48 protein-coding genes and 1 tRNA gene (2 of these 49 only partly in view) are annotated in these 57,671 nt (G+C 35.6%); 41 read left to right on the top strand and 8 right to left on the bottom strand.

Annotated features, from left to right (window positions below; genetic code table 11):
• The 3 genes from AC5YGG_RS16040 to AC5YGG_RS16030 form a co-directional block, all read left to right on the top strand.
• Positions 1-591: the 3' portion of a KGG domain-containing protein gene (locus AC5YGG_RS16040; RefSeq protein WP_496145467.1), read on the top strand. 300 nt of this gene lie to the left of the window's left edge; only the last 591 of its 891 coding nucleotides appear in the window; its start codon lies off the left edge, out of view; it ends in the stop codon at positions 589-591.
• Between the two features lie 70 nt (positions 592-661).
• Positions 662-1,270: a ferritin-like domain-containing protein gene (locus tag AC5YGG_RS16035; RefSeq protein WP_496145466.1), complete on the top strand. Its 609-nt coding sequence runs from the start codon at positions 662-664 to the stop codon at positions 1,268-1,270.
• Positions 1,271-1,415: 145 nt separating this feature from the next.
• Entirely contained in the window at positions 1,416-2,588 is a 1,173-nt protein-coding gene (locus AC5YGG_RS16030; protein WP_496145465.1) for a zinc-dependent alcohol dehydrogenase, read from the top strand.
• Positions 2,589-3,181: 593 nt separating this feature from the next.
• Here the strand turns inward: AC5YGG_RS16030 and AC5YGG_RS16025 are convergent.
• Positions 3,182-3,255, bottom strand: a tRNA-Arg gene (locus AC5YGG_RS16025).
• A gap of 59 nt (positions 3,256-3,314) precedes the next feature.
• On the opposite strand from AC5YGG_RS16025, the gene AC5YGG_RS16020 reads away from it, so the two are divergent.
• From AC5YGG_RS16020 to AC5YGG_RS16010, 3 genes are read left to right on the top strand one after another with little or no spacing between them, the layout of a single operon-like run.
• Positions 3,315-4,361 carry an ABC transporter substrate-binding protein gene (locus tag AC5YGG_RS16020; RefSeq protein ID WP_496145464.1) on the top strand — a complete coding sequence of 349 codons (1,047 nt, stop codon included), beginning with the start codon at positions 3,315-3,317 and terminating at the stop codon, positions 4,359-4,361.
• Positions 4,362-4,405: 44 nt separating this feature from the next.
• Positions 4,406-5,050 (top strand): monofunctional biosynthetic peptidoglycan transglycosylase, encoded by a 645-nt coding sequence (gene mtgA / locus AC5YGG_RS16015; protein WP_496145463.1) that lies wholly within the window; start codon positions 4,406-4,408, stop codon positions 5,048-5,050.
• Between the two features lie 13 nt (positions 5,051-5,063).
• Positions 5,064-7,094, top strand: a complete 2,031-nt coding sequence (locus AC5YGG_RS16010; protein WP_496145462.1) for a transporter-like protein — start codon at positions 5,064-5,066, stop codon at positions 7,092-7,094.
• Between the two features lie 50 nt (positions 7,095-7,144).
• Here AC5YGG_RS16010 and AC5YGG_RS16005 read toward each other — a convergent pair whose 3' ends face one another.
• The 4 genes from AC5YGG_RS16005 to AC5YGG_RS15990 all read right to left on the bottom strand — a co-directional run bounded on the left by AC5YGG_RS16005 (position 7,145) and on the right by AC5YGG_RS15990 (position 9,805).
• The gene (locus tag AC5YGG_RS16005; protein WP_496145461.1) at positions 7,145-7,309 is read right to left on the bottom strand and encodes a hypothetical protein; all 165 of its coding nucleotides are present in this window, start codon (positions 7,307-7,309) and stop codon (positions 7,145-7,147) included.
• Positions 7,310-7,455: 146 nt separating this feature from the next.
• Positions 7,456-7,749 carry a hypothetical protein gene (locus AC5YGG_RS16000; RefSeq protein ID WP_496145460.1) on the bottom strand — a complete coding sequence of 98 codons (294 nt, stop codon included), beginning with the start codon at positions 7,747-7,749 and terminating at the stop codon, positions 7,456-7,458.
• A gap of 217 nt (positions 7,750-7,966) precedes the next feature.
• Positions 7,967-9,046 carry a DNA replication/repair protein RecF gene (gene recF, locus AC5YGG_RS15995; protein ID WP_496145459.1) on the bottom strand — a complete coding sequence of 360 codons (1,080 nt, stop codon included), beginning with the start codon at positions 9,044-9,046 and terminating at the stop codon, positions 7,967-7,969.
• 3 nt (positions 9,047-9,049) lie between these two features.
• Positions 9,050-9,805 carry a UbiA prenyltransferase family protein gene (locus tag AC5YGG_RS15990; RefSeq protein WP_496145458.1) on the bottom strand — a complete coding sequence of 252 codons (756 nt, stop codon included), beginning with the start codon at positions 9,803-9,805 and terminating at the stop codon, positions 9,050-9,052.
• Positions 9,806-9,823: 18 nt separating this feature from the next.
• On the opposite strand from AC5YGG_RS15990, the gene AC5YGG_RS15985 reads away from it, so the two are divergent.
• On the top strand, positions 9,824-15,724 hold the full coding sequence (locus AC5YGG_RS15985; protein WP_496145457.1) for an alpha-2-macroglobulin family protein: 5,901 nt from the start codon (positions 9,824-9,826) through the stop codon (positions 15,722-15,724).
• A 43-nt stretch (positions 15,725-15,767) separates the two neighbouring features.
• A complete protein-coding gene (locus AC5YGG_RS15980; RefSeq protein ID WP_496145456.1) occupies positions 15,768-16,256 on the top strand; it encodes an ecotin in 489 nt (162 codons plus the stop codon).
• Between the two features lie 79 nt (positions 16,257-16,335).
• Here the strand turns inward: AC5YGG_RS15980 and AC5YGG_RS15975 are convergent, their stop codons facing one another.
• Positions 16,336-17,514 (bottom strand): hypothetical protein, encoded by a 1,179-nt coding sequence (locus AC5YGG_RS15975; RefSeq protein WP_496145455.1) that lies wholly within the window; start codon positions 17,512-17,514, stop codon positions 16,336-16,338.
• Positions 17,515-17,678: 164 nt separating this feature from the next.
• Here AC5YGG_RS15975 and AC5YGG_RS15970 point away from each other — a divergent pair, with 164 nt between their 5' ends.
• The 18 genes from AC5YGG_RS15970 (at position 17,679) to AC5YGG_RS15885 (ending at position 32,955) form a co-directional block, all read left to right on the top strand.
• Positions 17,679-19,097, top strand: coding sequence for a TolC family protein (locus tag AC5YGG_RS15970; protein ID WP_496145454.1), 1,419 nt, complete (start codon positions 17,679-17,681; stop codon positions 19,095-19,097).
• An 11-nt stretch (positions 19,098-19,108) separates the two neighbouring features.
• A complete protein-coding gene (locus AC5YGG_RS15965) occupies positions 19,109-20,065 on the top strand; it encodes an HlyD family secretion protein (protein WP_496145453.1) in 957 nt (318 codons plus the stop codon).
• Positions 20,066-20,145: 80 nt separating this feature from the next.
• Positions 20,146-21,354, top strand: a complete 1,209-nt coding sequence (locus AC5YGG_RS15960) for an ABC transporter permease (RefSeq protein ID WP_496145452.1) — start codon at positions 20,146-20,148, stop codon at positions 21,352-21,354.
• Between the two features lie 333 nt (positions 21,355-21,687).
• Positions 21,688-22,143 carry a DUF1569 domain-containing protein gene (locus AC5YGG_RS15955; RefSeq protein WP_496145451.1) on the top strand — a complete coding sequence of 152 codons (456 nt, stop codon included), beginning with the start codon at positions 21,688-21,690 and terminating at the stop codon, positions 22,141-22,143.
• 16 nt (positions 22,144-22,159) lie between these two features.
• Complete coding sequence (locus tag AC5YGG_RS15950) at positions 22,160-22,630, top strand: hypothetical protein (protein ID WP_496145450.1); 471 nt, start codon at positions 22,160-22,162, stop codon at positions 22,628-22,630.
• A 55-nt stretch (positions 22,631-22,685) separates the two neighbouring features.
• On the top strand, positions 22,686-23,057 hold the full coding sequence (locus tag AC5YGG_RS15945) for a VOC family protein (protein WP_496145449.1): 372 nt from the start codon (positions 22,686-22,688) through the stop codon (positions 23,055-23,057).
• 27 nt (positions 23,058-23,084) lie between these two features.
• Complete coding sequence (locus tag AC5YGG_RS15940; RefSeq protein ID WP_496145448.1) at positions 23,085-23,534, top strand: VOC family protein; 450 nt, start codon at positions 23,085-23,087, stop codon at positions 23,532-23,534.
• A gap of 180 nt (positions 23,535-23,714) precedes the next feature.
• Complete coding sequence (locus AC5YGG_RS15935) at positions 23,715-24,392, top strand: DUF2490 domain-containing protein (protein ID WP_496145447.1); 678 nt, start codon at positions 23,715-23,717, stop codon at positions 24,390-24,392.
• A 62-nt stretch (positions 24,393-24,454) separates the two neighbouring features.
• Positions 24,455-25,459, top strand: a complete 1,005-nt coding sequence (locus tag AC5YGG_RS15930; RefSeq protein ID WP_496145446.1) for a bestrophin family protein — start codon at positions 24,455-24,457, stop codon at positions 25,457-25,459.
• A gap of 94 nt (positions 25,460-25,553) precedes the next feature.
• The gene (locus AC5YGG_RS15925; protein WP_496145445.1) at positions 25,554-27,164 is read left to right on the top strand and encodes a Na+/H+ antiporter; all 1,611 of its coding nucleotides are present in this window, start codon (positions 25,554-25,556) and stop codon (positions 27,162-27,164) included.
• Positions 27,165-27,366: 202 nt separating this feature from the next.
• Positions 27,367-27,798, top strand: a complete 432-nt coding sequence (locus AC5YGG_RS15920) for an SRPBCC family protein (protein ID WP_496145444.1) — start codon at positions 27,367-27,369, stop codon at positions 27,796-27,798.
• Positions 27,795-28,304: a GNAT family N-acetyltransferase gene (locus AC5YGG_RS15915; protein WP_496145443.1), complete on the top strand. Its 510-nt coding sequence runs from the start codon at positions 27,795-27,797 to the stop codon at positions 28,302-28,304. The genes AC5YGG_RS15920 and AC5YGG_RS15915 overlap by 4 nt, the downstream gene beginning before the upstream one ends.
• Positions 28,301-28,684, top strand: coding sequence for a VOC family protein (locus tag AC5YGG_RS15910; protein WP_496145442.1), 384 nt, complete (start codon positions 28,301-28,303; stop codon positions 28,682-28,684). The genes AC5YGG_RS15915 and AC5YGG_RS15910 overlap by 4 nt, the downstream gene beginning before the upstream one ends.
• 35 nt (positions 28,685-28,719) lie before the next feature.
• A complete protein-coding gene (locus AC5YGG_RS15905; protein WP_496145441.1) occupies positions 28,720-29,742 on the top strand; it encodes a glutaminyl-peptide cyclotransferase in 1,023 nt (340 codons plus the stop codon).
• Between the two features lie 92 nt (positions 29,743-29,834).
• Complete coding sequence (locus AC5YGG_RS15900) at positions 29,835-30,860, top strand: glutaminyl-peptide cyclotransferase (protein ID WP_496145440.1); 1,026 nt, start codon at positions 29,835-29,837, stop codon at positions 30,858-30,860.
• Between the two features lie 30 nt (positions 30,861-30,890).
• Complete coding sequence (locus AC5YGG_RS15895) at positions 30,891-31,877, top strand: hypothetical protein (RefSeq protein ID WP_496145439.1); 987 nt, start codon at positions 30,891-30,893, stop codon at positions 31,875-31,877.
• 24 nt (positions 31,878-31,901) lie between these two features.
• Complete coding sequence (locus tag AC5YGG_RS15890) at positions 31,902-32,516, top strand: deoxynucleoside kinase (RefSeq protein ID WP_496145438.1); 615 nt, start codon at positions 31,902-31,904, stop codon at positions 32,514-32,516.
• 88 nt (positions 32,517-32,604) lie between these two features.
• Positions 32,605-32,955, top strand: coding sequence for an ArsC/Spx/MgsR family protein (locus tag AC5YGG_RS15885; RefSeq protein WP_496145437.1), 351 nt, complete (start codon positions 32,605-32,607; stop codon positions 32,953-32,955).
• A gap of 308 nt (positions 32,956-33,263) precedes the next feature.
• Here AC5YGG_RS15885 and AC5YGG_RS15880 read toward each other — a convergent pair whose 3' ends face one another.
• Positions 33,264-33,569 carry a DUF493 family protein gene (locus AC5YGG_RS15880; RefSeq protein WP_496145436.1) on the bottom strand — a complete coding sequence of 102 codons (306 nt, stop codon included), beginning with the start codon at positions 33,567-33,569 and terminating at the stop codon, positions 33,264-33,266.
• A gap of 40 nt (positions 33,570-33,609) precedes the next feature.
• A complete protein-coding gene (locus AC5YGG_RS15875) occupies positions 33,610-34,281 on the bottom strand; it encodes a DUF4197 family protein (protein ID WP_496145435.1) in 672 nt (223 codons plus the stop codon).
• Positions 34,282-34,629: 348 nt separating this feature from the next.
• On the opposite strand from AC5YGG_RS15875, the gene AC5YGG_RS15870 reads away from it, so the two are divergent.
• The 15 genes from AC5YGG_RS15870 to AC5YGG_RS15800 form a co-directional block, all read left to right on the top strand.
• Positions 34,630-37,467 carry a SusC/RagA family TonB-linked outer membrane protein gene (locus tag AC5YGG_RS15870; protein WP_496145434.1) on the top strand — a complete coding sequence of 946 codons (2,838 nt, stop codon included), beginning with the start codon at positions 34,630-34,632 and terminating at the stop codon, positions 37,465-37,467.
• Between the two features lie 5 nt (positions 37,468-37,472).
• Positions 37,473-38,948 (top strand): RagB/SusD family nutrient uptake outer membrane protein, encoded by a 1,476-nt coding sequence (locus AC5YGG_RS15865; RefSeq protein WP_496145433.1) that lies wholly within the window; start codon positions 37,473-37,475, stop codon positions 38,946-38,948.
• A gap of 71 nt (positions 38,949-39,019) precedes the next feature.
• On the top strand, positions 39,020-40,411 hold the full coding sequence (locus tag AC5YGG_RS15860) for a glucoamylase family protein (RefSeq protein ID WP_496145432.1): 1,392 nt from the start codon (positions 39,020-39,022) through the stop codon (positions 40,409-40,411).
• A 185-nt stretch (positions 40,412-40,596) separates the two neighbouring features.
• Positions 40,597-41,298: a carboxylesterase family protein gene (locus AC5YGG_RS15855; RefSeq protein ID WP_496145431.1), complete on the top strand. Its 702-nt coding sequence runs from the start codon at positions 40,597-40,599 to the stop codon at positions 41,296-41,298.
• A 224-nt stretch (positions 41,299-41,522) separates the two neighbouring features.
• Complete coding sequence (bglX, locus tag AC5YGG_RS15850) at positions 41,523-43,850, top strand: beta-glucosidase BglX (protein ID WP_496145430.1); 2,328 nt, start codon at positions 41,523-41,525, stop codon at positions 43,848-43,850.
• A gap of 93 nt (positions 43,851-43,943) precedes the next feature.
• Positions 43,944-44,333, top strand: coding sequence for a hypothetical protein (locus tag AC5YGG_RS15845; RefSeq protein WP_496145429.1), 390 nt, complete (start codon positions 43,944-43,946; stop codon positions 44,331-44,333).
• A 296-nt stretch (positions 44,334-44,629) separates the two neighbouring features.
• Positions 44,630-45,043: a hypothetical protein gene (locus AC5YGG_RS15840; protein WP_496145428.1), complete on the top strand. Its 414-nt coding sequence runs from the start codon at positions 44,630-44,632 to the stop codon at positions 45,041-45,043.
• A 337-nt stretch (positions 45,044-45,380) separates the two neighbouring features.
• Positions 45,381-47,330: a right-handed parallel beta-helix repeat-containing protein gene (locus AC5YGG_RS15835; protein WP_496145427.1), complete on the top strand. Its 1,950-nt coding sequence runs from the start codon at positions 45,381-45,383 to the stop codon at positions 47,328-47,330.
• Between the two features lie 208 nt (positions 47,331-47,538).
• Positions 47,539-48,966 (top strand): adenylosuccinate lyase, encoded by a 1,428-nt coding sequence (gene purB, locus AC5YGG_RS15830; RefSeq protein WP_047096071.1) that lies wholly within the window; start codon positions 47,539-47,541, stop codon positions 48,964-48,966.
• 46 nt (positions 48,967-49,012) lie between these two features.
• Positions 49,013-49,999: a WG repeat-containing protein gene (locus tag AC5YGG_RS15825; RefSeq protein ID WP_496145426.1), complete on the top strand. Its 987-nt coding sequence runs from the start codon at positions 49,013-49,015 to the stop codon at positions 49,997-49,999.
• Between the two features lie 5 nt (positions 50,000-50,004).
• Positions 50,005-51,432 carry a serine hydrolase gene (locus tag AC5YGG_RS15820; RefSeq protein WP_496145425.1) on the top strand — a complete coding sequence of 476 codons (1,428 nt, stop codon included), beginning with the start codon at positions 50,005-50,007 and terminating at the stop codon, positions 51,430-51,432.
• Positions 51,433-51,569: 137 nt separating this feature from the next.
• Complete coding sequence (locus AC5YGG_RS15815) at positions 51,570-52,610, top strand: PDDEXK nuclease domain-containing protein (protein ID WP_496145424.1); 1,041 nt, start codon at positions 51,570-51,572, stop codon at positions 52,608-52,610.
• A gap of 13 nt (positions 52,611-52,623) precedes the next feature.
• The gene (locus AC5YGG_RS15810) at positions 52,624-56,319 is read left to right on the top strand and encodes a phosphoribosylformylglycinamidine synthase (RefSeq protein ID WP_496145423.1); all 3,696 of its coding nucleotides are present in this window, start codon (positions 52,624-52,626) and stop codon (positions 56,317-56,319) included.
• Positions 56,300-56,713 (top strand): barstar family protein, encoded by a 414-nt coding sequence (locus tag AC5YGG_RS15805; RefSeq protein WP_496145421.1) that lies wholly within the window; start codon positions 56,300-56,302, stop codon positions 56,711-56,713. The genes AC5YGG_RS15810 and AC5YGG_RS15805 overlap by 20 nt, the downstream gene beginning before the upstream one ends.
• A gap of 376 nt (positions 56,714-57,089) precedes the next feature.
• A protein-coding gene (locus tag AC5YGG_RS15800) for an SGNH/GDSL hydrolase family protein (protein ID WP_496145420.1) crosses the window boundary here: on the top strand, positions 57,090-57,671 show its 5' portion. It continues 48 nt past the right edge of the window; 582 of the gene's 630 nt are visible here — the first part of the coding sequence; its start codon is at positions 57,090-57,092; the stop codon falls past the right edge of the window.

Below are 57,671 nucleotides of genomic sequence, written 5' to 3'. Positions count from 1 at the left end.
AGAAGCGGCGGAAACCGTGGAAACAGAAATCAACAGAGAGACAGCCAGGGAAGATTCACTTCCGGAGGAGGTAGAGGGAACTCTGGTGGCAGCTCACGTGGACGTTCAGGTTCAGGCTCTGGCTCGCGTTCAGGTTCAGGTTCATCAGGGTCAAGATCCGGTTCAAGATCTGGCTCTGGGTCTCAATCAGGAGGCAGAGGTAGATCTTCATCATCTGGAAATGGTAGTTCAAGAAGAGGTTTTGCATCTATGAGTAAGGCAGAACGTACAAGAATCGCCCGTATGGGAGGAGAAGCTTCCCATGGAGGAGGTAGATCTTCAGGTTCAGGTTCAAGATCAAACTCTGGTAACTCAGGAAGATCAGGATCATCCGGCAGAGGATCAAGATCAGGTTCTGGAAGTAATAGCAGTTCAGGTCGTGGCTCAAACTCCGGTTCTTCAGGAAATGGTACTTCAAGAAGAGGTTTTGCATCTATGAGTAAATCAGAACGTACCAGAATTGCCCGTATGGGAGGACAAGCTTCACACGGTGGAGGAAGGTCATCAGGTTCCGGAAGATCTGGCTTTGGCGGCAGACGTAACAATTCATAATTCACTTTAAGATTACCTCTTTATATTAGATAGAGGGGTAATCTTTTATCATTAAAACCTACTGAATATAATGGCAACGAAAACATTAGATACAAACAGTACTAAAAGTGCTTCTGAAAATATTTCAGATCCATCCCAAAAAACGACAACACCAAGCACTACAAATAATGAACATGAAAATGAAAACTCCAACCTCCGGAAGTTTTTTATTTCAGCATTAAAAGATATTTATTTTGCAGAAAATGCAATCATAGATGCTTTGGATAAAATGCAGGAAGCAGCTACCACAGAGGAATTAAAAGATGCATTTGAGGATCATCAGCTTCAAACCAAAAAGCACGTCAGCAGGCTGGAAAAGGTCTTCAGGCTGCTTGATGAAAAACCTGAGAAAAAAGAATGTGAAGCTATAAAAGGAATCATCAAAGAAGGTGAGGAGATTATAAAATCTACTGAAGATGGTTCTATGACACGAGATGCAGCCTTAATTATTGCAGCGCAGAAAGTTGAACATTACGAAATAGCAACCTATGGCGGATTGGTTCAATTAGCTCTTACAATGGGGCATGATAAAGCAGCAGATTTACTGGAAGAAACCTTGCAGGAAGAAGAAGATACAGATTATCAGCTGACTGAAATTGCCGAAACTTCTATAAATTTTGAAGCAGAACAGGAGGATTAATATTCATAACTGTAAACCATATGTCTGATACGGACATGTGGTTTACTATTTAAAGAAATACCACCATGAAACTTAAGAATAAACCATTACTACGTAAACGATACTTTCAGAAAAAGTATTGGTAACACCATTAATAATTATCAATATGAAAGCAGCTGTTATCCATGGACCAGGTTCCATTACTTGTGATACCGTGGAGGATCCGCATATAAAAGATCCCCATGATATTATTCTAAAAGTTACTTCTACAGCGATTTGTGGAAGCGATTTGCATATGTATTCAGGAGGCATACCTCAGCCACGTCCTATGGTTATGGGACATGAATTCATGGGGATTGTTGAAGAAGTCGGACAGAATATTACAAATTTAAAAGCAGGTGACAGGGTAGTAGTTCCATTTCCGATTTCTTGTGGAAGCTGTTTTTTCTGCCAGCATGATTTACCAACAGCCTGTGAACATAGCAATCCGGAACATTATGGACCTGAAGGAGGTTTAATTACAGAAAAAGGTGGTGCTTTGTTTGGGTACACAGATCTTTATGGAGGTTATGATGGAGGACAGGCTCAATATGTAAGAGTTCCATATGCTCATATAGGACCAAGAAAAGTACCGGATAATCTTTCAGATGAACAGGTTTTGTTTCTCACTGATATTTTTCCTACGGGCTATACCGGGGTAATGTGGGGAAATTTAAAAGGCGGAGAAACGGTTGCTGTATTTGGTGCCGGTCCTGTAGGTTCAATGTCTGTGAAAAGTGCCATTCTACACAATGCAAAGAAGATAATCGTTATAGATACCCAGCAATATCGGTTAGATCAGATTAAAGGCTTGACTGGTTGTGATACCATTTTATGGAAAGATGGTAAAGAAGTGATTCAGCAAATCAGAGAACTTACAAATGGAAGAGGTGCCGATTTGTGTATTGATGCCGTTGGCTTTGAGCCGGATAGAAATATTCTGGACCGTGCAAAAGCAGTTTTAAACTTGGAGAAAGGATCTATCAAAGTACTTGAAGCCTGTATGAGTGCCGTAAGGAGAGGAGGTATTGTTTCTGTTTTAGGTGTTTATCCTGTCAATTATGATAATTTCAGACTGGGACAAATATTTGATAAAGGGATTACAATAAGAGCGGGACAATGCAATGTACATCCTATAATAGATCAACTTTTAGACTTTGTTCAAAGCGGAAAGGTTGTACTGGATGATATCATTACCCATAGGCTCTCTCTGGAAGAAGTAGCTAAAGGATATGAAATCTTTGACAAAAAAGAAGACGGTTGTGTAAAGGTGGTTCTTGATCCTTGGAAGTCTAAATAATATATAAATACCAACTTCAGATTCGACTAAAATATTTAAACTTTAAAAAATGATAAATCATCTTCTAAAGGAAATTTCCTTATTTACTTTTGAACAACAGTCGAAAACAATTTAGCAAAAAATATATGGCTTTTTATGAATTTTTCGTGTTTATAATCCTGTTAGGTCATCGAATGCTAAATTTTCAAATCTATATGATTTTTGATTTTAATTAATTGACTTACAATTATGTTCCTTTCAGACAAGATCGATGAAGATGATTTTAGGGACATTAAGAATAGATATAAAGGAGAACAGGATGACTTTGATTATAAACTTGGTGTCCTAACAGTTCGCAAAAAAAAGGGGGTTTAGAACAGAAGGTGTTTAAAGCTCTGAATGCTGTTACAAATATTTCGGAACGTTATAAAAATGCCAGTACAGCAGATAAAAGAGCTATTGTGAGTTTGATTTACCCTGAAAAGATAATATTTGATGGAAAGCATTTTCAAACACCCAAAATTAATTCTTTGTGGATAGTATCTTATTGATTAGAAGTGGATTAGCGAGAAAAAAAGGGGATCAAAATTCTAAAAATTTTAATCCCCGTTATGTGACCTCGACAGGATTCAAACCTGTAACCTTCTGAGCCGTAATCAGATGCGCTATTCAGTTGCGCCACGAGGCCGTTTGTTATCTTGTTGTTTAACGGTTGCAAATATACCACTTTTTTCCGTTCTTTGAAAAATGAAACAGAAAATTTTACTTTTATTTACGGTATTTTCGCTAATTGCCTGTAAGAGAGAAACAAAAATTTCGTCCTCAGATTGGACAAATATATCAAATCGTACCCAATACAAGGAGCAAGAAGGAAACCTTGAGTTGAAATCGGGGAATTTTGCCTATACTTTCAAGCAAAACCAGACTCCATTCAAGAAAATTATCCTGCTTAATGCAAGTATGGCTGGGTATATTGCAGAACTTGGCGCAGAAAATTTAATTATCGGAGTTTCAAGTCCGGAGTATATTTATTCAGAGAAAATCCAGAATCTGATTAAAGAAGGAAAAATTCAGAATGTAGGAAGTGATCAGAAGTATGATGTAGAGAAAATTATTTCTATGAAACCGGATGCTATTTTTACCAATTATATTGCAAGTTTTGACAATGCATATCAGTTATTGAAGAACAACGGAATTCAGGTAATATTTCTTGATGAATATATGGAGCAGCAGCCTTTACAAAAAACAGCTTATGTTAAACTGTTTGGAGAATTGCTTGGAAAAGAAAAGGAAGCTGAAACCAAATATCAGGAAATTGAGAAAAGTTACAATGATCTGAAGCAGCTGGCTTTAAAAGCGAAAGATAAACCATTGGTTTTGGCAAACGAAATGTATGGCGATGTCTGGTATCTTCCCGGAGGAAACACTTCTGTGGCACATTATATTGCTGATGCCAATGCTACTTACATCATGAAAGATAATAAAGATGAAAAAGCTTTAACAATGAGTTTTGAAGAGGTGTATGCGAAGACAAGCGGTGTTCAGTATTGGGTAAATGCAGGAAACCACACATCGAAAAACGAAATGCTGAAGATGAATAATTTCTACGGAAAGCTGGATGTGTTCAACAAAGGAAAGCTGTATACAATGGCTGGAAAAGAGAGAGAAAAAGCCAATGATTTCTTTGAAAGCGGTGTCGTAAGAGCAGATTTGATCCTTAAAGATTACATCAAAATCTTTCATCCTGAGCTTTTACCGGATTATCAGCTTACTTACATGAAAGAATTGCAGTAACTCAGACTTATTTGCTTATTTTTGCCTTTCCTTTTTATAACGTTATGTGGAAAAAAATTAAACAGTTTATTTTCATCGTTCTTGTATTGAACGTGGTTTTCATCATTTGGGGGAGATTTTTCAATCCACCCATTACCCTTACTCAGATAGGAGGACTTTTTGAATACGGAAAATTACACAGAGACTATATTTCTTATGACGAAATGGGAAATAATGTTAAAAAGGCAGTCATTGCCTCAGAAGATCAGAAATTCTTTGATCATGACGGTTTTGATTATACAGCCATTGAAAAAGCAATGAAGTATAATGAAAAAGGGAAAAAAATAAGAGGTGGAAGTACAATTTCTCAACAGACGGCAAAAAATGTTTTCCTTTGGCAGGGGAGAAGTTGGGTAAGAAAAGGGTTGGAAGCCATCTATACTTTCATCATTGAAAAAGTATGGAGCAAAGATATTATCCTTGAAAGATACCTGAATTCCATTGAAATGGGGCAGGGAGTATTTGGTGTAGAAGCAGCCGCACAATATTATTTTGGAAAACCTTCCAAAGACTTAAGCGCTTCTGACGCAGCATGGATTGCCGCTGTATTACCCAATCCAAAGAAGTATGATCCAAAGAATCCTTCTCCTTATTTGAGAAAGAAACACAATTGGATCATGAGACAGATGAGGAATGTGAGTTTGAAATAGTATCTTTGTATTAATGAAATTCTTTAATTCCAGCACAAATTTTGAGTCAGTTCTTAAAAAATATTTTTCTTTTAAGAACGAAACACTTTCTTTGGAACCCTTTGCAGAGTTTTTGGAGAGTGTGAAAACGGCTGACTTTACAGATGTACTTAATTTTCTTAGAAGCCATCCGAATTTTGCGGAAAACTTTAAATATTACATTCATAATATCTTTAAAGGAAGACCTTTCAACCTATCGTTGACAGAAGCAAATATCCTTTCTGAGAACGCCTTTTTCCCTGAACTTAAAAAAAGAATCCTGAATAAGGTTTTACCTCCCGTAGAAAATGAAAAGACGGTGTGGTACATGATTGATAATGTCAGTCTGAGACCTAAAAAGGATTTAAAATATCTTCATAACCTTCCTGAGAATGAAATTAATGAGTTTTTAACCCTTATTGGTGCTTCAGATTTTATTATTAAGCCCAATGTGAAAAAAGAACTCATCTTTTCTATGAATATCCTTTCATGGAGGGTAACCGGGATGGCGATGGAAGTAGAAGTCGTAAGAATGGCTCCGCAATACAGAAATCTGGATAATCCGTTTCTTGCGCTTCAAAACGAATTGGAAGCCTTAGCGGAAGACCTTGCAAAAGATACTGAAATGCAGCTGCATTCTAAGGACAGCAGATTTAAACAAATCAAAATTTATTCAGAACAATGTCTGGAATTTGTAAATATAGCTTTTAAAAATTCCGATAAATATGGTATTTCAGGGAAGATCAATCAATCTTTGCTGAAAATCCGTCAGCAAACCAAAAGAATTTATGAGATCGTTCAGCTATTGGTGATTGATAATGAGCAAGACGTTCTTATCAAATCAAAACAGTTGGTTTTTAATATATTAAATTATAAATCTCATAAAAATAATATTGCAGATCTTATCAACGATAGCACGAGATTGATCTCACACCTTATTACCAACCACACCGCAGAAGCCGGAACCCATTATATTACTTCCACACGAAAAGAATATATGACGATGTTCTATAAAGCGAGTGGTGGAGGGATTATCGTAGGAGCACTCTGCGTACTGAAAATGTTATACGGATACATTCCCGGAAGTGATTTTTCACACGCCTTTTTGTATTCCATGAACTATGCCATGGGGTTTGTGATGATCTATCTTATGGGATTCACCCTTGCTACCAAGCAACCGGCAATGACAGCTGCAACGATGACCAAAGTATTATCCGAAGAAGGAAACAGTCAAAGAAATAATACTGAGTTTGCGCATCTTGTATCCAAGCTCTTCCGAAGTCAGTTTATTGCCTTTGTAGGAAACGTATTACTGGCTTTTCCGGTAGCTCTGGCGATAATTTACGGATTAGACGTATTTTTCTCTCAGAATCTTGCCGTTGAGAGATCAGATAAATTATTAAAAGACCTTGATCCTTTTAAATCTAAAGCCATTCTTCATGCCAGTATCGCTGGGTTTTATCTTTTTATTTCAGGGATTATTTCAGGAAATATCGGAAACAACTCCGTTTTTTACCAGATTCCGGAGAGAATTGCCAAGAATCTTTCTATCAGAAACTTTTTCGGCAAAAAATTCGCTAAAGGATTATCTAAATATTATGCTAAAAACTGGCCCGGAATTGTCTCGAACTTCTGGTTTGGAGTTTTCCTGGGGGCTACAGCGCCCGTAGGAATGTTCTTCGGACTTGATTTAGATATCAGACACATTACCTTTGCAGCGGGAAATTTTGCTTTAGGACTTTATGGAAAAGACTTTTCTGTAGATTCTTATACGTTCTGGATTTCTTTTGTAACCGTTTTCTTGATCGGATTCTTTAATTTCCTGGTAAGTTTCAGCTTGTCTATGTTTCTGGCATTCAGATCGAGAAAAATGAATTTCGGACAGGTAAGTGAAATCTATAAAGAAATCTTCAGATATTTTGTAAAGCATCCTTTAAAATTCTTCCTGCCACTAAGTTCAGGATTGGATAAAAAAGCAGATGACCTGATGAGCAGTACGATTTCCAATAAATCAGAAGAACATTAAAAATATAAAAGCTACCAAAATGGTAGCTTTTTTCTATAAATAAGTATTGATTATACGCAAAAAGGAAGTTCCGGACATTCTGCTGGCAATTCCTCCCAAAAACCACATCCTGTCATATCTATACAGCTTACTGCACAGCACACCATTTGTCCTGAACCTTGAACTTTTTTTAATGATTCTCGTGATAATTTCTTTGACTTTAGTACTTTTTTCATGGTAAATATTATTTTTTTTATGAATCATAAATATATCACTAAATATAGATATAATACAATGTTTTTATAAATATTTTCCCTGAAAATGCCGATTAATATTAAAATATCTATAAATCAGTAAGATAGAAAACAACCAATAAATGACACTATAAAATCTGAAGATCATCAAATTTTTCATCACCAAACTTATCCTGGAATTTTTTAAGATAGAATGTTTTACGCATTTTAAAATCGTTTTTAAGCAATGGTGAGTCAATTTTAATAATGATACGTTTGTCTTCAATATTCACACTTCTGATCTCTTTGAAAAGACTTTCATCAAGATAATCCTCAAGAAAATCTTTAATATCAAAGGCTACAAGTTTATCTTCAAAACCATAGATTCTTGCAAAAGACTTCACAAGTTCAGAGGATTGATATTCGCGCTTTTTCTTTTTCATAATCGGGGTGCTTAGTTCGAAATGCGTGGTATGTGATACGTCTTACGTGGTTCGTGTTTATAGGTTGGAATATACTATTTTACAATAGTTTTAGAAAAATCAGGAGATAGGATGATAAGCTTTTCGAGGTGATCAATTGTTTCGTCATTACTTGCGTGGCAGTATATGAGAAAGCGAATGTAGTCATTTTTATAGCTCATATCTCACATCCCATTAATTAAACATCAAAAATTACACTTTCTTCATTGATTTTTTTCACAACGCTTTCTGTACGCTCTCGGTGAGTATCCGTAATAAAAATCTGTCCAAAGCTTTCTTTATTGACAAGTTCAATCAATTGGGAAACCCTCGTATCATCCAGCTTATCAAAAATATCATCTAATAAAAGGATAGGGGTCTTTTGGGTTAATTCTTTAACCAGACTCATCTGGGCAAGCTTTAATGAGATAAGGAATGATTTCTGCTGTCCCTGAGATCCAATTTTCTTGATCAGGACATCATCCATTTCAAAAAGAAGATCATCTTTATGAATTCCTTTAGAAGTATATGTCAGCATACGGTCTTTCTCAAGGCTTTCCTTTAAAAGTTCTGCAAAATTACTTTCCAAAAGGTGGGATTCATAAATGACAGAAACAGTTTCCTTCCCACCCGAAATAATCTGATAAAAGTTTTGAACAATAGGATTCAGCTGTTCTACAAATACTTTTCTCTTATTGAAAATCTTAGTCCCGAATCTGGTGATTGGTTCATCATAAATTTCCAAAGAATCTTTATCCCACGTTCTGTTTTTAGCAAAATATTTCAGTAACGCATTCCTTTGCTGAATTGTTTTCTGGTATTGTATAAGATCAAAAAGATACTCAGAATCCGTTTGTGAAATCATTGAATCCAAGAACTTTCTTCTGCTTTCCCCAGAATCTGAAATGAGGTTTGAGTCATAAGGCGAAATCATTACACTCGGCAGGTATCCAATATGATCCGCAAGCCTGTCATAGCTTTTATCATTCTTTTTGATCACTTTTTTTGCCTCTTTTGGCTGGGTAATTCTGATAATGTCTTCACTGTCATCATTTTGAATTGCAGCGTCAATAGTGAAAAAATCTTCCTCATTTTTAATATTGTTGAGGTCTGTATTTCCTAAAAAGCTTTTTCCTACCGATAAATAATGCAGCGCATCCAGAATATTGGTTTTTCCCACTCCGTTATTTCCTACAAAACAGTTGATTTGTGGCGAAAATTCAAACTTTTTCTCAGAGTGGTTTTTGAAATTGTATAGGGAAAGCTTCTTGATAATCATTCGTCAAAAATACTCCATTATTAGTAAAAATAAAAAAGGTAATGCAGAACATGTTTCTACCCCGAAGGAAAAATAGGAGTCATCTCTTTTATTTTCAGAGAAATAAATTAGAAGATAGGTGATAATACTTGATACAAAAAAAGCAGCTGCATATAAAGGTTTCAGGTAAAAAATCCCGATAAGGCTGCTGACAAAAACAAGAAAATAAGCTATGTACTTTGTATTTTGTACACCAATGAGCATAGGAAACGTCTTTACCGTATCACTTTTCATATCCCGGATATCAAATGGCAGAACGAGAGCAGTAATATAAAAGAAGCTAATGAGAAAAATAGGAAAACTGAACTCCGGAAGCGTAAGCCAGCAGTTTACCAATGCCCAGACCAATCCTACATAAAACACTTTTAATAAAGGTATTTTCCGAATATATACATCCAGAAAAAAGCTATTATACAACAATCCGAGGACAACAATAATAAACCATTTCAATAATCTTATTTCATTATGATTATGAATGATCAGAAAGGCACAGATAATTCCGGCAACGGCATTCAAAACCAATATTTTAAAAAAATGCTTAGTGTATTGATATTTGGTATAAAGGTAACCGCTGAAATACGTAATAAAAATCAATAAAACAGTAGGGAAACGGAATGTGTTTTGCTCTTTCATGAAAAATACTGCAAAAAGGGTTCCCATTAAGGATACGTAAACCTGGCTGTCTATGACGGATTTTTTCAGTATTTTTAGAATGTTCATTTATCAAAATTAATATATATGAAAAGATTTTCCAAGATATTTATGCTTTCGCTTTTATCACTGGGCTTTTCACCGGTTATCGCACAGAAATATTACGATGACCAATGGAAAAAAATAGCAGAAAATAGTCAGAAAGGAGCTTACAAATCTAATCTTCCCATTATTTTAGACTTAGAAAACAAAGCCATGAAAGAAAATAATACCATTCAGCTGATCCGTTCCCTGAAAGCAGAGTTCAGTATTGTAAAACAAACTGTAGATGATGATAAAAATGACTCTGCTTCAAAGTTCTTTAAGAAACTTCAGGAAACAGAGACAAAACTGAAAGGAGATGAAAAAGTGGTCTATAAAGTTCTGCTAAACGGATTCTTTATGGATTACTTCAATGAGAATTATTGGAAAATAAATAGCAGAACAAATAGTAATACCCAGGATGTTTCGCAGATTGAAACCTGGACCAAACTGGATTTTAAAAATTATTTAACCAAAAATTATCAGGAACTGGATCTTCAGAAACAGGAAATGAGAAAGATTGATTTGGCGAAATATAAGTCCTTGTTTTTAGAGACTAAGGATATTGCTTATTTTCCAAGTCTATATGATTGGTATGCGGTAAAAAAAATAGGGTTTTTATCAGAAAATAATCTATTTACCAAAAATGAGCTTACTGAAAACAGAACTGCAATCAATGCCATATTTGACGAATTAATTGCTCAGAACAACGGAAATGTAAAGTTGTATTTCATGAAAGATAAGCTGGTGGAGAACTGTAATTATAGTAATTGTAAGGATAGACTTCAGCAGCTTCAGAAGCTTGCTAAATCCAATATTGAAGGAGATTACAAAGTGGTGATTACGGAAGATATTATGGATGAGCTGATCAGTAAAGATAAGTTTAAAGAAGCACTTGCCTTAGCGGAACAGGCAAAAAGTGAATATCCGAAATCTCCTTTCATCGGAAATATAAAAAGCAAGGAAAATCAGATTAAAAATCCTTCGTTAACCATTCAATATGAGAAGCAGACCCAGAGTAATCTGCCGATTCATTTCGTTGCTTCTTCACAGAATATTAAAGAATTTAGTCTAAATATCTATGAAGTAAAAGAAGACTTTGAGCCCTTTATGAAATATGCTCAAACCCCTTATTACGGGGAATATTTTAAAAAGGTAAAGAAAAGTCTGGTAAGAAAAGAAAATTATCAGCTTTCAAACCCTGATGATTATAAGGAACACAAAACATCCCTTGAGATAAAGCCGCTTCCATCAGGAATTTATATGGTTGAGTATTCAGTTGCAGGAGTAAACACAAAAGATACAAATGACGATCAACATTTCTTCTTTTTGGTTTCTGAGAATAAAATCATTTATTATAACAAATCTTCTAAAAATGCAAATTTAGATGAACTGAAATTAGTAAATAGTGAAAACGGAAAACCTGTAGTAAATGAAAATCTGACTTTCTACGAATATGCAGGAAATAAGCCTGCCAGAAAAATAGAAGGAAAAACCAATGAAAAAGGCGTTTTCCAATTCCCGAGTACTGACAATAAGACTTATTACAGAACTTTCCTGATTCAGCAGCCAAAAACTAATGATTTCTATATCATGCCGGTTTACGGAAACAATATTGCTGATGAGAACAATCCCAATCAGGTAACCCAAACAAAAGTTCAGATCTTTACAGACAGAGCAATCTACAGACCGGGACAAACTGCATATTTCAAAGTGATCAATACACAGCTGAACAAGGAGACGGAATCTGTAATTTCAGGGGTAAAACAAAAGATCACTTTATTTGATATCAATAATCAGGAAATCTCTTCCCAAGACTTTACAACGAATGAATTCGGTTCTTACCACGGAAGTTTTATGCTGCCAAAAGGAAAATCGAATGGAGTGTTCTATTTGAAAACAGATGGTACGAGCCAAGGATATAAAGACATCAGAGTAGAAGAATACAAAAGACCAAAATTTGAAGTAACCTTCGAACCTGTAAAAGATGAATATAAATATGGACAGTCTATAGAACTTAAAGGTAAGGCAATGATGTTCTCCGGAGTGGCTTTGAGCAATACAACCGTCAATTATGAGATCAAGAAACATAATATCAGATGGAGGTATTTTGGATGGTATCCAAGAGAGAATGATAATGAAAACTCTATATTGGGAGAAGCAAAAACCAATGAAAAAGGAGAATTTGTTATCCGTCTTGATCTTAAGAAAGATGAAAAGCTGGACGGAATACAGATTGATAATTACGAGATCAATGCCTCAGCTACAGATATTAATGGTGAGACTCAATCTGCCAATACTCAGCTGAAAGTAGCTTCAGTATCACATTATATTAAAACTGATGAGGTTAAAAATGCTTTTAGTGATGAAAATGTAAAACTAAAGGTAGAAACAAAAAATTACAGCGAGCAGGATCTTAAAAAGTCTTATCAGGTAAAGCTGTCTAAGCTGGCGGCTCCGGACAGAATTTTCAGAGATAACTTTAAAATTGCAGTTCAGGATGCCCCAAAATATTCCAGAGAAGAGTTTATCAGCAAGTTTCCGCATGATCTGTTTGATAAAAATGAGGAGATTAAAAACTGGAAAACAGAAAGAGTTGTTATAGAAAAACAACAGCAGCCATCAGCCGAAAAAGCATATTCTGATTTAGACTTAGGAAAATTAGAAGCGGGAGACTATCAATTGGAGCTTTTTAATATTGAAGGAAAAGACACCATTAAAGCCTCACAATACTTTAGTGTTTGGGAGAAAAGCGCTTTGAAGCCATCTCAAAAAACTTTCCTTACCGTAATTGCTCCTAAAGATGAGCTGGCAAGAGGAGAGCAGGCAAAAGTGCATGTGTATTCTGCTGTTCCGGATGCCTTGGTAAATGTTTTTGTTCAGGATGGATCAGGAAAAACCGTTTCAGAAATTCATCCGTTGAAAAAGGGAATTCTGGAGTATACGGTAAATATTCCAAAAGATAAAAAGGTAAATGAGCTGAACCTTCAGTTTCAATTGGTTGCATTCAACGATGTGGACACAGAAAATGTTTCTCTTAAAATAAAAGATACAGAGAAACCTTTACAAATCGAAACAGTGACGTTCAGAGATAAGCTGGAGCCTAATTCAAAAGAAAAATGGACAGTAAAGGTTACAGGAAACGATAAAGAAAAAGTGAATGCAGAAGTACTGGCGAATATGTACGATATGTCATTGGATCAGTTTGCAGCCAATAAATACAGTTGGGATAAATTACTTACACCTTTCTCAAGAATATCTTCTTATGAAGTAAGGAATTATCTGATGCAGAAAAGATTTAGTAAAGAACTGGAATATGTAGAAGGAAATACTATTGAAATTCCTGATTTCAATTGGTTTGATGGAGATTTCTATTATAACACAGAAGGTAATGCAGTAAGAATTCCTAAAAGAATGGCATATGGAGTACTTCCTGCACCTACTGTAGCCGCTAAAATGGAATCCGGACCTGCAGAAATGGCAGCAACGGAAATGAGACGTAATAAAAAAGTATCTGCATCACCAATAGCAGACGCAGCCGTTGCAGGTGTTTCTAATCAGGGAAGTGGTGCCGAAGAGTATTTAGAAAAAGTACCGGTACGTCAAAATCTAAACGAAACAGCATTCTTCTATCCAGACCTGAAAACAGATGCGGAAGGAAATGTAAGTTTTGAATTCACATCACCGGAAGCCCTTACAAAATGGAAACTAATGTTCCTCGCACATACCAAAGATGCCAGATCTGCAACATTGGAAAAAGAAGTGGTAACTCAAAAGGAATTCTCTGTAACGCCAAACTATCCAAGATTTTTAAGAGAAGGAGATGAACTGAACTTACAGTCAAAACTTTCTAATCTTACTAATAAAAAACTGAGTGGTTCTGCAGAATTACAGATTCTGGATGCCTTTACCAATGAAAATATCTCTTCAAAATTCGGAATGACTTCAGGAACTCAGAATTTTGATCTGAATGAAAACGGAAACGGTGCTTTAACATGGAAATTAAAAGTACCGAATAATGTTTCTTCTATTATTTTAAAAGTTGTAGCGAAAGCAGGAAATTATTCTGACGGAGAGCAACAAGCGATAGCCGTATTGCCAAACAGAATGCTGGTAACTGATGCTGTACCTGTATTTGTGAAAGAAGGAGAAACAAAGACTTTCGTATTGGATAACCTTACAAATAATACCTCTACAACAGCTTCTAATGTTTCCAATACACTGGAATTGACGACCAACCCGATATGGGAAATTATGTTTGCGCTTCCAAGTCTGAAGAATGATCAGAATAGCTCAGCAGATGTTATTTTCAATAAGTGGTTTGCTGATGTCCTGGCTTCTGAAATTTTTAAGGCAAATCCAAAAATGAAAACGATTTTTGAGGAATATCAGGACAAAGGATTATTACATTCAAATCTTGAGAAAAATCAGGAGTTGAAACAATTGCTATTGGATGAGACACCTTGGGTATTGCAAAGCAAAAATGAAGAAGAGCAGATGCAGAAACTGGCACTTCTTTTTGATGCCAATACAATGAAAAACTCAATTGGTCAGGATTGGGATGATCTTAAAAAACTACAAAACCCTGATGGAGGATTCTCATGGTACGCAGGATATCCAAGCTCTTACGGAGTTTCATTATATATTCTTAAAAACCTTGGGAAAATCAATATTGGGTTAAAAGATAATGCAAAAGATTATCAAAGTGCAGATCAAAAAGAACTCATAACAAAACTGATTCAGTATGTAGATAGTGAGATCAATAAATATTCTGGGAATAAAAAGGAAAGTGTCCTGAACAATTGGGTGATGGATTATCTTGATACCAGAAATTATTGGGAAAAGCAGTATCCTTTAAAAGGAAAAGGAGCCTTATTGAAAACGCAGGTGAAAGAGAAAGCAAAAACAGCAAAACTTACTGATTTTACATTCTTCGGATTACACCGTGTAGCATTATTAATGAATGATTATGGTATGAAGGATGTTTCCGTGAAATTGATGAATTACCTTAAAGAAACCTCTACAGAGACAAAAACACAAGGAGTTTACTGGAAACAAAATCTGAATGATTGGGGCTGGTTCAGTTCAAAAGTAGTCAATCACGCAGGCGCTTTGGAAGCATTCAATAAGTTGCAGCCGAATGATCAGAACTTTATTGAAGAAATGAAAATCTGGCTGGTAACACAGAAAGAAGTGAACTCGTGGGGAAGCTCAAGAGGTACTGCTGAAGTGATCTTTACGATCCTAAATTCTGGGAAATCATGGACAAGTGCTGAAAGTGATAAAGCAACGATTGTTTGGGGCGGGAAAAATATTGCTCCTAAAACCGAAGCAACGGGTTATGTGAAATCAACAGTGAAAACTGATGTTGTTGATAAAAATCTTGGAACTGTTACCATTACAAAACCAGGTCCTGGCATTATTCAGGGAGGATTATTCTGGCAATATTATGAAGATCTGGATAAAATAAAGTCTTCCGAGAACTATATTTCTGTAACCAAAGAGCTTTACAAAAAAGTAAAAACGGTAAATGGCGAAGAACTTCAGAAAATTTCTTCAGATACACCATTAAAAGTGGGAGATAAAGTAACAGTAAGAATGATCTTGAATACAGACAGAGCCATGGAGTTTATTCATATTAAAGATATGAGAGCGGCAGGATTTGAGCCATTGGATGTACTTTCAGGATACCAGTGGAAAAATAATTTAGGATATTATCAATCTACTAAAGATGCGTCCACAAATTTCTATATTCAATACATGCCAAAAGGGAAATATGTGTTTGAATATGATGTAGTTGCTAATGCGTCCGGAAAGTTCTCAAACGGCATTACTACAATGCAAAACTACTATGCCCCACAGATGAATTCGCACACAAAAGGAACAGGAATTCAGATTTTGGAATGATTTTTGGCTATTAGCAAATACGTAAAATTTAAAACCAAATAAAATGAAATTTTCAAAAACTTTATTTACAGGATTGGCATTAATGGTAGGGGTAAGTGCTTTCGCTCAAAAGAAAGCTGAGAAGTTTGAAAAACTGCAGATCGAAATGTTCCCAAAAGCTAAAGAAGGTTATAAGCAAGTATATATTCAGCTTCCGGTGGCAAAAAATGAAGAAGACTTAAAAGTTGAGATTTTTGTAGGCGTTGAGAAAATGTTAGACTGTAATAATTATTTTCTTTCAGGACAAATGAAAAGCCAGGATCTTCAGGGATGGGGATACAACTATTACGAAGTAGAATCCAATGGAGATACAGCAGGAACACTGAAAGGTTGTCTTGATAATAAACTGACTAAAAAGTTTGTTACAATGAGCCCGGAAATTGTAAGATATAACAGTAAACTTCCTTTAGTATTCTATGTACCGAAAGATATTGAAGTACGTTACAGAGTCCTAAGAGCTGATAAAGCAATGAAAAAAGCAGTTCAGAAATAACCCCTGAATCAGCAGACTATTATTATATAAAAAACTCCTCACAGCAATGTGGGGAGTTTTTCGTTTGTATAAAGTCAGTTTATGCGATCCAATGATCAACGATTTTCACATTCCATCCGTCGGAAGTCCTTTTAATAAGATAGGTATATCCTGTAGTATTTGAATTTACTAATAAAACGTAGGTATCCTTAAGCTCATCACAACGAAACATTTTACTGTAAAAAATATCAGTGTCGTAGGAGTGGGTAAATGCTTTATAGGCAGCATATTCCTTTGAGCTCATAAAGATGATTTTTTCATCCAAAGGTACAATCCTTCGCAGGTTTTCATCATCCGTTACAATAACTTTATGTCGTAAGGAATTCATAAAATCGAGCCTTTTGGTCGGTAGATCTTCTCTTTGTTTTTTCATATCCTCTTCAAAGGTTGCCAAATTAATAGTAAATTCCTCATATATCGGATCTGATTTCTGAGCAAACTCATAGTAGCCATATAAAATTCCCTCCCAAAGTTTTGTAAAATCATTATCCGGAGTTTTAAATCTGGGATTTTTATCCTCAAAATCACTGATGCCGTCTTCATCCGTATCTTTTGAGTAAGGATTGGTAAAAAGCATTTTAATTTCTTCAATATCATTAATGCCGTCTCCATCGGAATCTTTGGTTATTTCATTGAGATCAAGAGTGAGCAGGGCATTGTCTTTTACTGTTTCGTATACAGGATAACTGTCAGGTAACATCGTTGGCTTTGTCATGCGCCTTACATCCGTTTCTATTTGTAGGCGTTCACCATCTTTCCATAAAGGATATTGAGAATCGGGCTTAAAAAAATAATTGTGATTCACGATTAATCCTGTAAAATAATTTCTCCATGTTTTCCCGTTGTCTCTCGAAATCTTTACATAATAACTTCTGAAATCATACCTCTCATCAGCATATAAAATAGCTTTTGAACCCTTTAACTCTCCTTGCCTGATAATAAGATTCTGGGGAACATCCGCTATGGTTTTTGAATGATCTGTTTTTTTAACCGAATTTTCCTTTTTTGATTTTGTTTTAAGATTTATAAATTCTAGAGAAACATAATCTGCAGGTAGAGCCAGTACTTCTTCTTCAGACAAAAGACGAAAACTATTCCCTGAATGTGAATGTATACTATCCCTAAGTTTTTCCAGTTGAAAACACTTGCATGCCTTTGTTTCCTGAGAAAGAACAGTACAAAAAGGAAGCCCTAAAAGTAGAGTTATAAATTTTTTCAAAGTTTTTTAGTTTTTAATTAAGATTTAAACGGATTTGATAATGCTTTATTTTAAAGGGAATTATACTTAAACGGATTTTAAACTTATTTTAAATTCGCCCTTTTATTTATGATTAGTTAATTATTTTAACAAATTTTGCATTATATTTGTTATAAACATAAACCATGAAAAACAATTTATTGATTTTTACGTTTAGTTTTTTTGCTTTTCCTGCTTGGGGCTGGGCACAATCTGCGCCGGACTTTAAAGAACTTCTGGATAGTGCAATGGTTCGGGACTCGAACCTTAAAATGCAGATTACCCAAAATAAACTTACCGATCTTGACGAACACAAGTTAAAAGATATCTTTCTTCCTACTCTGGAACTAAGTGGCAAAGCCGGTTATCTCAACGGAACAGCAAGACTTACGTCCCCCGAAATTAATCTCGCTCCTTTTATCAATATTGCTGAAGGAGCATTCAACAATAACTTCAATGTTTCCGGATTCTCAGGCGTTGCCAAAGCCGAAGCGAAAATGCTTTTATATTCAGGTGGCAAAGTGAAGTACATGAAAAAAGCGGTTGAGGAAAAGAAAAAATCTGAAGATATCCTGTTGGAAAAATCCAGAGATGAGGTGATGGCAACCATTTCCAGAGCCTATGACCAGCTGGCATTGATCCATCAGTCTAAAAAAGTCTTGGACGAAAGTGAAAAAAGACTGGATATCAACAAAAAAACAGCAGATAAAGCATTAGGCTACGGCTTGATTACACCTTATGACCATAAGAAAATTGAACTTGCACAAGCGACTTTAAATGCAAAAGTAGTAGAATACGAAGGAAAAAAAGAACTGCTTCTTACACAACTTTATATTTTAACAGGAATTGATAAAGAACGTCTAAGACTGATCGATCCTACATTATCTCCTGTAGAATTATTGGCTGCTGAAAAAGGAATTGAACAGAGAGCTGAAATTCGTGCCCTTGAACATGGGATCAGCGCTGCCAATTATAAAATAAAAGCAGAAAGAACCTGGATGATTCCAAAAGTTCAGCTGATGGCTTCCGCCTATTATATCGGATTATATGGAAATCATATCAAAAGTTCTGAAAATATAGTACCTGCCGTTCCGATTCTTGGATATGAAGGTAAAAAACTGGACTGGAGCCCAAACAACGTTAATATTTTTCCTTTAATCACTGCCGGAGTAGGATTTAAATGGGAAATCTTTGATGGGAAAGAAGGGAAACATGCCGAAGAAATCGCTAAAGTAGGGAAAGAAGTATTGCAGAATCAGAAAGAAGATGCCCTGAAAAAACTTACCCTGAATTTAGCCAATAACCAAACTAATTATGATATTGCTACAGCGCAGATCACGTTAAAAGCGAAAGAAAAAGAGCTGGCTAAAAACGCATTGGTTCAGGCTGAAAAAGAATTCAGATACGGGATGAGCAAATCTTCACAGCTTATTGATGCCGAAAATGATCTTGAAGCAGCAGAACTGGAATATCAGAACGCAATTTTCAACCAGAGAAGGGCTGGAATAGAGCTGATGAGATCTACTCAGGAACTTGATATTACCAAATTTTACTTAATCCCTTAAAAATTAAAATGATGCATAAAAATATATCTATACTCATTGCTTCTCTGTTTTTATTGGGAAGTTGCGATAAGAAAAACGAAAAGATAAAAGATCCGGAAGGAAAAACAAAGAAGGATGTCATTTCTTTTGCTCCGAAAGTTACCGGGAGAATCTTAAAAATATACGTATCCGAAGGACAAACTGTGAAAAAAGGAGATACGCTGGCTCAGCTTGATGTACCGGAAGTTTCCGCAAAAATCGCTCAGGCTCAAGGCGCAGTAAATGCAGCAGCAGCTCAGGAGCAAATGGCTAAAAACGGTGCTACACCCGATCAGCTGAAACAGCTTCAGGCAAAATATAAAGGGCTGAAAGAACAGTACGAATTTGCACAGAAATCTTACAGGAGAGCAAATAATATGTTCAGAGACAGCTTAATGTCTCCGCAGGCACATGATGAAGTATATGCAAAGCTTCAGGGGGCAAAAGCTCAATATGATGCGGTAGTTGCAGAGCTGGATGATGTAAACAGAGGAACCCGTTTCGAAAAAATAGAAATGGCTGCGGGGCAGGCTTCCCAGGCTAAAGGAGCATTGCAGGAAGCTAATGTAGCATATTCAGAAAGATATATTATCGCTACCAATGATATGGAAATAGAAACCATCAGCCTGAATACAGGAGAATTGGCAACAGCCGGTTTTGCATTATTCAATGGCTATATTCCTGAAAGTACCTATTTCAGGTTTACCGTTCCTGAAAGTGCTATTTCGAAATATAAGAAAGGGCAGAACGTGAATATGCAGGTGGTCTATAATAAAGAAAATCTGGAAGGAAGTGTCGTTTATATCAAACAGCTGACAAGATACGCGGATATTACAACAGCTTATCCTGATTATCAGTTGCAGGATGCTGTATATGAGATCAAGGTAAAGCCTAAAGACATGAATAAAGCTAAAAGTCTTTTAGTAAATGCCAATGTGATCCTGAAATAATAAAACGAGACCTAATAAGACTTTTTATAGGATATTCTGTGAAAGTTCTATTAATTGATTTAAAACATTAAAATTTACAGATGAAGGAATTTTTCCGTCTTTTAAAACGAGAGTTCAAACTTTTTATCGGCAATTCTACCTTAAGGACTGTGTTCTTTTTGGCACCAGTCTTTTATGCAACCTTGCTGGGATTTGTCTACAAAAGCGGAAAAGTCGAAAATACACCTGTATTGGTTGTTGACAGGGATAATACATCTTTATCTAATCAACTGACAGAAATGCTGGATGACAATAAAAGCATTAAAATCATCAAGTATCTCCAGGAACCTTTAAGCATAAAAGATGAAGTAATCCGACATGAAGCTGCGGCGGTTGTTATTATTCCGTCACGTTTTGAAGGAGATATGCTTCAGAAAAAATATCCGGAACTGAATGTTTATATCAATACCGGAAACGTCCTGACGGCAAACTTTGCGTCGAAAGCACTTCAGCTTACTATCGGAACATTTTCTGCCGGAGCATCAATCAAAGCCCTGCAGAAAGCGGGAATGCCTGCTGCAAAGGCTGCTACACAATATGAGCCTTTCAAAGCCAATTATATTACCCTCTTCAATACCACAGGAAACTATCTTATTTTCATGTGGCCTGCAATGTTGGCTGTAGTGCTGCAACAGGTTATTTTGCTGGCAATGGCAGTAAGCTTTGCTGCAGAATTTGAAAGAGGATCCTTCGTAAAGGAATACAGGAAAATGAAAAAATGGGCATTCCCAACCATGTTGATTAAAGTAATTCCGATCTGGATCTTCTCTATCCTGATTGTAAGTATCTATTACTTTATGCATATGATCTTCAGGGTTCCGATGCCGGAAGGAATATTCAATTTTATTCTTCTGACCTCAGTATTTGTAGGTTCAGCATCTTTCCTGGGAGTATTCATTAGTATATTGATTCCGGATGCATTGAAAGCAACACAAATTCTTATGGTAATCGCTTCTCCGGCATTTATCATCAGTGGATTTACATGGCCCTTAAGTGCAATGCCTGCATTCGTTCAGTTTATTGCCAATATTATTCCGTTAACTCCTTTTTTACAGGCATTTAAGATCCTTTTGATTCAAAAAGGTTCTGTAGAACTTACCTATCCATACCTGGAACATCTAAGTATTCTTCTGGTAATTTATGCTTTTATAGGATGGGTTGCTTTAAAAATCAAACTTTGGTTTATTTTCAAAAAAGCAGCACCACAGGAAATTGCTGTGGAAGGCGTTTCTGAAGAGGAAAATGAATAATTTGTTTTCGCCGTATTCGTAAACTTCTAAAACCACCCCGTTAAAAATTCTCTGAATTTTCGCCACCTCTACGGAGGAAGGGGATGGTAATCCATTGAATGGTGGTTAGAGCAGAGTACGGATCAGTATAAAATAATCTTTATAAATATTGCTTACTATTCTTAACTCTCAATCCTCATCATCTATATCCAGTATTTCACTCTAAAACCCTAAAACTTTAAAACCTCTCAGACACTCAAACTCATCAGCCTTACCTCTCAACAAAAAATTCTTTTCCCATAAAAATCAAACGAAAAAACTAATATATTTGTCTATCGTTAATTTAGAAAGTATATGGAAAATGTATTTGACGCAAAAGATGCTCAGAACTACATAGATAGAATAAACAAACTTGTTGAGGATACCCATGGATTATGGGGGAAAATGACAGTAGATCAGATGTTGGCACACTGCTGTGTAACCTACGAAATGGTATATGAACCGGAAAAACATAAAAAGCCGGGAGCTATTGCCAAATTTATTCTGAAAACTTTTGTGAAGCCTAAAGTGGTGGGCGAAAAAGCTTATCCTAGAGATTCCCCTACTGCACCTCAGTTTTTGGTAACGGGAAGAAAAAACTTTGATGAAGAAAAAATAAGGCTTATCGGCTTTATTCAGAAGACCCAGCAGTTGGGAGCAGATGCTTTCGACGGTAAAGAATCTTTCTCATTTGGAAAGCTAAATTCTCAGGAATGGAATAATATGTTTGCAAAACATCTGAATCACCATTTAGCACAATTCGGAGTATAACCATTACGATCACTGTATGAAAAAACTTTTATTGCTCTTCATTCTGGCTGCCAATTTTGTGACGGCACAAATGCCGGATATTTCAAATGCATGGCTGAACAACAGTAAACCTTATGTAGGAACTATCGGGAATAAAGGTCAGGAACTGAAACTTAAAATCAATATTTCCGAACAGAATAAGAAGAATGATCAGGAGTATTTTGTTTCCGGCTATTCTCTTGTGGATACCAATTATGCAAAATTTGAAGGAAAAATTACAGTCTCAAAATATAAAGATTCCAAAAAACAGGGAACTGTATTTGGTGAATATGATTTGGCAGAAGAGAATAAAGGAAAACATTCAGGACTATTTAAAGGACGTTTTATCTATAATTTCAAATGGAATAAGAAAAACGAAAAAATTGAAGGCGAATATATTGAACTGATAGGAAACTGGAAAAGTTATGACGGTACCCTTGAGTTTAAAACAGACTTGAAAAATCAATAATCGTTCAGGAATATATTTAAGATAGACCTAAAGATTCTTAACCTCAATACAATATATGAAACTAGGAGCATTCTCAATCAGCTTAAGTGTAAAAGATCTGCAGAAATCTAAGGATTTTTACGAAAAACTGGGCTTTACAACTATGGCGGGAGCCACAGAACAAAATTACCTGATCATGAAAAATGGATCTACTCTGATCGGTTTATTTCAGGCAATGTTTGATGGCAATATGCTTACCTTTAATCCGGGATGGGATGAAAATGCCCAGAATCTTGAATCATTTGATGATGTTCGTGAAATCCAGAAACGTTTAAAAGAAGGAGGAGTAGAAATTGAAAGAGAAGCTGATGAAACCACTTCAGGACCGGAACATATTTATCTGAAAGATCCTGATGGTAATATGATTCTTATAGATCAACACAGATAATTAAAACTTAACTAATAAAAAACAATCATGGCATCAGTAAACGTTTATTTAACATTCAATGGAAACTGCAGAGAAGCATTTGATTTCTATAAATCAGTTTTCGGAGGAGAATATCCTTATATCGGAACTTTCGGGGAAATGCCTCCAATGGAAGGGAAAGAAACTCCTGAAGAAGATAAAGATAAAATCATGCATGTTACCCTTCCGATTTCTAAGGAAACAGTATTAATGGGAAGTGATACAGGAGGTGAGTGGTCGTCCAATTTTAAAGCAGGAAACAATTTCTCCATTTCCATAAATGCAGAATCTAAAGAAGAAGCAGGGAAATTATTCGATGGACTTTCTGCTGGCGGGCAAGTTACAATGCCAATGGCTGATACATTTTGGGGCGCTTATTTCGGAATGTTTACCGATAAATTCGGAATCAACTGGATGGTAAACTATGATGATCCGGCTAAAATGCAGCAACATCCGTAAGGTAAAAGACAAAGCTATAAACATAAACCGACAGTACAACCTGTCGGTTTTATTTTTAATTTTGAATAGCTCAATACTTAGTTGTTTCAGCGTAAAGTATTTATATGAAAATTATGCTTGCTATTATTGATTTAAATTATTAATTTTGTTAAAAACGATAGATAATAGTAATTGATAAACATGAGAAAGGTATTTACGAAGTTGGCATTTACAGTGTTGGGATTGGGGTCCGTTTTTACATTTGCACAAAAAAGTGATCTGGGTGCATGGTATATGTATTTTGGAAATAATAAGATCAGTAAAAAGCTGAACTGGCATAATGAAATCCAGTATAGAAACTTCGATGCAATAGGAGATCTGGAGCAGCTTTTGATTCGTACCGGGGTAGGATATGACTTAACAGAAAACAATAATAATGTATTGTTGGGGTACGGATTTATTCTCAGCCAGCCTTATGTAAACGGAGAGAAAAAAGAAAATATAGAGCACAGGATTTTCCAGCAGTATATTACCAAACAGAAGTTTGGACGTTTTCATCTTCAGCATCGCTATCGTTTGGAAGAACGTTTTTTAGAGGACGATTTCAGGATGAGGTTCCGCTATATGTTAGGATTTAATATTCCGATTACCCAAAAGGAAATGCTGCCTAAAACGCTGTATGCATCGGTATATAATGAGATTTTCCTGCATTTTAACAGCCCTGTATTCGATAGAAACAGAGTGTACGGAGCTTTAGGATATGTCATTAATAAAAACATGAGAATTGAAGCCGGATATATGAACCAGATTCAGGAAAATAAAAACAGAGGACAAATTCAGATTGGTTTTTATAACAATATTCCGTTTACCAAAAACTGATATTGATAACCTTTACTGAATGCCATGATGAAAAATAATATTAAACACAAAAAACAACACATATGCATTCAGGAAAAAGATTTGGTGCGCGTGAATTTATCAATTGGACACGGCGCAGCATATATGCCTTAATTGTACTGGCAGCCATTCCTACGATCTTATATTTTCTGGGCTGGAAATTTCTTTCTGTGCCTTGGCAGCCCATCGCAATTATGGGAACTGCAGTTGCTTTTATTGTAGGGTTTAAAAACAATGCAAGTTATAGCAGACTTTGGGAAGCAAGACAGATCTATGGTGCTATTATCAATGATAGCCGCAGTTTTGGATATATTCTGAGGGATTCGCTTATTTCTAAAGATCAGAATAAAGTAAAAGAAATGTTTCTCCGTCATTATGCATGGCTTACGGCTTTGCGTTTTCAACTTAGAGAACCCAGAGTTTGGGAAAATACAGGAACCGCGCAGTTTGACGAATATGCCAAAAAATATGAAATCCCGGAAAGGCTTACAAAACTTGATGATGAACTGAAAAAATATCTTTCCGAAACAGAACTTCAGTATATTTTAAGCAAAAAGAACAGAGCAACGCAGCTGATGGCAAGTCAGAGTAAAGAATTGTCTGAAGCTTACGAAAAAGGAGAAATCAATGATTTTCAATGGTCGCAGATCAATCAGCAGTTGGTAAAATTTACCGATAGTCAGGGAAAAGCAGAAAGAATCAAGAACTTTCCTTACCCAAGAAATTTTTCTTCCATTACAACTTATCTTTTATTACTTTTCATTGTATTTGTTCCTTTCGGGATGTTGAAAGAATTTGATAAGCTGGGAGAAGGTTCTGTGGTGGAAGGATGGACGATTTGGTTCAATATTCCGTTTTCCTTATTGGTTACATGGTGTTTTCATACCCTGGACAGTGTAGGTGAGGCTTCCGTAAACCCTTTTGAAGGAAGTGCCAATGATGTTCCTATCACTCAGATCAGCCGTACCATAGAAATTGATATGAGAGACATGCTGGATGAAACAGATTTGCCGCCCGCAATTACTCCAAAGAACAATATTGTACTTTAAATAACATTTACTTTAGATAAAAACAGACTTTAAAATCATAGTCTTAAATTTTAAACTTTAATAAAAAAATAATACTTAAAAAAACTACATTAAAATGATTCACAGCTATGTTATAATATCCATTGTAGTCTTACTGTCTGTAATGATATTAGTAATGATTGGGCAGAAACTGAAAGTGGCTTATCCTATTTTTCTTGTGATTGCAGGATTGCTGATAAGCTTCGTTCCGGGAATGCCGCGTGTAGAAATAGAACCTGATCTTGTCTTTCTTATTTTTCTTCCTCCTATTCTCTTTGAAGCCGCATGGTTTACTTCATGGCAGGATTTTCACAAATGGAGAAAACAGATCTTTTCCATGGCGTTTGGACTGGTGTTTTTAACGTCAATTGTGGTTGCTTATCTTTCATCATCTATTATTCCGGGGCTTACAGTAGCGATGGGATTCCTATTGGGAGGAGTGAATTCTCCACCGGATGCTGTAGCGGCAACGTCAGTTTTGAAGCATATGAAAATTCCCAAAAAGATCACCAATATCCTGGAAGGAGAAAGTTTAATTAATGACGCATCCAGTTTAATTGTATTTAAATTTGCCTTAGCAGCCGTTATTTCAGGACAGTTTATCTGGAGAGATGCAGTTCAGGACTTCTTTACCATGGCAATTGGTGGAATTGCCATAGGAGTTGCGGTAGGCTTTGCTTTCGGGGCATTACTGAGAATTATTCCTACCAACTCAAATATTGATACTGTTATCACACTGATCGTTCCTTATATCATGTACGTAGGAGCAGAACATTTCCATTTTTCCGGAGTGCTGGCAGTAGTGGCAGGAGGACTATTGATGTCTTATAACTCTCATTGTTATCTGAGTCATACCTCGAGAATACAATCCGGGAACGTTTGGAGTGTTTTAATATTTCTGATGAATACCATTATTTTTATCCTTATCGGTCTGGAATTGCCAATTGTGGTAGAAGGATTAACGGATTATACTGTTTCAGAAGGAATTTTCTATAGCATAGTGATCGGTGGAGCTATTATTGGAACGAGAATCGTGTATAGCTATGCACTAATGTATTTTCCTAGAATTTGCTCTAAAGAATTAAGGCTCAAAGTTCCAAAACCGGATTGGCGAGAACCTTTTATTATCAGTTTTGCAGCAATGAGAGGAGTGGTTTCGTTAGCTGCAGCACTATCTATTCCTGCTTTTCTACCCAATGGAGAAGCATTTCCACATCGAAACATTATTTTATTCGTAACATTTGTTATTATATTGATTACCTTGGTAGGACAGGGATTATTGCTGAGCCCGATTCTGAAATTATTGAATATTCAGGATGCCGGAAGCGAATTGCCGGAAGAAAAACAGGAAGTCATCTTAATGCGAAAACTGAAAGAAACTGCATTGCGTAAATTGGATGATGATTTTGCGGATTTAACAGTAACAAACAGCCTTGTTCGTCACCAGAAACATAAACTGGAAAATGAAATGATGCTGATGGCAGATAAAGCCCAGTGTATGGCATCCACAGGAGACTATGTTACAGCCATCAATCAGAATAAAGATGTGCTCCGTCAGGTCATTCAGGCACAGAGAAATGAACTGCACAGAATGAAAAGAGAAAAAATATTTGATGATCATGTGATGAGAACCATTGAAATGCAGCTGGACTTTGATGAAGCAAAAATTACCGGCTTTTCTCACTGATAATATTTGAAACTTTATAAACCGCAAAGTCACAAAAGGATTTAAGCTAAGTCTAAAATTAAGGTTAACTTGCATAAGATTTAAACACTTAAGTGTTCATTTCAACTTTAAGAATTTAACTTTAAAATAACTTAAGTGTTCAAATTCTTTTGTGACTTTTGTAGTTAAAAATAATATAACAACTCATTCAAATTTTAGTAATATGAATACACCAATCACCGTTCAATATAAGATCAATGCTTCAATTGAAAAGGTTTGGAAAGCACTGACAGACAAAAATGAAATGAAATCATGGTATTTTGATATTGAGGATTTTGAATTAGAAACAGGGAAGGTATTTAATTTCTATGAGCCCGGTGGTGAAAACAAATACCACCATCAGGGTGAAATTCTGGAAATAATTTCCAATCAAAAATTAAAGCATTCCTGGGCATATCCTGATTTCTCAGATCAGAAAACAACTGTAACATGGGAGCTGCAATCCGATCATAATGAAACGCTGGTAAAGCTTACCCATGAAGGGATTGAAAATTTCAACGACCTTGGGGATGGCTTTTCAAGAAAAAACTTTACAGGAGGGTGGAATGCTATTGTGGGGCAAAGCTTAAAAGAATATTTAGAAAATAAATCATGATAGAACTACAGCCGTTTACTATTGATGATGCTCCTGCATTGATATCAAATATAAAAAATGAAAGAGCATTGCTACAGTTTGCTGGTCCTGTGTATCAGTTTCCTTTGACGGAAGATCAGCTTGAAGAAGATTTGAATGACGAAAACAGGACATTATTTAAAATAATTGATAGAAACACACAAAACGTCATCGGTCATGCCCAGATATTTTTAAAAGAAGAAACTTTTCTGCTGGGAAGAATATTGATCTGGGACGAAAATAACCGTGGTAAAGGCTATGGTAAAAAAGTGATGCAGGAACTTCTGAAATATGGATTCAGTCATTACAACAGATCACTTGCCGAACTGAATGTCTATGATTGGAATACCGGAGCAATTGAATGCTATAAAAAAGTAGGTTTTACTATTGATCCGGATATTAAGAAAGAAGCAAAAATTGATAATGAAACATGGGTTTCAATCAATATGAAGATTGATAAAAGCACCTTTGAATTACAGGAATCATGAGTAAATTTACCGGGCTTCGTCCCATGCTCTGGACAAGAAATCTTGATGAAACGATAGGTTTTTATATTCAAATGCTGGGTTTTGAACTTTTGGATAGAAACGATCATTGGCATTGGGCATCACTTCGCAAGGATGAGGTATATATTATGCTCGCTCTTCCCAATAAAGATGAAAATACAGCTTCCATAGGTTTTACCGGATCATTTTATTTTAATGTAAATAAAGTGGATGATCTTTGGAATGACCTTAAAACAAAGACAAAAATCTGTTATGAAATCGAAACTTTTGAATGGGGAATGAGAGAGTTCGCCATCTATGATAACAACGGTTATATCCTACAATTTGGTGAACCTGTGGATAATATTGGTATTACGGAATAAAATTTGCTATTTTTGGGGAAATATTTAGAATATCAATGAAAAAAAGTATAATAGCGGGTTTCGCAGCGATTTTATTATTGGCATCTTGTAATAAGGATAAAGAAATTCTTGATACATTGAATAACTATAATAATTCAATGGAAGCAAAAGGATATCATTTTGGTGATAAGCTGGAACTTCCGAAAGAGGTGACGGAAAATGCAGAAAGCGTAACCATTAGCTTTGGAGATAAAGAAACAACAAATTTAACGATTGATCCTAAGTTTTTTACGTTAGGAGACAATGCGGTTACTTTTAATATTAAGACCAAAGGAGGTGAAGTATTGAATCAGGATGCTACAATCAATGTATTCGCGAAAAATCCTGAAAAGAATCTGGCGTATGAAATTATCGCAGAATATCCTCACGATCCAAAAAACTTTGTACAGGGATTCCAGATAGAAGGAAACACCATTTATGAAAGTGACGGACAGAACGGATCTTCTCAGATTTTAAAATATACATTAGGAACTACAACACCGCTTGCTTCTACAAAACAGGCTCAGGAAGATTTTTCTGAAGGAAGTACCATTGTAGGAGATAAAGTATACCAGCTTACATGGCAAAGCAAGAAAGGATATATTTATGATAAAAACTCATTAAAGCTTCTTTCAGAATTTGCATATCCGAATGTATTTGGTGAAGGTTGGGGACTTACTTATGATGGTAAAAACCTGATCGCATCAGACGGAAGTAAATTGTTATATTTCCTTGATGCAAATGACCCGTCAAAACTGATCAAATACATCGCTGTAGCAGGAAGTTCTCAAGCATATGATCAATTAAATGAATTGGAATATCACAAAGGTTTTGTCTATGCAAATGTTTGGCAGAAGCCAATTATCTTAAAAATTGATCCGGCAACCGGTGAAGTGGTGGGAACATTCGACTTTACAGAAATCGCAAAACAAAATACCAAAGGAAGCGATGATGTATTGAACGGAATTGCTTTTAAAGGCGATAATATGCTGGTAACAGGTAAAAACTGGTCGAAGATTTATGAAATTCAGTTGAAATAATATTCTAATATTAGTTTATCTATAAAAAATAGCGTTCCTTAGGTAGCGCTATTTTTGTATATCTTTATGCCTTAAAAATGATGAGAAATCCTATGAAACTAAAAGTAATAACTGGCTTTATTGCCGTTTTTCTGTTACTATCTTGCAACAAAAAAGAAAAAGTGCTGGATTCTCTTGCGGACTATAATAATGAAAGAGAGACAACAGGTTATCATTTTGGTGATAAATTAGAGCTTCCGAAAGAAGTTACAGACTACGCAGAAAGTATTACAATTAGTTTTAATGATAAAGAAACTGCCAATTTAACGATTGATCCTAAATTCTTTACTTTAGGAGATAATAAGATTGTGTTTGTAATTAAAACAAAAAGCGGTGAAACTCTCAGTCAGGATGCTACTATTAATGTATTCACAAAGAATAAAGAAGTGGAAATTCCTTATCAGATTATAGCAGATTACCCTCATAATCCCGATAATTTCATCGAAGGCTTTTTAGTAGAAGGAAACACGGTATATGAAAGTGATGGTTTGAACAACGCATCTCAACTTATAAAATATACTTTGGGTGCAACCGTTCCTACCATCATAAAAAAACAGCCCGCAAATGTTTTTTCTGAAGGATGTACTATTGTTGGAGATAAGGTTTATCAGCTTACTTACCGTAATAAAATTGGTTTTATTTATGATAAAAATACATTGGAAAAACTATCAGAATTTCCTTTACCTAATATCATTGGCGAAGGTTGGGGGCTTACTTATGATGGTAAAAATCTTGTAGCGACTGATGGCTCAAAAAACCTTTACTTTTTAGATGTAAATGACCCTTCAAAAGTGGTGAAAACAGTCTCTGTTGCCGGAAATGCTGAAACTTATGAAAATCTGAATGAGTTGGAATATCATAAAGGTTTTATTTACTCAAATGTATGGCATAAACCTATCATTTTAAAAATTAATCCTGCTACAGGAGAGGTTGTTGGAAAATTTGATTTTACAAAGTTGACTAACGAAAACAACGAAGGCAATAGTGAATATGTATTGAATGGAATTGCCTTTAAAGGTGATAATATGCTGATAACAGGAAAAAATTGGAAAAAAATCTATGAAATTGTTATTAAATAAAAGTGTAAATTGCTGGCATTCTATTCATAAATGATCTTTAATATTATAAAACTGAGATTACTTTACCTCATATGCATTTTTATTTTCTGTTCTTACGCAGCACAGAAAGTACTTCCTTTGGATACCTTAAAACTAAAGGAAGCTAAAGATATGCTTGCCGATGACTACGGAAACCTTTATATCTATAAAAATAAAGATTTCAGCTTTACCAAATATGATTCTCTAGGAAAACAGATTGGTAAAATGATGCTTACCGTGCCTTATAAGGTTCAATCCGTGCAAAATCCATTGAATGTACCCTTATTTTCCGAAAATGCTCAGGAAATGAAATTTGTAGATCAAAATATGAATGAAATTCAACGCATTGATTTCAAGCAGAAGTTTGGGTTCATCAGAATGGCATATGCCGAAGATTTACAACAATTGTGGCTTTTGGATGACAGTACAAAGCGTCTGATACAGTATAATTTCCGGAATGATACTACCATTAATTCATTTCCCTTCGATATTAGTTTTGAAGACTTTATGGATCTTTTGGTATATGAAAGTAAAGTCTATATTCTTACTAAAAACCATGTTCGAATTTATAGTTTAAAATTCGAAAAGCTCTTTGAAGCCCCGGTGAATAATGGAAAACGCTTCAGAAGAGAGAATGAGAATATATTAATAATTACCAATAATTCAATTTTAAAATATGTTCCTGAAAAAGGAATGACGGTTCTTTTTGAAGATCAGGATGCGCAAATTGTGGATAAAAACATCCTTTCTTATTTTGAAATCAACGGGAACAAACTCTATCTTTACAGTCTTGAAAAAGTAAAGAAAGCCAGCCAGCAAAAACAGCAGGAACCTCAGCTTGAAACAACACAGCTACCGACAGATAAACCTGCGGAAAATGCTGAAGAAAAAACCAATGAAAAAGGTGAAGAAATAAAACCTCAAGACGATACATTGGAAAAGTTAATTCAGGATGTTTCTGAAGTTCAGACGGAAGGCGTAGAAAAGCTTATCAATTAATCAGTAAATACAAGGAAAAAGAATATGCATATTGCAGTTACAGGAAACATTGGAGCAGGAAAAACAACTTTAACTACGATGCTTTCTAAGCATTACGGATGGGATGCACAGTTTGAAGACGTAGATCACAATCCTTATCTGGAGGATTTTTATTCAGATATGAGCAAATGGAGCTTTGCACTGCAGGTATATTTCTTGGGAAGCAGATTCCGTCAGGTAAAAGAGATCAGAGAAAGTGGTAAAAACATCATTCAGGACCGTACCATTTATGAAGATGCACACATTTTTGCAGAAAACTTAAATGATATGAATCTTCTTTCTGACAGAGATTTCAATAACTATTCATCGGTTTTTGATTTGATGAAGTCATTTGTTTCTGCACCGGATCTTTTAATTTATCTAAAATCAGACGTTCCGAATCTTGTAAAGAAAATTTACAAAAGAGGACGTGAATATGAAGCGTCAATCAGTATTGAATACCTTTCAAAACTGAATCAGAAATACGAAAAATGGATCTCTAATTATACCGAAGGAAAGCTTTTGGTTATTGAAGTAGATGATCTTGATTTCGTTGAAAAACCTGAAGATTTCGGATTTATCCTTGAAAAGATTGAAGCAGAATTGCACGGATTGTTTTAACAAACTTTTATTATAACATTAAGAGAACATCCATTGGATTCTTTCTAAATTTGTTAGTGAACGAGTTTAACTTATTAAATAATTAGAAATGGTAATCAAGGTTTTACATAACGGAAGCTGTTCAAAATCAAATGCTGTATTGGAGTATCTTGATGAAAATGGAGTACCGTTTGAAATTATCAATATCATTGAGGATCCATTAAGCGTTTTGGAGATCAAAACGGTATTGAAAAAGCTGAATCAGAGTGTTTTCCATATCATTCGCAAAACGGATAAATTATATATGGAGAATTACGCGGATAAAAATTATTCTGAAGAAGAATGGATTAAGATTCTGTCTGAAAATCCCTCGCTGATCCAAAGACCCATACTGGTAAAAGGTTCAGTGGCAATGCTGGGAAGACCTATTGAGAATGTAAAGTTCTTTATTGAGAAATAAAAATAATAAATTGATATAAAAAGCGGCTGTTTCTAAAAGAATCAGCCGTTTTGTTTTGTATAACGGATTGTATTTAGTTTTGGCTAAAGCCATTGAACGATGGTTTGTTTTATTGAATGGGATAAAGCCCATTTCTATTGAATTTCTTAATTACTTAAATTAAATGATTCTTTAATGATGAGGTTGCAGGTAATATTTGAAATCCATAGATTTTACTCTCCAATAGAATTGTGAAATTTGTGAAAAAAAATAGTGCTATTTGTATTTAAAGATAAAAAGACTGTCAAAATCTGACAGTCCTTAATGTTTTACAATAGAATAACGCCTTCTATTTTTGCTACTTCTTTATAAATATTCACTACCTGATCAGCATCCAATACAAATGCGTTGACGTTGCAGGCTGTGTATTTTCCATTTTTGCTTTCGCGGTTTCCTAATGTAAACTTAATACCATCAAAAACTCTGTAAATTTCAGTAAGCTTTGTCTGGTCTGTAGGAATGATAAATTTAAATAAATAATCCTCAGGAAAATCATGATGACCTTCCAGTTTCTCCTTTAAAGACTTATAGAAATCTTCAGGACTTGCGTGTTGATTTCCTTGTAATATATCCATCTGCAATTATTAATATAATATAAATATAACGAAATTTTTCTTATTTTCCAAATGGTCCTAACAGGGACTTGGAGTTCTGGTGTTCATAATCCTCAATAATATTAAAGAGCCCGCTTACCAGTTGTTCAGAAGCTAGTTTACTCAGCCCGCCTGAATTCACAGTGTTGGTATTTCCACCTAAAAGACTTCCCAAGAAATTGCTTCCTGATAAAGCGGTATTGATGGTTTTTACGATTCCGTATTCATTAAGTTTTTCATCTACTTTGGGAGCAATAGCGGCAATAAGCTGCTGAGATGTTTTTTCCTTCAGGATCTGGGTAGCTGTAGTTCCCTGGATGATTCTTGTAACATCTTGTGCATTCAGGCTGTTTACGGCACCCTGTAAAATAGGTCTGGAAGTATTTACGGTATAAGCCGCAGCCTGGGCAATATAATCTCTTTCTTTGGCTACTAATGATGGAGCAATTTTTTCAAGAAGAGAGTTGATGTCTCTCAATTCTTTGGGAAGCGCTTTATCTACCATATTATTTTGTAAAAAGGCTTCTTTGTTGGTATAGATACCCATTCCTTTGTCAATACCATTGAGTAGAATTCTTTTAATAATAGAAAGTCCCATATCGGTAGTGGCAAGTGTAGTACAGGATTGTACGGTAGTTGTAATAACGGCACCCGTCCCGATAACAAGAGCGGCTGCAATGATATATTTTTTCATTGATCTTTTTATTGCTTTTTTCAAAAACTGCACCAAAGGTAAATACTATTATCTATTTAACAAAATATTAAATTTAGTGTTATGATTTGGTGAATTTTTTTCTAAAAACCGGTATTTTGTTATTAGGAATATGATGGTGTTTTGATAGTTGAATTGATTTTTACTTTATAAAATTTAATTTTTTATCTAATTATATGTAAAAGAATAGAATTGTTTTTAAATTTTTAACATGTTTTAACACGGTTCGGATTTTTTTATATTTTTGGCTAATGTCTTTTTTTGAGAAATTAATTTAGCCCAAATAAAGATGTTACCGAAATTTGATTGTACGAATAAAATTGAAACTATATGAAACAAAGTAATTTAAAGTATCCATGTCTCATCGCCGTTTTATACTTCGGAATGAACGTGAATGCGCAGGTTACAAATGACTCCACCAAGGTTCAAAAAATTGACGAAGTTGTCATGATTGGATACGGGAGTCGTAAGAAAGCAGATAATACAAGTTCTATTAGCTCTATCAGTGCAGAAGAGGTAACGAGAACAAAAGTTTTAAATGCTTCGCAGGCAATCCAAGGTAAGGCTGCAGGGGTACAGGTAATGGCTTCAGATATGCCAGGATCTACTCCTACAGTAATGATCAGAGGTCTTGGAACCGTATTGGGAGGAAGAACTCCTTTGTATGTTGTAGACGGCATGTTCTTAGATAATATCAATAATATCAATTCTAATGATATTCTTACGTATGATATTCTTAAAGATGCAGCAGCATTGGCTATTTATGGTAACAGAGCTGCAAACGGTGTAATTATTATTACGACCAAGTCTGGAAAAGGTAAATTAAGTGTTTCCTACGACGGTTTGATTGGGGTAAGAAGTCCTTTAAAGACTGTAAAAATGGCTAATTCATCAGAATTTGCTAATTATGCCAATACTGCACTTAAGCTAGACAGATTCTCTACCAACCAACCCGTTAATACAGACTGGTTTAAAGAAATTACAAGAACGGGAATTTATAACCAGCATAATCTTTCTATCTCAGGTTCTTCTGAAGCTGTAAAATATTTCTTCAGCTTAAGCAACTATGATGAGCAATCCATATTAAGAGGAACTGATTATAATCGTGCTACTGTTAGAACCAATAATGAGTTTAAAATTGCAAAAGGAATTACCTTATCTCAAAACTTGAGTGTTTCTTTTACAAAATCTACTCCAAAACCATTTAACGCATTTACAACGGCTTATAAGCAATCTCCTATGGTTCCTGTTTATTATCCATCAGGACAGTTTGGGATGCCGTACGTAAATACTACAACAGGAGTTGTAGACTATTCAGGAAATAAATTTAATGATGTTACCAACCCGGTAAGTCAATTATTACTAAATAATGAGCAAAATAAGAATACATTATTACAAGGAGGGTTAAAATTAGATATAGATATCCTAAAAGGATTGAGATTTACTTCTCAATTTAACGGTGAATATTCTAATTATAAAGCTTATAATTTCAGAGATGAAGTTGCTATATGGCTATCTGAAGAGCCAACGAGGGTTCCGGGTGGATTCTCAAGCTCGAACCCTACCAATACATTAGAAAATACAAGAGAAGATTACTATAACTGGTCACTAACTAATTATTTAACATATAATAAGAAGTTTGGAGTTCATGACATTGAAGCAACAATAGGTACGGAGACAACGGTTAGAAATGGAATTGATCAACTTATTGTAAAAAGAAAAAACTTATTATTAAATGATCCTAATTACTGGAACTTAAACGGAACAGATTATGTGAATAATGTTCAAAGCTTAAAGTCAGTAAAATACGATAGAAATACAACAGTTTCATATTTTGCAAGAGCTCAATATAAGCTGATGAATCGCTATTTATTAAGCGCGACGATCAGACGTGATGGGTCTTCGCAGTTTGCAGATGGTCAAAAATGGGGAACTTTCCCATCATTTGGTGCAGGCTGGGTGATTTCTGAAGAAGATTTCATGAAAGACAGTTTCTTTGATTTGTTAAAACTTAGAGGAGGATGGGGTAAATTAGGTAATCAAAGGGTTCCGCTAAATTATCTTCCACTGAATTCAGGAACTGTATACAACTATGGGTTCGGAAATGCAAATCCTGTAAGTAATGGTATTACTGTTAATAAAGGTTTTGACCCGATACTAGGTTGGGAAATTACTGAAGAAAGTTCTGCAGGACTAGATTTTGGTTTCTTTAATAAAAGATTAACAGGTAGCGTTGATGCCTATAACAGAGAAACTAAAAATCTTATTTTGGGAATTACCAATTATTTGACTTCAGGGCAGTCTGAAACCTATTATTCTCACGTAGGATCGGTAAGAAACAGAGGAATGGAATTCTCTCTGAATTGGGCTGATAAAGTAGGTGAAAACTGGAGTTACTCTCTAGGGGCTAACTATTCTTATAATCAAAACAAACTTACAAGCGTAGATACTCAGAAGAATATCGCAAGATTAGTAGGGGGAGATTTAGGTAACGGGCAATGGACAAAATTATTTAATGGAACAACAGTTGGTCAGGCGTTAGGAAGTTTCTATTTATGGGAATATGATGGTTTAGATGCTAACGGAAATATGAAATTTAAAGATCTGAACGGAAATGGTGTTACTGGACGTGCAGATGAAGGTGATAGAAAATATTTCGATTCATATATTCCAAAATCAACATTAGGGATCAACGTTTCTTTAAGTTATAAAAACTGGGATTTTGCAGCGAATGGATATGGAGCTTTTGGATTTAAAGTTTATAATGGTAAAAAAGCTCAAAGAGGAAATAATACAAATGTGGAAGCTGCTGTAGCGCGCGACTTTTGGTCTCCATCTAATCCAAATGCAGCTAACCCGGCTCCGTCTACTGAAATTCCAATTGCATCCACCTATTTCTTAGAAGATGGAGATTATTTCAGAATTAATAATATCTCAATTGGATATACCGTGAAAGATATTGCAAGTTATGTGAGGTCTGTTAGATTTTACGTAAGTGCTATTAATCCTGTGGTTTGGCAAAAGTATACAGGATTCTCGACAGAATTGTCTGGTTATAACCCAACAGATCCAAAACAGGAAGGAGATCCTTACAAAATGACAGGGGTAGAATTAAATGCTTATCCTACTTTGAAATCCTTTGTATTTGGTTTAAATGTAAACTTTTAGAAAAAATGAGAAGAAATAAAATAATATTGGTCTCTTTAATGTTGTTAGGTTCCGTAGCAGCTGTACAGAGTTGTAGTGACGATTTTGTTGATGTAAAGCCTTCAGAATCAATGACTATTGATGATCTTGATAAATTTAATAATGAAAAAGGAGCAAATTATTTCGTTAATGCTATTTATGCCAAGTTCCTGGATTGGAATATGAGCACATTTGCATGGATCGGAGTAACCTCCATCATTTCTGATGATGCAGATAAAGGTTCTACAGTAGGAGATAACGGATCAGATAAAGATATTCTTGATGCATTAAATATCACTGCTACCACACCTTCTTTTAAAGAACTTTTTGCTTCCAATTACCAAGGAATTAACAGATGTAATGAAGCGTTGAAATATATTCCTCAGCTGAACAAAGTAGATGCTCAGGTTCGAGATAAATTAATGGGTGAAGCTAAGTTTCTAAGAGCTTTTATGTATTTTACTTTGGTAAGATCATTTGGTGGAGTTCCATTAGTAGATCGCGTTCCTGTTCTTGGAAATCTGGAAGATAAAAAGATGCAGCTTACTAGAGTTTCAAAAGAAGAAATATATGCTTTTATTGAAAAAGATCTGAAAGATGCTATAGCTACATTACCCAATAAATCAGAATATACAGGAAATAATATTGGTAGAGCTTCAGTAGGAGCAGCACATGCGCTTCTTGCCAAAGTTTATCTATATCAGAAAAAATGGCAACTGGCTGCTGAGCAGGCTGACCTGGTGACAGGATATTCACTTACGCCTAAATTTATTGATATTTATAAAGTTTCAGGAGAAAACAATGCTGAATCTATATTTGAGATCCAAGGTTCGGGGGCAGATGCAGGGAGAGCTATTCAACAATACAGCAAGGTACAGGGAGTTCGTGGTACCGGAGGCTGGGGTTGGGGATTTGCAACACCTACTCAAGGATTATATGATGCCTACACAGCGGAAGGAGATACTGAAAGAAGAGATGCTACCATCATTCACAGAGATATGACTTTGTATGATGGAAGATATATTCCTAATACAGTAGAAAATAAGTTTTATAATTATAAAGCATACTCTTCAGCATTCTATGATAAAGATGCTACCGATACCAATATCCGTTACCTGAGGTATGCTGAGGTTCTTTTAATAAAAGCAGAAGCAGCTAATGAATTAGGACAGACAAGTACTGCCATTACATTATTGAACCAAGTAAGAGAAAGAGCTAAAATTAATCCAACCACAGCAACTTCCCAAGCAGACGTAAGAACTGCAATCTGGAAAGAAAGAAGATTAGAATTAGCTTTCGAGCATGACAGATGGTTTGATCTTGTGAGAACAGGTCAGGCAAAGGCTGCAATGGCTGCAGATGGCGGTAAGACATTTATTGTTGGAAAACATGAGCTATTCCCGCTTCCTTACGATTTTATTATGGAATCAGAAGGAATGTCCCAGCAGAATCCAAACTATTAAAATAATTTACCATAAACTAGAGGAGAGTGAAAATTCTCCTCTAATTTTATAACCAGTAAACAACGATACCAATGAAAAGGACCCTACTGACAATTGCCGTAACTTCTTTATTTTTCACTTACTCTTGCAAAAACGCTCAGACTTCTCAACTGCAAACTGCAAAACATACCACTGTCAAAAGTAATATTACCGATGAACAACTGATGGATAAAGTACAGCAGGATGCACTGAAATACTTCTGGGATTATGCAGAACCCAATTCTATGCTGGGAAGAGAGCGTTATCATGAAGATGATATCTATCCGGATAATGATAAACACGTGATCACTACAGGTGGTTCCGGTTTCGGACTGGCAACTATTCTGGTAGGTGTTGAAAGAGGTTTTGTCCCAAGAAAAGAAGCCGTAAAAAGATTGACGCATATCATGGATTTTCTGGCAAAAGCAGACCGTCATAAAGGTGCCTGGTCACATTGGATCAATGGAGAAACCGGAAAAACCGTTCCTTTCGGTAAAAAAGACAATGGCGGAGATCTTGTGGAGACCGCGTTTCTTACTTCAGGGATATTAATGGTGCGTGAATATTTTAAAAACGGAAATACAGAAGAAAAAGGTCTGGCAGCCAAATGTGATGAGCTTTGGAAAGGAATTCAATGGAACTGGTATACAAAAGGAGGTGAAAAAGTACTGTATTGGCACTGGTCTCCGGAATATCAATGGGAAATGAACTTCCCTCTCGAAGGCTATAACGAATGCCTGATTACCTATATTCTGGCTGCATCTTCACCCACCTATTCTATAGATGCAGAAACTTATTATAAAGGCTGGACACGAAACGGAACTTACCTTACAGACAAAACAAAATACGGATTACCGCTGTATGTAAAGCACAACTATGCCGAAGAATATGGTGGACCTTTATTCTGGGCTCAATATTCTTATATCGGACTTGATCCAACAGGATTATCTGATAAATTGGTGAAAAACTATTTTGATGTCAATAAAAATCAGACACTTATCGATTACAAATACTGTGTTGAAAATCCAAAACAATGGAAAGGCTTTGGTCCAAATTATTGGGGGCTGACTGCCGGATACACCAGAAATCAGGACGGAAGCACAGGATATACAGCTCATATGCCAACCAATGACAATGGAGTAGTGACTCCTACCGCAGCATTGAGCAGCTTTCCATATACACCAAAAGAATCAATGGATTTTTTAAGGTTTATCTACACCCAAAAACCGGAATTCATAGGATCAGCAGGTCCTTATGATGCCACTTCTATCAATTACAACAATTGGTTTACCCCAAGATATCTGGCAATAGATCAGGGAACCATCGCACCAATGATTGAAAACTACAGAACCGGATTTCTTTGGAAATTGTTTATGAATGCTCCGGAAATTCAGCAGGGATTAAAAAAATTAAGCTTCCAATCCTCAAAATATGGGATAAAGTAAAGGCTAAACCCACTTTTGAACGATAATAAAGATCCGCATATTTTAAACACAACAATCTGCCCGATCTGAAAATCTGCGAGAGAAAAAAGATATAACCGTTACATAATATTCAATAGAAATGGGCTTTAGCCCATTCAATAAAACAAAACACCATTCAACGGCTTTAGCCAAAACCTAATAGCATTATGAAATTAAAACACCTTTCCCTGTTGCTCCTGCCATTATCACTACAGATAAATGCCCAGGAAATAAAAGCAGAGTTAAATAAAGAGATCAAACGAACAGAAAAAATATCTTATATCCTGGATTATCCCCAAAAGGTTAAAGGAAACGTTCCTTTGATTGTATTTCTTCATGGTTCAGGAGAAAGAGGGAACAATCTGGAAATGGTAAAAGCGCACAGCCCGTTTACCTATAAAGACCAGATTAAAGAGCCGGTAGCTATTCTCGCGCCCCAATGCCCTGCAGATAGCTGGTGGGATACCGTAACTTTATATAATTTAATTAAAGAAATTCAGAAAAAATATAAAATAGATGCCTCCAGAATTTACCTTACAGGACTCTCAATGGGAGGCTGGGGAACTTTGAAGCTGGCAATGGAACATCCTGAAATGTTTGCAGCCGTAGTATCAGTATGTGCCCCTACAGATCAGGTAATGACAGCCAATATTCAGCAGTATAAAAATTTGAATATGAAAATATTTCATGGTGGAATGGATGACATCGTATTACCGGAAAATGCCTTTAAATTCTATCAGAAGCTTCATCCGGTAAATCCATCAGCAGAATTGATCATCTTCCCGAATGATAATCACAACTCCTGGGATTCCGCCTATTCAAATCCACAATTGTATGAATGGATGCTGTCAAAGAAAAAGAATAATTAATCTGTATTTAGAAAGAAAACTTTTAAAACCTTAAGATTAATACTTAATAATATTGAATAAATTTCATATTTTTGAATATTGTCTTTTTTAGAGACAATAATAATCTGTTCATTCAGAAAACAATACAATAATCCTTACTGACTTTCAATGAATTCAGTAAAGATGAAAATAAAAAAGTAGCGTTCTTACGTTATATAAAAACAGAACAATAAGAAGTTAGATTTATGAAAAAACTAATCGTACTTGCTGCCTTAGCACTTTCACCCGTATTCTCGGCACAGGAAATGGTAGACAAGCCCGTACAGTCGTATCAGACGGCTCAGTATCAGGCAAAAAAGAAAGCCTTTGTAGACAATCTTTTATCTAAAATGACCCTGGATGAGAAAATAGGTCAGCTGAACCTTCCCACTTCAGGAGATTTTACAACCGGGATGGCACAGAGTTCAGATATCGGAAAGAAAGTAGAGCAGGGATTAGTAGGTGGACTGTTTAATATCAAAGGAGCAGATAAAATCAAAGCTGTTCAGAAAGTAGCCGTTGAAAAAAGCCGTCTTAAAATTCCAATGATCTTCGGAATGGACGTTATTCACGGATACGAAACCACTTTCCCGATTCCATTAGGACTCGCAGCATCATGGGATATGAATCTCGTACAGCAATCCGCAAAAGTAGCAGCAAGAGAAGCCGCTTCTGACGGAATCAACTGGACATTCTCTCCAATGGTAGATATTTCCCGTGAACCAAGATGGGGAAGAGTATCGGAAGGTTCCGGTGAAGATCCTTACTTAGGAAGTGAAATTTCAAAAAATATGGTATATGGATACCAAGGGAAAGACCTGGCTAACGGAACAAATATTTTGGCCTGCGTAAAGCACTTTGCATTGTATGGAGCAGGAGAATCCGGAAGAGACTATAATACGGTTGATATGAGCCACGTGAGAATGTTCAACGAATATTTCCCACCTTATAAAGCCGCTGTAGATGCCGGAGTAGCTTCTGTAATGGCTTCTTTTAACGAAGTAGATGGTGTTCCTGCAACAGGAAACAGATGGCTTCAGACCGAAGTATTAAGAAACCAATGGAAATTTAAAGGATTTGTGGTAACAGATTATACCGGTATCAACGAAATGATAGACCACGGTATGGGAGATCTTCAACAAGTTTCTGCATTAGCTCTGAAAGCTGGAGTTGATATGGATATGGTAGGAGAGGGTTTCCTAACCACATTAAAAAAATCGTTGTCGGAAGGAAAAGTTACCCAGGCAGAAATTGATATGGCGGCAAAAAGAATCCTTGAGGCAAAATATGATCTTGGATTATTTGATAACCCGTATAAACACGGTGATGCAAAACTGGCAGCAAAAGAAGTTTACAACCTGGAAAACCGAAATATTGCAAGAAACGTTGCCGCTCAGTCAATGGTACTATTGAAAAACGAAAATCAGGTGTTACCTTTGAAAAAATCAGGAACTGTAGCAGTGATCGGTCCATTGGTTAATAATTCCATGAATATGGCTGGAACATGGAGTGTGGCAACAAAGCATGCCATTTCCGTCAACTTAATGCAAGGACTTCAGGCAAACTATGGTAAAGAAGTAAAATTCCTTTCTGCTAAAGGTGCCAACATCGATTATGATGCAAAACTGGAGGAAATCTACGCAGCTCACGGTAAAAAAACAGACAGAGATAACCGTTCAAAAGAAGAATTACTAAAAGAAGCCGTTGACGTTGCCAACAAAGCAGATGTCATCGTTCTTGCTATCGGAGAATCTGCGGAAATGAGCGGAGAATCTTCATCAAGATCAGAAATTACTATTCCTCAGTCTCAGGTAGATCTTTTAAACGAGCTTAAAAAGACAGGGAAACCAATCGCAATGATCCTTTTCACAGGACGCCCATTGGCTTTAACGAATGTGAAAGATACGCCTGATGCTATTCTTAATGCTTGGTTCCCTGGGTCAGAAGCTGGAAATGCTATGGCAGACGTTCTTTTCGGAAAAGTAAACCCTTCAGGAAAGCTTCCGATGACCTTCCCAAGAAGTTTAGGACAGATTCCTATTTATTATAACGCTAAAAATACGGGTCGTCCTTTAGATCAGAAGCTAACAGATAAATGCGAGTACCAAAGATTCCGTTCCAACTATATGGATGAATGTAACACGCCATTATATGCCTTCGGATACGGATTGAGCTATACCAAGTTCGATTACTCTGAGATGAATGTTTCCAATACCAATCCAAAAGGAGAACAGACCATTCAGGCTTCAGTAACAGTAACCAACACAGGAAATTATGATGGAGCAGAAGTTGTGCAGTTGTATATCCGTGATATGGTAGGAAGCATTACGAGACCCGTAAAAGAATTAAAAGGATTCCAGAAAATATTTTTGAAAAAAGGAGAATCTAAAAAAGTAACCTTTACAATCACTCCGGAAAATCTGAAATTCTATAACGGAGATCTTAAATACGACTGGGAATCAGGAGAATTTGATATCATGATCGGAACCAGCTCAGACAACGTGAAGCATTCAAAAATTACATGGACAAAGTAAGAACGTAAGAAAGTTTTTCACAGAAATGTGTGTTTTGCTTTTTTGGCATGATTTTTAATAATACCAGCGTACGTTATAATTTATACAAAAAGCATGAAAAAAACAATTTTACTTAGCGCAATGTTCCTTGGTACTTTAGTATTCGCACAGCAGAAACCGGTATTAGGAGGTGATAAAGATGCTCATGGATGTATCGGTTCAGCAGGATATACTTACTCACAGATCAAAAAAAACTGTGTAAGAACTTTTGAAGAGAAAATAAAGTTAAAGGAAGTAGCCACAAACGGAGATTACATTGCAGCTGTTATTTTCAGTAAAGACAACAAAAAAGCTGAGGTTTTCATTAAAGATGCAGAAGGTGGAAGCGTAATTCTTACCAGACCTGGAAAAGCCAAAGCTTGGAAAAAAGACGGATACGTATTGACTCCTTACAAGAAAAGCGGTTATCAGCTTAAAAAGGACAATGTTGTAATCTATCAATAAATCCTATTATTAAAAAAATTAAAGTCACTCGAAAGGGTGACTTTTTTTGTAAATATATAGTGGCAATATTGAAAATAAATATTAATTTGTAATAATTCTCTTTATTGAGACTTTTTATAGAAACAGATAGTAAGAATAATTAATTTAACCTGATTGATAAAAAATTTTTGATAAAGATTATTCTTACAACATATTGTATAAGTTGCTGTGAAATAATGTTTTTGTAATTAAGAATGAAAATTAATATCTTTATTTCCAAAATACTTTTACCATCAGAAAACCATAATAATATAAATATGAAAAAACCAATTTTATTTAGCGTGATGTTCCTGAGCTCCTTAGTCTTTGCTCAACAAAAAACTCCGGTCCTGGGCGGTGATAGAGATGTTCATGGTTGCATAGGCTCTGCAGGATATACCTATTCGCAAATCAAAAATAATTGTGTAAAGGTTTTCGAACAGAAAATCAAATTAAAGGAAGTAGGCTCAGATAAAAGCTATACTACAATGACAGCAGTTATTTTTAGTAAGGATATGAAACAGGCAGAAATTTTTATTCCGGAAGGAGCTGCAAAAAGTATCCTCCTTGATAAAGAAGGTAAAGAAAAGATCTGGAAAAGCGGAAGCCATCTTAAAAATACCTATGTTTTAGTTCCTTACAAGAAAGCAGGCTATCAGATAAAAAAAGATGATGTTGTAATCTATCAATAAAACCCTGTTTACAAAAAATTAAAGTTACTCGAAAGGGTGACTTTTTTATTTTTGGAGCTTAATCCCGCTATCCACTCATACTCCTCGCTCCAAATTTTCCACTCTCAAACCTTGGCTTTCCTATTCTTGCTGTGGGGTAAACGTTCCTATCGGGGCTAGATTATTATACCCCTTATTGATTTCCCGGTCAATTTTAAAAATATTTTTAATGCTTTAAGACACGTCGAGTTCTGTCGCTGTGCTGTATTAGCTTTGTAAAAGTAATAAGGATAATAATTATAGAATAACCTTTTCTCCCTTCAAAAAAATGAGGGAATTATATTTAAACCAAAGCAATATGAAAAATCAATTTTTAATTAAGGACACAATGGATGCTATGTATAACATGTGTTCATGCGACTTACATGATTTACAGACTGGAGTTTACGCAGGAGTTAAGCTGCTGGGATATTACCGCAAAGGAGATACACCAGCCCCGATTATTTATTATATATCTCCAACGGAAACCAGACCGGATGATGGAGGAAGTATCATTCATGTTGGCACAATAAAACTGGTACACACTTTTGTGAACTCTATAGACGTGAAATATTATGGAGCTTTCCCAGATTTAGATGCGAAAGACACAACAGTTAGAATTAATAAAGCGATTAAAACCTCTTGTCCTCAGATTTTTATCGGTGATGGTAATTATAGAATTAGCGGTGATGATCCTACAACCTCATCAACCGATTTTTTACGTGATGCCGGAGGAATTGAGATGCAGGATAATAAAACATTGATTATGTCTGATAACTGTAATTTAATTCAAAGACCTACAGCTAAGCAACAGTATAATGTCATTCGTGTATACAATAAAAGGAATGTTTCTATAACTGGAGGTAATATCACAGGTGACAGAGATACCCATACAGGAACCGGAGGCGAATGGGGATATGGAATTGCTGTTTCCGGAGGAAGCAACATTTCTTTGAAGAATATTAAAATTAAAGACTGCTGGGGGGATGGAGTAAATATTCAGCATTATTATGATAAAGATAACGCACTGCACTTATTAAATGGACTGACCGCCGATAAAATTATTTCATCCAATAACAGAAGACAGGGAATGTCTATTGAAGCAGGAGAAAACCTTTATTTCACAAATTGTGCATTTAATAATAGCAATGGGACCTCTCCTGAATGTGGAGTGGATATAGAACCTTTAGATTCAGGATCCATTGTGAGAAATGTTATATTCGATAATTGTGAATTTCTAAATAATAATCACGCTGGTCTATTGGCTGGAGGCAGCGCAAAAGTGTCACATATAACCATTCAGAATTCAAGAGCATACGGAAATAAAATCCCATCTGAAAGTGGAGGACAAATCAGCTCATATCTAGATAATAGTGATATCATTATTAAAAACTCATTCCTGGAAGGGAGTGCAGACAGCTTATATGGAGTATCACTTTTTAACTCTCCAAATTCACAAATAATCGGTAATACGTTCAAAAACTGTATGTTCAATAACCAAGGTGTGAAAGGATCTGAAAATCTTGTTATTCGTGGCAATAATGTCCGTTTCTTTAAAGATTTTGAAGGAGCTGGTGATATTTACTATTATAATTCAGACAGATTGCCTGATGCTAACATCAACCAAGAAATATCCTATAATACGATCCTTAATGAAAATAAAGAAATCAAACTTCTTTTATTCTTTAATGTAACAAAAAGTATGATCCAAAACAATCTGATCTCCAATTATACGCTTATTGACTTAAAAGGAAAACATAATGTTTTTGAATCCAATAAACTGTATGATGCAAAATATCATTCTCTTAATATTAAAGAAGATTCTGATCATTCAGTAATTAGCGGAAATATTTTAAGCGGTAGTCTTGCAGGCGATCAGGGAAGTTCTTTTATTGCTGTTGGAAAATCAGATAGCTTAGTGATTACAGATAATATTATTTCTAAAAAATCTTATTATACAGGAGATGTAAGTCCGTACACGAATGCTTTTTATATTAATCCGGCTATTGAAAATATGATCTTTAAAGGGAATGTTTCATTAGATTTGTCAGACTTCCATGCTAGCGGAACGCCATCAGACAGTCAGAATACCATTGTGCTGAATAAAGCAACTAACGAATACAGCGGAGCACTCAAAAGTTCAGAACCATCAGCTGATACTGCAGGGAACGTTGGAGATAGCTATTCTAAAACCGAAGTTCAGGCAATTTTAGCCGAACTCAGAGATTTAAAATCCAAACTTAGAACTGCAAAAATAGTAACGACATAAAATGTTGATCTTAAATAATAAACCTTGCTATTGCAGGGTTTATGTTTGTATATACGATATCCAATAATTTCATGAAAGCTTTTTTAGTTTAGCCCCATAAAAAAGAGTCAGAATTTACCTAAACAAACAACACAAAAATCATAAAACCAAGATTTTTATCTCTCACTGAAAAAACGTATTTTTGTACATCTAAAAAGTAAAAGAACGAATGAATTCCTACAAAAATCCATTGGAAGAGCGCTATTCCAGTGAAGAAATGTTGTTTAATTTCTCACATAATAACAAATTCCGTACCTGGAGAAAGCTTTGGATCGCTTTAGCAGAGATCGAAAAAGACTTAGGGCTGGAAATTACAGACGAACAAATCGCTGAATTAAAGGCTAATGCTGAAAATATCGATTTCGATAAAGCAGCAGAATACGAAAAGAAATTCCGTCATGATGTAATGGCTCACGTTCACACCTATGGAGATGTGGCGCCTTCAGCAAAAGGAATTATTCACTTGGGAGCTACTTCAGCTTTTGTAGGAGATAATACAGACTTAATTCAGATCCGTGATGGTCTTTTAATCCTGAAGAAAAAGTTGGTGAACGTAATGAAGAACTTAGCAGACTTTGCGATTCAGTACAAAGACCTTCCAACTTTAGGGTTTACACACTTCCAACCTGCACAGTTAACAACAGTAGGAAAGAGAGCTACCCTTTGGTTACAGAGTTTGGTTCTTGATATCGAAGAATTAGACTTCTTCCTTGAAACACTACGTTTCAGAGGCGTAAAAGGAACTACAGGAACAGCGGCGAGTTTCCTTGAGCTGTTTAATGGAGATTATTCAAAAGTAAAACACTTAGATAAAGAACTTTCAAAAAGATTCGGATTCGAAAAAGTTTTCGGAGTTTCCGGACAGACTTACGATAGAAAAATTGATGCTAAAGTTGTAGCCTTATTAGGTAATATTGCTCAGTCAGCTCATAAATTCACCAACGATTTACGTTTACTTCAGAACCTTAAGGAAATTGAAGAACCATTCGAGAAAAACCAGATCGGTTCATCGGCAATGGCGTACAAGCGTAACCCAATGAGAAGTGAAAGAATCGGAGCATTGGCAAAATATGTAATGTCTCTAACAACAAGTTCTGCAATGGTAGCTTCTACCCAGTGGTTCGAAAGAACATTAGACGACTCTGCTAATAAGAGATTAACAATTCCTCAGGCATTCCTTGCTGTTGATGCAATCCTATTGATCTGGAACAACATTATGAACGGTATTGTTGTATATCCGAACAGAATCAATAAGCACATCGAAGAAGAACTTCCTTTCATGGCAACAGAATATATTATCATGGAAGAAGTAAAAGCAGGTGGTGACCGTCAGGAAATTCACGAAGTAATCAGAGTTCACTCAATGGAAGCTTCCAAGAAAGTGAAAGAAGAAGGAAAAGAAAACGACCTGATTGAAAGAATCCTGAACGATGATTCATTAAAATTAGATAAATCAAAATTAAAAGAAGTTTTAGATCCGAAGAACTTTATCGGGTTTGCACCAATTCAGACAGAAGAATTTGTCAAGAACGAAGTGCAGCCGATTATAGACCAGAATAAAGATTTGATAGGATTGGAAGCTGATCTTAAAGTATAAAAAGAATATGCAGTCTTTTGGGCTGCATATTTTATTTTAACCTGCCATGAACAAAGCCCTTTTATTGATTGCAATGATTCCCATGTTGGCTTTCTCTCAGAAGAAAGAAGCGTTGAGGTACTTTAAATCCAAAGATTCTTTGATCGGTGTGAAAAACCAGGCTGGAAAGATCATCATTCCGGCAGAATTTAAAGACTATACCGGAATCAAAGACGGAGAATTAGTACAAGAAGGAACTGGCAATGAAACCATTCTCTTTCATGGTGGGAAAAGAAACGACAAATATGAAAAAAATACCTTTGGATACGTTTATGACAGAAAAGGTAATTTTTTATATAAACCTTTTTTATACGATAACGGAGCAGACTATTTTTCAGAAGGACTCAGAAGGTTTGTTAAAAATGGGAAAATAGGATTTGCAGACCGTAACGGGAAAATCATCATTCAACCTAATCATGACTTTACAGCCTCGTTTAATTACGGATATGCCGTTTTTTGTGATGGCTGTGACTGGGAAAAAACAGATGACGAACATCCTGCAATCGTAGGCGGAATCTGGGGAGTCATGAATAACAAAGGAGAAACTGTTCAGCCCCTTACAACACATTCCGGGAAAGATGTTGATATTGATGGGAAATATTATCCCTATTCATTTCAATACAACGAAAAAGAAAAGAATATTCTTCAATTCTTTGAAAAATACAATAAAATAATCTCAGCAGTTCATTATGTGAATGTCTATAATGAAATGTCTGAAGAAGAAAAAAAACTTCTTTTTGAAATTGTAGAAAGACCACAGGAAAATTTTCCGTATTATCAGATCAATACCTATGATAATAAAAAAAGAAACTTAGCCGCATTTGATGACCTGAAGTTTTTTGTGTCAGAAGATGGAAAAAGCGTTTTTACTATCAATTACGAAGATAAAATGATTCCTTTCCAAAAATGGTTGAAAGAGGAAATCAAACAAGCAGAAGAATACCAGAAAAAACACTCTAATAACCCTAATAAATTCAAAAATAACCAGAATTAAACTTAATGAGAAAAAATATACTCGTATTTATTTTTGCTTTGGCATTTGTAAAGAACGCTGCACAAAGTGAGAAAAAAGTGTACTCAATCATAGATGCAGCGGCACAGAAAGTAGCAACAGAATCCAAAGCATACTCCGTTTCTGTTGGAGTGGTAAAAGATGGTAAAGTTTATACCAAACACTATGGTGAAATAGATAAAGGGAAAGGAAATAAAGCAGACAATAATACCTACTTTGCCATAGCTTCTATTACTAAACTTTTTACAGGGCAGCTACTGGCTCAGGCAGTGCTGGAAGGGAAGGTAAATCTTGATGATGATGTACGTAAATATCTAAAAGAACCCTATCCGAACTTAGAATATAACGGAATTCCTATAAAAATCCGGGACTTAATTTCTTACGAAACCGCTTTGCCCAGAAATCTTCCTATTGATGATGAGCTTAGAAAAAATATGAACGATGAAACTGCTTTTTTGTATGAAAAGCTAGGAGAGGGATATACAAAAGAAAACTTTAAAAAAGATCTGGCAACAGTTCAACTGGATGCACAGCCCGGCACACAATATAAATACAGCAATACAAGTCTGGAACTCACCGGACTTATGCTGGAAAATATCTATGGAAAAAGCTATGAAACCCTTTTGAAAGAAAATATATTCTCTAAAAACGGAATGAACCATACCAAACTGGAACTTGGAAAAAATGAAGCTGAGGCAAATGGATACTATAAAAATGGTCGTCTGATGCCGGTTTCTAAAAGCCTTCTCTGGGGAGCAGGAGGTTCTAAAATTCAATCCACATTGGGAGATATGATGGAATTTTTAAAACAAGAACTGGACCCGAAAAATAAAATAGTACAGGAATCCCAAAGAAATGTCAAAAATAGTAAAGAAGCCTGGACCGGATATTTCTGGGACAGATATCTGATTACCCAACATGGTAAAAGAGGATTTAAACATGGTGGATCTTACGGAATAAATAGCTTGTTTACCATATTTCCAGAGCTGAACCTGGGAGTTTGTATCATTGTGAATATCACAGGGGATGATACATTTGGAACACTTTATAACGGGACTACCAGCTTAGTAGAAGATTTTATTTCCACCTCAGATCAACAGAAGGTGTATGGATATACTGTGAAAGGTGATAAAGTGATTTTCTCCTATACACATTCTGCAAACTTGGATGCCAGTCTTCTTCATACAGTCTCTGTAGCAGGGAGTTTTAATGACTGGGATTCTGAAAATAAAGACTATCAAATGGTAAAAAAAGATAAAAACCATTATGAATTGGAAGTTCCTTTGTCTAAATTTGAAAAAGGAAAAACCTATTCTTTTAGATTGGTATTGAATAAAGACGAATGGATGGGAGCCCCTAAAAATGCATCCAATAACGACGGATCCAAAGATAATAATCTCTCATTGGTATTATAAAAAAAAGATTGAGGAAAAAGAAAGTAAAAAGAGTAAATTTGTACTCAGGAATGAGACCAATATGCAAGCGATAATCTGAACCCAAAAAAAGTAAAAAGAAAAATAAAATATTAAAATCTGACATCTAATTTTTAATAATGTTACAGAATCAGAATCATCAACAATTAATTACCGATTTAAAGGAACTGGTTGATAAAACCAGAAGTCAGGTCGCTGTTCAGGTAAATTCGGCAATGGTGGTTTTGTACTGGAAAATTGGACAAAGAATAAATGAAGATGTTTTAGAGAATAAAAGGGCAGAGTATGGTAAAGAAGTCATTTTACAAATCTCTCAGCAACTTACCGTAGAGTTTGGAAGCTCTTTCTCTGAAAAAAATATCCGGAAAATGATACAGTTCGCTTCAGTTTTTGATAATTTCGAAATTGTCGCATCAGCGATGCGACAATTATCATGGACTCATTTTTTACTGCTTATTCCCATTTCTCAGGATACAAAGAGGAATTTTTACCTTGAAGTTTGTAAAATTGAAAATTGGAGTGTCAGAACTTTGAAAGAAAAAATAAATTCTTTGCTTTTTGAACGCACTGCAATAAGTAAAAAGCCCGAAGAAATCATTAACAAGGAACTTAAAAATTGGTCTGAAAATAATATTCTAAATCCGGACCTGATTTTTAAAGATCCTTATTTTCTGGATTTTTTAGAATTAAAAGATACTTTTTCTGAAAAAGATTTAGAAGAGTCCATTATTGTGGAACTTCAAAAATTTATTTCAGAACTTGGAAGCGATTTCGCATTTCTTTCAAGACAAAAAAGAATCACAATAGATAACAGAGATTACTATATAGATTTGCTTTTCTATCATAGAAAACTGAAATCTCTTGTTGTTATCGAACTGAAATTAGGAGAATTTGAAGCTAGCCATAAAGGACAAATGGAGCTTTATCTTTCATATCTTAACAAATATGAAAAAATAGAAGGAGAAAACCCTCCGATTGGTTTAATTCTTTGCTCCGGAAAAAATACCGAACATATAGAACTGATGAATCTCGAAGGAGATAATATAAAAATTGCAGAATATTTACTTATCTTACCTCCAGAAAGAATTTTGCTTGAAAAATTGAATCGTTCAATAGAGATAGCAAGAAATAAATTTGAAAATAAATCTAATATTAAATAAAACCTGACATCTAATGTCTAATAACAAAAGAATTTTCGTAGAAAAAAGAGGAATTTTCGATGTTGAAAGTCCAAAAATTTTTGATGAAGTAAAAGCAGTTGTTCCGGCAATTCAAAGTGTGAAAGTATACAATGTGTATGACATTTTCAATTTGAATGACGGAGAATTCGAAAAAGTAGTAAACAATACTTTCGTAGATCCGGTAACTGATATTTTACATACAGAAAACCCAGCAAAAAGCATCCACTTCGGAATGGAGTTCCTGCCTGGTCAGTACGATCAGAGAGCAGACTCTGCACAACAGTGTATCGCTTTATTGACGGAGAATGAAAAATCAAAAGTAAGAAGTGGAAAGCTGATCGAATTTGAAGGAGTTACAGAAGCAGATTTGGTGAAAATCAAAGACCTTTTGATCAATAAAGTAGAATCTCAGGAAAAAGACCTGTCTATTCTGGACATTCCTGCTGATGAAACACCGTCAAAAGTTTTAATCCACGAAAATTTCATCAATTTCAATGATGCCGAACTAGAAAATTTCTATAACAATCACGGTTTTGCATTAGGATTAGATGACCTGAAATTTATTCAGGAATACTTTAAAACTGAAGAAAGAAACCCTACAGAAACCGAACTGAAAGTATTAGATACCTACTGGAGTGATCACTGTCGCCACACGACTTTCGAAACACAATTGTCAGATATTCAGTTTGAAGGGAAATTCAAACATACATTGGAAACCATTTTCAATGACTATATCGAAAAAAGAAAATTCTTAGGGCGTGAACTGAAACCTATCTCCCTGATGGACTTAGCAACAGTTTGCGGTAAATATTTCCATAAAACAGGTAACCTGGATAATCTTGTTATTTCTGATGAGATCAACGCTTGTACTATCCAGATTGAAGCTGAATACGATGGTAAAAAAGAACCTTGGTACCTATTATTCAAAAACGAAACACACAACCACCCAACGGAAATTGAACCTTTTGGAGGAGCATCTACCTGTCTGGGAGGAGCTATCAGAGATCCTTTATCAGGAAGATCTTTTGTGTTCCAGGCGATGAGATTAACAGGTGCTGCAGATGTTTTAGAACCGGTAGACCAAACATTACCAGGGAAATTACCTCAAAAAACCATTACGAAACAGGCTGCGAACGGATATTCATCTTATGGTAACCAGATTGGTCTTGCAACTACTATGGTTTCTGAAATCTATGATGAAGGCTACAAAGCAAAAAGAATGGAAGTTGGTTTCGTTACCGGAGCCGTTCCTGTAGATTGGGTAAGACGTGAAAAACCTGCAAACGGTGATTCTATCATTATTTTAGGAGGCGCAACAGGTCGTGACGGAGTTGGAGGCGCAAGCGGAAGTTCAAAAGAGCAGGACGAAACTTCTATCCATACCATGAGCTCTGAAGTTCAGAAAGGAAATGCTGTAGAAGAACGCAAGATTCAGAGACTATTCAGAAATCCGGAACTGACAAGATTAATCAAGAAATCTAACGATTTTGGAGCAGGAGGTGTTTCTGTAGCTATCGGTGAGATTGCAGACTCTCTGGAAGTAAACCTTGATGTATTGCCATTAAAATATGAAGGATTAAACGGAACAGAACTGGCAATTTCCGAATCTCAGGAAAGAATGGCGGTTGTAGTAGATCCAAAAGACAAAGAAAAGTTCATCAAATTCTGTGAAGCTGAAAACATTGTGGCTGTAGAAGTCGCAAAAGTGACAGATTCAGGAAGAATGCAGATGTTCTGGAAAGGAGACAAAATTGTAGATCTTTCAAGAGCTTTCCTTGATACCAACGGATGTTCAAAATCTCAGGAGGTAAAAATCAACCATCTTGAAGAAGTAAAAGCAGAAACTAAGACATTCAACGAAGAAAACTTCCTGAATACCTTAAAAGATAAAAATGTAGCTTCCCAAAAAGGATTATTGGAAATGTTCGACTCTTCAGTAGGAGGAACAACAGTAGCCATGCCTTTAGGTGGAAAGTATCAGCAAACCTTAATGGAAGGAAGTGTGCAGACACTACCGATTTTAGGAGCAAAAGATATCAAAACAGTTTCCCTAGCAAGCTGGGGATTTGATACTGAAATCTCAAAACAAAACTCATTATTAGGATCATCTTACGCTGTAGTAGAAAGTGTTGCGAAGATTGTTGCGATGGGAGGTGATTACAAAAACATCAGATTAAGCTTCCAGGAATACTTTGAAAAATTAGGACAGACTCCTGAAAAATGGGGTAAACCTTTAGCTTCTCTTTTAGGAGCTTATGATGCGCAGATCAATCTTGGATTAGCTGCAATCGGTGGTAAAGATTCCATGAGTGGAACGTACCAGGATCTGAATGTACCACCAACATTGATTTCTTTTGCATGTGCCAACGGAGAGAAACAAAATATCATTTCTCCCGAATTTAAAACAGCAGGAAACAAAGTCTATTTCTTTAACCACGTTGCTCAGGAAAACGGACTTCCAAACTATGATGCTTTAAAAGACATTTACGAATTCATCTTCGAAAACATCAAATCCGGAAAAATTGTTTCTGTAAAAACAGTAAAAGATGGTGGAGTAGCTGTAGCATTGGCAAAAATGAGTTTCGGAAACAGATTGGGAGCTGAAATCAATGCTGATGAAAACACTTTATTAGCTAAAAATATCGGTAGTTTAATTATCGAAGCCAAAGAAGAGCTAAGCAATGCATCTCTACAGTTAATCGGAGAAGTAAAAGATTCAGGAATCTTAAAGATTAATGGTCTTGAATCTAGCATCTTGAATCTGGTCGCTGCTTACACCGGTACATTTGAAAACCTTTTCCCAACAGTAGAAAAAGAAAAGCTTACGGTTGAAATTGATGAAAAATCAAACTCCGTCAACCCAAGAAATATCATCATCAAAAAACACGGAATTGCTCAGCCTAAAGTATTTGCTCCGGTATTCCCGGGAACCAACTGCGAGTATGATACTCTAAATGCATTCCAGAAAGAAGGCGCTGTGGTAAGCAGCTTACCTTTAATCAATATCAGCCACCAATTGTTGGATGAAAGCATTGATGCATGGGTAGAAGAGATCAGAACCTCTCAGATTCTTGCCTTCTCAGGAGGTTTCTCAGCAGGTGACGAGCCGGATGGTTCTGCAAAATTCATTGTCAACGTTTTAAAGAACGAAAAGATGAGAAATGCAGTTCACGAATTATTAGACAGAGACGGGATGATCATCGGGATCTGTAACGGTTTCCAGGCTTTGGTTAAATCAGGATTATTACCTTACGGAAGAATCAAGGATTTAGATGAAAACTCTCCTACATTAGCTCACAACGCGATCAGAAGACACATCTCTCAAATGGTTACTGTAAAAGTAGTGAACGATGAAAGCCCTTGGTTAAAAGGAATGAAAGGTCAGACTTTCACCATTCCGATTTCTCACGGTGAAGGACGTTTTATCGCTTCAGAAGAAGAAATCAAGAAGTTATATGAAAACGGACAGATTGCAACACAATACATCGATTTTGATGGAAACATTGCCCACGGAATGCCGTTCAACCCGAACAATTCATTATTCGGAATTGAAGGAGTTACCAGCCCATGTGGAAAGATCTACGGAAGAATGGGACATCCGGAACGTTTTGCAGAAGGATTAATGAAGAACATACCAACCGCGAATTATCACAATATATTCAAAAACGGTGTTGAATACTTCAAATAACAATACAAGAAAAATGATCGTCATCCATGGCGGTCATTTTTCGTCTTTAGATGGTTTCTATGAAGAAATCTCTAATGTTTTAATGAAAGACACAGACTGGAAAGTAGGAACCTTAGATGGTTTTGATGATATACTTTACGGAGGTTTCGGAATCTTTGAAAATAAAGAAGAAATTGAGATCTTGTGGAAGGAGTCACAAAAATCAAAAGAAGATTTAGGAATAAAAGCTACCCAACAGTTTTACGAAAATAAAATAAAACAGGGAAAACCATTCAATATCGAACTTATCCGGCAAAAACTAAACGATTTACTGGAGGGTAAAGGGCAGACATTGTTTGATATTCTGATAGAGATTATCGAATCCCATACAAATATTCAATTGACATTGGATTAATCATTAGACCTTATAGCTTTCAAAAACCTATAAAGTTTGGATTACTGCATAAAAATATTGCCCTGAGTTTGGAATGACAGGAACGAGAGAAATTTTCAATTGTATACTAAAGTGTTTTCAAAGCAACCACCCAGCTTCATCCAATCAACTTGTTGATTGCCTCTTAGCTCCCTAAAATATACGCTATAAGAATAAAACCTTTGCGTTAAAAAAAATTAAATCCCTCAACCTTTAATGGTTCAAAATTTTCTCACTACAGTTTTACATTAAAAAAATCTCACAGATTAGGAGTATTTCGCAGATTTTTATCTTACTTTGAAGAACAATTGAAAAGCTTTAACACAAAGCAGCAATCAGAAAACAAAAAAATAATTGAATGAAGAAAATAGTGTATGGGCTGTTCTTTGGGGACAGCATTACGTATGGAGAGTACGATGGAGTATTTGGAGGATGGGTAGATATTTTGAAAAGATATGCCCTGCAAAAATTCCATGAGGGAAATGGCGATGAACTGATTTTATTCAATTTAGGAATCGGTGGTGAAACAACAGAAGGATTATTGAAGCGAATGCCTACAGAATTAAGCGCAAGAAATTCTGCCGACGGAAATCTGGTTTTTATAAGCTATGGAGCTAACGATCTTGCTATAAAAGATGGAATTCATATTGTAGAACCGGAAAAGTTTAAGGAAAATATCAAAATTGCTGTTCAGCAGGCAAAGCAGTTTTCTAAAGATATTTATTTGGTAAGTATCCTTCCCGTTGCCCAAAAAATAGACGGAGTAGTAGTGGGATCCGGAAAATTAAGAACAAATGAAGAAGTCATCCTCTACAACCAGATTCTTAAAGACATTGCAGCAGAAGACTCTTTAAGCTATATTGATTTTTATTCCGCATTATTGACAGATAAAGAAATTCTGTTGTCAGCAGACGGAGTTCATCCCAATGAAAAAGGCTAT

The organism is Chryseobacterium sp. CS2K3 (assembly GCF_059515185.1).
The sequence above is the reverse complement of the archived record's forward strand: the minus strand, read 5'-3'. Positions and strand labels throughout refer to the sequence as shown.

Excerpts from the sequence above, each read along its gene's own strand:
- AC5YGG_RS16035 (WP_496145466.1), top strand. The coding sequence starts at position 662 with ATGGCAACGAAAACATTAGATACAAACAGTACTAAAAGTGCTTCTGAA.
- AC5YGG_RS16030 (WP_496145465.1), top strand. The coding sequence starts at position 1,416 with ATGAAAGCAGCTGTTATCCATGGACCAGGTTCCATTACTTGTGATACC.
- AC5YGG_RS16020 (WP_496145464.1), top strand. The coding sequence starts at position 3,315 with ATGAAACAGAAAATTTTACTTTTATTTACGGTATTTTCGCTAATTGCC.
- mtgA (WP_496145463.1), top strand. The coding sequence starts at position 4,406 with ATGTGGAAAAAAATTAAACAGTTTATTTTCATCGTTCTTGTATTGAAC.
- AC5YGG_RS16010 (WP_496145462.1), top strand. The coding sequence starts at position 5,064 with ATGAAATTCTTTAATTCCAGCACAAATTTTGAGTCAGTTCTTAAAAAA.
- AC5YGG_RS16005 (WP_496145461.1), bottom strand. The coding sequence starts at position 7,309 with ATGAAAAAAGTACTAAAGTCAAAGAAATTATCACGAGAATCATTAAAA.
- AC5YGG_RS16000 (WP_496145460.1), bottom strand. The coding sequence starts at position 7,749 with ATGAAAAAGAAAAAGCGCGAATATCAATCCTCTGAACTTGTGAAGTCT.
- recF (WP_496145459.1), bottom strand. The coding sequence starts at position 9,046 with ATGATTATCAAGAAGCTTTCCCTATACAATTTCAAAAACCACTCTGAG.
- AC5YGG_RS15990 (WP_496145458.1), bottom strand. The coding sequence starts at position 9,805 with ATGAACATTCTAAAAATACTGAAAAAATCCGTCATAGACAGCCAGGTT.
- AC5YGG_RS15985 (WP_496145457.1), top strand. The coding sequence starts at position 9,824 with ATGAAAAGATTTTCCAAGATATTTATGCTTTCGCTTTTATCACTGGGC.
- AC5YGG_RS15980 (WP_496145456.1), top strand. The coding sequence starts at position 15,768 with ATGAAATTTTCAAAAACTTTATTTACAGGATTGGCATTAATGGTAGGG.
- AC5YGG_RS15970 (WP_496145454.1), top strand. The coding sequence starts at position 17,679 with ATGAAAAACAATTTATTGATTTTTACGTTTAGTTTTTTTGCTTTTCCT.
- AC5YGG_RS15965 (WP_496145453.1), top strand. The coding sequence starts at position 19,109 with ATGCATAAAAATATATCTATACTCATTGCTTCTCTGTTTTTATTGGGA.
- AC5YGG_RS15960 (WP_496145452.1), top strand. The coding sequence starts at position 20,146 with ATGAAGGAATTTTTCCGTCTTTTAAAACGAGAGTTCAAACTTTTTATC.
- AC5YGG_RS15955 (WP_496145451.1), top strand. The coding sequence starts at position 21,688 with ATGGAAAATGTATTTGACGCAAAAGATGCTCAGAACTACATAGATAGA.
- AC5YGG_RS15950 (WP_496145450.1), top strand. The coding sequence starts at position 22,160 with ATGAAAAAACTTTTATTGCTCTTCATTCTGGCTGCCAATTTTGTGACG.
- AC5YGG_RS15945 (WP_496145449.1), top strand. The coding sequence starts at position 22,686 with ATGAAACTAGGAGCATTCTCAATCAGCTTAAGTGTAAAAGATCTGCAG.
- AC5YGG_RS15940 (WP_496145448.1), top strand. The coding sequence starts at position 23,085 with ATGGCATCAGTAAACGTTTATTTAACATTCAATGGAAACTGCAGAGAA.
- AC5YGG_RS15935 (WP_496145447.1), top strand. The coding sequence starts at position 23,715 with ATGAGAAAGGTATTTACGAAGTTGGCATTTACAGTGTTGGGATTGGGG.
- AC5YGG_RS15930 (WP_496145446.1), top strand. The coding sequence starts at position 24,455 with ATGCATTCAGGAAAAAGATTTGGTGCGCGTGAATTTATCAATTGGACA.
- AC5YGG_RS15925 (WP_496145445.1), top strand. The coding sequence starts at position 25,554 with ATGATTCACAGCTATGTTATAATATCCATTGTAGTCTTACTGTCTGTA.
- AC5YGG_RS15920 (WP_496145444.1), top strand. The coding sequence starts at position 27,367 with ATGAATACACCAATCACCGTTCAATATAAGATCAATGCTTCAATTGAA.
- AC5YGG_RS15915 (WP_496145443.1), top strand. The coding sequence starts at position 27,795 with ATGATAGAACTACAGCCGTTTACTATTGATGATGCTCCTGCATTGATA.
- AC5YGG_RS15910 (WP_496145442.1), top strand. The coding sequence starts at position 28,301 with ATGAGTAAATTTACCGGGCTTCGTCCCATGCTCTGGACAAGAAATCTT.
- AC5YGG_RS15905 (WP_496145441.1), top strand. The coding sequence starts at position 28,720 with ATGAAAAAAAGTATAATAGCGGGTTTCGCAGCGATTTTATTATTGGCA.
- AC5YGG_RS15900 (WP_496145440.1), top strand. The coding sequence starts at position 29,835 with ATGAAACTAAAAGTAATAACTGGCTTTATTGCCGTTTTTCTGTTACTA.
- AC5YGG_RS15895 (WP_496145439.1), top strand. The coding sequence starts at position 30,891 with ATGATCTTTAATATTATAAAACTGAGATTACTTTACCTCATATGCATT.
- AC5YGG_RS15890 (WP_496145438.1), top strand. The coding sequence starts at position 31,902 with ATGCATATTGCAGTTACAGGAAACATTGGAGCAGGAAAAACAACTTTA.
- AC5YGG_RS15885 (WP_496145437.1), top strand. The coding sequence starts at position 32,605 with ATGGTAATCAAGGTTTTACATAACGGAAGCTGTTCAAAATCAAATGCT.
- AC5YGG_RS15880 (WP_496145436.1), bottom strand. The coding sequence starts at position 33,569 with ATGGATATATTACAAGGAAATCAACACGCAAGTCCTGAAGATTTCTAT.
- AC5YGG_RS15875 (WP_496145435.1), bottom strand. The coding sequence starts at position 34,281 with ATGAAAAAATATATCATTGCAGCCGCTCTTGTTATCGGGACGGGTGCC.
- AC5YGG_RS15870 (WP_496145434.1), top strand. The coding sequence starts at position 34,630 with ATGAAACAAAGTAATTTAAAGTATCCATGTCTCATCGCCGTTTTATAC.
- AC5YGG_RS15865 (WP_496145433.1), top strand. The coding sequence starts at position 37,473 with ATGAGAAGAAATAAAATAATATTGGTCTCTTTAATGTTGTTAGGTTCC.
- AC5YGG_RS15860 (WP_496145432.1), top strand. The coding sequence starts at position 39,020 with ATGAAAAGGACCCTACTGACAATTGCCGTAACTTCTTTATTTTTCACT.
- AC5YGG_RS15855 (WP_496145431.1), top strand. The coding sequence starts at position 40,597 with ATGAAATTAAAACACCTTTCCCTGTTGCTCCTGCCATTATCACTACAG.
- bglX (WP_496145430.1), top strand. The coding sequence starts at position 41,523 with ATGAAAAAACTAATCGTACTTGCTGCCTTAGCACTTTCACCCGTATTC.
- AC5YGG_RS15845 (WP_496145429.1), top strand. The coding sequence starts at position 43,944 with ATGAAAAAAACAATTTTACTTAGCGCAATGTTCCTTGGTACTTTAGTA.
- AC5YGG_RS15840 (WP_496145428.1), top strand. The coding sequence starts at position 44,630 with ATGAAAAAACCAATTTTATTTAGCGTGATGTTCCTGAGCTCCTTAGTC.
- AC5YGG_RS15835 (WP_496145427.1), top strand. The coding sequence starts at position 45,381 with ATGAAAAATCAATTTTTAATTAAGGACACAATGGATGCTATGTATAAC.
- purB (WP_047096071.1), top strand. The coding sequence starts at position 47,539 with ATGAATTCCTACAAAAATCCATTGGAAGAGCGCTATTCCAGTGAAGAA.
- AC5YGG_RS15825 (WP_496145426.1), top strand. The coding sequence starts at position 49,013 with ATGAACAAAGCCCTTTTATTGATTGCAATGATTCCCATGTTGGCTTTC.
- AC5YGG_RS15820 (WP_496145425.1), top strand. The coding sequence starts at position 50,005 with ATGAGAAAAAATATACTCGTATTTATTTTTGCTTTGGCATTTGTAAAG.
- AC5YGG_RS15815 (WP_496145424.1), top strand. The coding sequence starts at position 51,570 with ATGTTACAGAATCAGAATCATCAACAATTAATTACCGATTTAAAGGAA.
- AC5YGG_RS15810 (WP_496145423.1), top strand. The coding sequence starts at position 52,624 with ATGTCTAATAACAAAAGAATTTTCGTAGAAAAAAGAGGAATTTTCGAT.